Below are 57,310 nucleotides of genomic sequence, written 5' to 3'. Positions count from 1 at the left end.
GCTGGCGTCGGTTGGAATTCGTGAAGGTCACGCAAGGTAATCACTACATCCGTGTTCGCGTCCCAGGCGCTTGCTGACGGGCGCTGGAGTACCGTTTGTGAAACCGCTGCGACAAACCGTTCAGTGAAGCGCGCCCAGCTATGTCGCCGTCCCAAATCGTGCCGGTTGTGAGCGATAGAATCGGTTTCTATCGCTCACAAATTGTAGGAGCATGAGTTATAGAAAGGACGTCTATACCTCATGAAGTGGAATTGGACGCAGCAAGCTTGGCCTCAATTCATTTATGACGAGGCTCACCTCAAGACACTGGAAGATCGTTTTCTTCTATCTTCTGGGGAAGTGATCGGGGCTGTCCGTCACATCCGTGATGAGGAGCGCAATCTGCTGTCTGTCGAGCTTTTAAGCGACGAGGCCGTAAAAACCTCGGAGATAGAAGGCGAAATGCTCGATCGACTGAGTGTCCAATCCTTGTTGCGCCGGCAATTCGGTCTCGATGCTGACAACTGTCCCGTAAAGCCGCAAGAGCGTGGGATCGCCGAAATGATGGTCGATGTGTACGAGACCTGTTCGGGCCCACTCAATCACGAAACGCTGTTTCGCTGGCATGGGATGCTGATGACAGGAAACCGTCATCTTGAAACGATCGGCAGATATCGGACCCATGACGAAGCCATGCAGATCGTGTCCGGCCGTCTCGACCAGCCAACCGTTCACTATGAAGCTCCACCGTCAAGGCAAGTGCCGGCAGAAATGGAAGCTTTCATGGACTGGTTCAACAGATCAGCGCCGAGCGGTGAAAGTCCCCTGCCCGCTCTGACACGAGCGGGATTGGGTCATCTGTATTTCGAAAGCATCCATCCATTTGAAGATGGCAATGGCAGAATTGGCCGGGCGCTTGCGGAAAAATCACTGGCGCAGAATATCGGCCAACCGAGCCTGATCTGGCTGGTCTATTTTGCCGAAACCGTTCTCGAGGCACAGCAGACGGCCCTGGAGCGTGTGGCCTTCTTCATCGCCAAGGCGCATTCGTATGACCGCTTTCGCGATCTGCTCAACGAGCGGCAGGAGAAGGTCATTGCTCGCATGTTTCGTGAAGGCCCAATGGGTTTCAAGGGTGGATTAAGCGCTGAGAACTATATCTCGATCACCCGAAGTTCCCGAGCGACCGCCACGCGCGACCTTCATGATTTAGTGGAAAAAGGTGCACTCAAGCGTGCGGGTGAGCGACGGTACACGCGCTATGCCCTAAATCTGCCTGCAATTAAATAGCGGCCGACAAGGGCACTTACCGAAGCTTCCAGCACAACGGCGCTTGTAGCTCGGTGACTGCCGGCGTCCTCAGAAAACACCTCTTTCTGTCGTCAAACGCTTGTCATTCTGGTGTTCCGCTTCGATAGCTTTGAGACTTTCGATCAGAAGATCGGACAGTGCAGCGTATCCATCCGAGGAAGGCCGCGGGATTTTGGACGCCGCGCGTGGTAACGTCGGTCCATGGAGATCGATGAGGACAGGATCGACGATGCAGTTTTGGCGCTGTTATGGCTGACGCTGCGTAACGAGCGATAGCTTAGCAGGGCTGACGAGCAAATTTCCTCGTCGCATGACGTCCCTGCGATGCCGACGGTTCGACGCGCTCCAGGCAAGAGAAATCCCTTGCACTTGCGTATCTGGTTGGGACATCTTGGTTGGCTACTCACCGAGGGAACTTTGAGCATTCTGAAGCATTCTTGATCATCTTCAGGGGAGGACGTCATGAAGTGCTGCCGCCATGCTGCTGTCACCGTGCTCTTCTTAGTGGTGACAGGCGCTGCATATGCCGATGAGGCGCCTTTCCTCCAATCGCTGGCCGGTGATTGGACCGGAGGAGGCATGATGAAGCGCACGACATCCTCGTCCCCGATCAACCTCAACTGCAATTTCAAGACGCAGGCCAGTGGCGAGGCGCTTTCGATGCAGGGAATTTGCCGTGGGATGATCGTCGTCACACGAGCGGTTTCCGCCAACATCAAAGTCAACGGCGCGCACTATGCCGGCAGTTACATCGGCCCGGCAGGGGGCGTTTCGGGCCTGCGTGGAACGCGCAGCGGCGATGCTATCAACTTCGCCGTGCGCTGGTCGAAGGTAATCAATGGCGATCGCAGCGCCAGCATGACGATCCAACGTGTGGACGACAATGCGATCCGGATCCGAACGGTCGACGTGGATCCGGCGTCCGGCCAGCAGGTCGTGACAAGCGATCTCAATCTGCGTCGCAACTGAGATCCTCTGCAGGGATAGGACCCCTCGTCTGAGCAAGTCGGGAAACCTATATAGCCGCAAAACGCCGGCGATTTTTGCCGACTGAACCGGAGATATGTATGAGCCGCGACCCGTACGAGCTTCTCGGCGTGAAAAAGGACGCCACGCAAAAAGACATTCAAAGCGCATTTCGCAAGCTCGCCAAGAAACTTCACCCCGACCTTAACCCCGGCGACAAGAAGGCGGAGAGCCGTTTCAAGGAGATTTCTGCTGCTTACGAACTGCTGAGCGACGAAGAAAAGCGCGGGCGCTTCGACCGCGGCGAGATCGACATGACCGGCGCCGAGCAGCCGCAGCGCCACTACTATCGCGACTATGCCTCGGCCGCCAACGCCGGCAATCCTTACCACAACAGTGCGGGTTTTGCCGATTTCGGCGACAGTGACGATGTATTCTCGAGCTTCTTTTCGCGACGCGCACGTGGAGGAGAATTTCGCGCACAAGGCCAGGACCGCCACTACTCGATGGAGGTGGATTTCCTCGATGCCGTCAACGGCACGAAGACACAGATCCGTTTGCCGGATGGGCCAGCGCTCGATCTGCAGATACCGCCTGGAACGCGTGATGGCCAGACGCTCAGGCTGCGAGGCAAAGGCGAGCCCGGTATCGGCGGCGGCCCATCTGGAGATGCGCTCGTGGAAATTCGCGTGCGTCCGCATCGCTTCTATGTTCGTGATGGCGACGACATTCGCTTCGATCTGCCGATTACGCTGCGCGAGGCCGTGCTCGGCGGCAAGGTGCGTGCGCCGACGCCGTCCGGTCCTGTCAACCTCACATTGCCGCCGCATTCGAACACCGGGAAGGTTTTGCGCCTGAAGGGCAAGGGCGTTCCGAAGAAAGGCGGCAGCGCTGGAGACATCTACATCTCGCTGAAGATCGTGCTGCCGGACGCTCCCGATCAACAGTTGACCGAGTTCATGACCGGCTGGACGGCAGGCGATGCGCAGGATCCGAGAAAGGGCATGGGAGCATAGCCATGGATGATCTTGAATTCCGGCGTTTTCTGAAGATCGATGTGAGGGTGCTTGAGGTCTGGGTTGAGCAGGGATGGCTGCTGCCGCAGACACGTAACGGCGCTCGCGATTTTCGCGACAGTGATGTTGCGCGGGCGCAGCTCATCCTCGACCTGACGCGGCATATGGGTGTCAACGACGCCGGCGTCGACCTCATTATGGATCTCATCGATCAGATTCATGGATTGCGCGGAACGCTTCGCGAATTGCTTACCGCCATGGAGGAGCAGGACGAGGAGGTCAAGCGCAGGCTGCGTGGTAAGCTAGACGACATCGCCGGCATCCGGGGCCTTTGACCAATCGCCTGTTGACTCCTGCTCGCAGGGCCTGGCGATATCATCTGAAAGGGTGACCACCCTCAAGGAGGCATGAATGACCCAGGATAATCATCACGAGCAGATCGACTGGCGCGAGCATGGCGTAAAGGTCATTCCAGGCAACTCACTTGATCCCAATACGGCGCAGACACCCGGAATGAACCGGGCAACGGCGATCAATCATGCGCGCGCCGGGGCCGAAAAGATATGGGCCGGCACCGTCACCATCCACGCGAATGCGAAGACCGGCGCCCATCACCACGGCGATCTCGAAAGCATCATCTATGTGGTCAAGGGAAAGGCGCGCATGCGCTGGGGCGAGCATCTCGAATTCACGGCAGAGGCCGGCCCCGGCGATTTCATCTATGTGCCACCTTACGTGCCCCACCAGGAGATCAATGCCAGCCGTGACGAGACCCTAGAATGCGTCGTCATCCGCTCCGGCCAGGAGCCGGTGGTCGTCAATCTCGATATCGAACCAGTCGAAAAGCCGGAAGACGTGCCATGGATCGATCCGATCCATAGGCAGTAACGCCCTTACAGTGAATCCTTGAGAATAGCCGCAAAGCTCGGATCAAAGGCGCGGCTGATCGGGTCGGCGGCTGCGCCAAGGGCGACGGCCCAGGGGTCGGTCATTCCAAGCTGGAAGCGAGGAATGAGCCGGTCTCGGCGATCGGCGATCGACGGTGGGAGTGGGTGCATTGCCTCGACCAGACGTCGCGCCAGGGCTTCCGGCGCGCCGCCGCAGAGGATCACGGTCTGCGGATCGAAGATCGATTCGATCAGGTGCACGCTCCAGCGCAGATCCATCACGGCTTCTTCAATCCAGCTCTGAATTCTCGCGTCATCGTTCATCGCCAGTTCGTTCACCATCGCGTAGACGCCTGGATCGGCGGGATCGATCGCCAGATGCTGGTAGAGCGAGGCGAGTGAAGCGCGATGTTCGAGTGGGGTCGGGCTGCCACTTGCCGAAAGCAGGGCCATGCCGATTTCGCCGGCATTGCCATGCGCACCGCTATAAAGTTCCCCGCCGAGGATCAGGCCGGCACCGATACCGTAACCGAGATAGAGGCAGACGGCGTGATCGAGCCCGTGGGCGGCGCCAACCATGCGCTCTGCCGTGGCGCATGCAGCCGCGTCGTTTTGCAGACGAACGCCAAGCCCTGTGCCCGTCGCAAGCGTTTCCAGCAGCGGAAATTTCTGCCAGGCTGCCATCATCCAGGGATCGTCACCGGTCGCCTCGATACCGAACGGGCCGGGCATTGCCGCACCCAGACCAACGAGCCGCCGCTCCGATTGCGCGACAAGCCCAGCAAGATCGCGACGGACCTTGTCGATGAGTTGGAGAATAACCGCTGCACCGCGTGACGGGCCATCGGGCGGCAGGTTCGCCTCGGCTCGCGTCAGCACGTTGCCGACAAGATCGACGGCGATGGCACGGGTTACGTGACGATCAATCTGTAGCCCGATCGCAAACGCCCCTTCCGGCACCAGCCGATAGGGTGTCGATGGTTGGCCCCTGCCCTTGCGTACGGCTTCCTGCGCGGTGACCAGCCCTTCCTGTTCGAGTTCGTCGATAATGTTCGACACGGTCTGCTTGGTGAGCTTCGTGGCGCGCGCCAGATCAGCGCGCGAGAGCGCCCCGTTCATCCTCAGGGCATCCATCATCACACGCCGGTTATGGGCGCTGGTGCCTTCATGATTGGTGCCACTCTTTGCCCGTATCAGGCGCGTGTCGTTCATCCTGAATTCCCTCTTGACAGCAGTAGAATATTGAAGAAGTAATAAGTCAAGACAATTGACTTAATAAGGAACCAAAGAGTTCCAGGGAACGCAACGAGCCAGAAGGCGGCTCTGACGACGCTCTGAATCTGGCAGCTGGCTCACCGGCGCCTTTTCGACAGCTGATGGCGACGACCGCCGCCCTCAGGAATTGGGTGAATGTCAAAAAACTGGAGGCTGGAATGTTGAAATCCTTAAACAAGACGCTGCTTGGAGCGGCACTGATTGGTGCATCTTTTGCGCCACACGCCTTTGCCGAAACGACGATCAATGCGTTGTTCATGGCGCAGGCCGCCTATAGCGAAGCCGATGTCCGTGCCATGACGGATGGCTTCTCAAAGGCAAACCCGGACGTCAAGGTCAATCTCGAATTCGTTCCCTACGAGGGCCTGCACGACAAGACGGTGCTCGCCCAAGGTTCTGGCGGCGGTTATGACGTCGTCCTCTTCGACGTCATCTGGCCGGCCGAATACGCGACCAACAAGGTGCTGGTCGACGTCTCCTCGCGCATCACCGACGACATGAAGAAGGGCGTTCTGCCTGGCGCATGGACGACGGTTCAGTACGACGGCAAGTATTACGGCATGCCGTGGATCCTAGACACCAAGTATCTGTTCTATAACAAGGAAATCCTCGAAAAGGCAGGCATCAAGGCCCCGCCGAAGACATGGGACGAGCTGACCGAACAGGCAAAGACGATCAAGGACAAGGGCCTTCTCGCAACGCCGATCGCCTGGAGCTGGTCGCAGGCCGAAGCCGCGATCTGCGACTACACCACGCTCGTCAGCGCCTACAAGGGCGACTTCCTGAAGGACGGCAAACCGGACTTCCAAAATGGCGGCGGTCTCGACGCGCTGAACTACATGGTGTCCAGCTACAAATCTGGCCTGACCAACCCGAACTCCAAGGAATTCCTGGAAGAGGATGTGCGTAAGGTCTTCCAGAACGGCGATGCCGCTTTTGCGCTGAACTGGACCTACATGTACAACATGGCGAACGATCCGAAGGACAGTAAGGTCGCGGGCAAGGTCGGCGTCGTCCCGGCTCCGGGCGTGGCAGGCAAGAGCGAGGCGTCGGCTGTTAACGGCTCGATGGGTCTTGGCGTCACGACCGCCAGCAAGCATCCCGATGAGGCTTGGAAGTACATCGCCTTCATGACCTCGCAGGCGACGCAGAACCAGTACGCCAAGCTTAGCCTGCCGATTTGGGCCTCCTCCTACGAGGACCAGACCGTGACCAAGGGCCAGGAGGAACTGATTGCTGCAGCCAAGATCGGTCTCGCCGCCATGTATCCGCGCCCGACGACCCCGAAGTATCAGGAACTTTCGACGGCCCTGCAGCAGGCGATCCAGGAAGCCCTGCTTGGCCAGTCCTCGCCGGAAGACGCTCTGAAGTCGGCTGCAGAAAACAGCGGTCTCTAAGCGATATAACCGTCCAGGCGGCCTGGTGCCGCCTGGCTCCACTTTGACAATCCGATGAACTGAGAGGGCGCCTCATGTCCGGCACCTGGATGACAACGCGCGCGTGGCTTTTGATGTTGCCGCTGCTTGTCGTGATGATCGCCGTCATCGGATGGCCGCTCGTCGACACCGTAGGGCTGTCTTTCACCGACGCAAAGCTCGTCGGCACCGCCGGCAACTTCGTCGGCATCGATAACTACGTGAAATTGGTCTCCGGCTCGAATTTTCAGAAGAGCCTGATCACGACCACTTGGTTCGCGGTCATTTCGGTCGCCGCCGAAATGGTGATCGGCGTTCTTGCAGCCCTTCTCCTCAATCAGGATTTCCGCGGCCGCGCGCTGTTGCGCGCGCTGATGATCCTTCCCTGGGCGCTGCCAACGGTGGTGAACGCGACGCTCTGGCGGCTGATCTACAATCCGGAATACGGCGCGCTCAACGCAGCGCTGACGCAAATCGGCCTGATAGACGCCTATCGCTCGTGGCTCGGCGAACCGGGCACGGCGCTTGCCGCCCTGATCGTTGCCGATTGCTGGAAGAACTTCCCGTTGGTAGCGCTCATTGCGCTTGCTGCCTTGCAGGCAGTGCCGCGCGACGTCACCGCTGCCTCGCTGGTCGACGGCGCCGGCCCCTTCGCCCGCTTTCGCTTCGTGATCCTGCCTTATCTCGCCGGCCCGTTGATGGTGGCATTGGTCCTGCGCACCATCGAGGCCTTCAAGGTCTTCGACATCATCTGGGTGATGACCCGTGGCGGTCCCGCCAACAGCACGAGGACGCTATCGATCCTGGTCTATCAGGAAGCGTTCTCCTTCCAGCGCGCTGGCTCCGGTGCCTCGCTGGCACTGATCGTTACACTGCTGGTGACGCTGCTTGCCGTCGCCTATGCCGCGCTGGTGCGCAAGACCGCAGGGAGTGCTGGCTGATGGAACGCAAGAGCCCGATCTTTTCAGTCTTCATTTATGCTTGCGCGTTGCTGCTTGCCGCCGTCATTCTCGCACCAATCCTGTGGCTGTTCATCATGAGCATCTCTCCGGCTGCCGACCTTGCTGCCAAGCCGCTGCGCTGGTGGCCGCAGTCGGCTGATTTTTCGCGTTACGGCGTCCTGTTGTCGACCATCGAAAACAGCGCTGGCGCGGCCTTCACCTCGTCGCTCAGAAACAGCATCGAGGTTGCAGGCATGGCGACGATTGCAGCCATCGCGCTGGCCATTCCGGCCGGCTGGGCCGTGTCGCGGACGCCTTCCGTCGGCTGGTCGCTTTCAATGGTCATTGCCACGTATATGCTGCCGCCGGTGGCCCTTGCCGTGCCGCTCTACATGGGCTTGGCCCATCTCGGCATGCTGAACAACGTTTTCGGCCTTGCTCTCGTCTATCTGACGATCCTTGCCCCTTTCACGACATGGCTCATGAAGTCCGGCTTTGACTCCATCCCGAAGGAAATCGAAGCAGCAGCCATGATCGACGGCGCGGGTCTGCTCCAGACTTGGAAAATCATCACCCTGCCGCTCGCCATGCCGGTCGTCGCAACCTCGGCGCTGTTTGCCTTCCTGCTCGGCTGGGATGAGTTCTTCTATGCGCTGCTCTTCACCTCCGACCAGCGCGCCAAGACACTCACGGTTGCCATTGCCGACCTCGCCGGTGGCCGTGTCTCCGATTACGGACTGATCGCAACCGCCGGCGTGCTTGCCGCCCTGCCCCCGGTGCTGGTTGGTCTTGTCATGCAACGAGCCCTGATTTCCGGGCTGACCAGCGGCGGCGTCAAGGGATGACAAGCACCATGGGAACGAGACGACCAGCCGGCCTGATCGCAATCGATCACGAAATGTCGCGCCAGCATGCCGACGCCCTGGCGTCCTACGCTGGCGCGACGCAGACTGCTCAAACCATCGCGGCATCGCTGAAGAAGAAAGGCAGCCTCCTCCTTCTTGGCATGGGCGGGTCCCATGCTGTCGGTCGTGCCGTCGAACCGCTTTATCGCGCCCTCGGCATCGATGCGATCGCCCTGCCTCTTTCCGAGCAATTGGGGCAGCCGCTTTCGCTCGAGAGGCGAACCGTGCTCATTACGTCGCAATCCGGCGAAAGCGCCGAAGTGGTGCGCTGGTTCAATGAGACCGGTGGCGGCTCCGACACGTTCGGACTGACGCTGGAGGCAGGATCATTTCTGGCGCGTACAGCACCCTGCCTCATCGGTGTTGGCGGCACGGAACTGGCGTTTGCGGCCACCCGCAGCCTGACTGTCTGCTTTGCGCTGCATCTTGCAGTGCTGGCGGCCCTTGGCGAGGATCCTGCAACCGCGCTTGCCGCTCTCACCTTTCCCGAAACGCCAGACATCGATGCCGCTGTTGCGGCGCTGGATGGCGTTTCTGCCGTCGTCACCTCCGGCAGGCGCCTCCAGGGCCTGGCGGAAGCGCTGGCGCTTGGCCTGACGGAGCTCTCCCGCCGCCCCTGCTTTTCGCTGGAGGGCGGGCAGTTGCGACACGGGCCGATGGAAATGCTTGGCTCGACAATCGGTGTCGTTCTTTTTCGAGGAGAAGACAGCACGGCCGGCTTGGTCACGGCCATGGCTGTATCAGCAGTCGAAACCGGCGCTCCGGTGATCATCTTCGATGCGTCGGGCAAAGAGCCGGTCGCAGGTGCCGTTACCGTCGGCTTCAAGGCGGCCACGGGTCTGGCGGCGATCTTCGCAATGCTGCCGGTGGCACAGCGCTTCATGATTGCGTTTGCTGGTGCGCGGGTCGAGAACGCCGGTACACCGGTGCGCTCCACCAAGATCACCCGGAGCGAATGATGCGTCCGCTTGCTGTTATCGGAAATGTCAATGTTGACCTCATCCTCGGCCCGGCGGCGCCCTGGCCGAAGGCCGGTACCGAGATCATCGTCGATCATGACGAACTACGCGTCGGCGGAGCAGCCGGCAACAGCGCCCTTGCCTGGAACGGCCTCGGCGTCGAGTTTGAGATTGCGGCCAATGTCGGCAACGATCAGTTCGGCCGGTGGCTGAGCGAGGCTTTTGGCGAGCGTGCCGCGAAGTGGCCCGTGCGCCCCGAGCAGACGACACTGTCCGTCGGCATCACCCATCCTGATGGGGAGCGCACGTTCTTCACGACCCGTGGCCACCTGCCGCGCTTCAGCCTGGCCGATGTGCTTGCAGTTCTCGATGGCGCGCAGCTGTCGGGCGGCTATGTGTTGCTCTGCGGCTCGTTCCTGACGGACGATCTCACGCGCGACTACGATGCGTTCTTCGACTGGGCGGACCAGCACGACATTGCGGTCGCGCTCGACACCGGCTGGCCGCTCGACGGCTGGACGGAAAGAAACTGCGATGCCACGCGACGTTGGCTGTCGCGCTGCGCAATCGCTCTTCTCAACGAGGTGGAATCCACCACGCTCGCCGGCCTCGACGACCCGGCCGAAGCAGCAGCAGACATCCGATCGCACATGCCGGATGGTGCGATCGTCGTTGTCAAACGAGGCCCGGATGGAGCTCTCGCGATCGGCGGTGACGGGAAAACCGTCTCGGCCCCGGCCCCCGCCGTCACGGTCGTCGACACGATCGGCGCCGGCGACGTTTTCAACGCCGGCTTTCTGGCGGCCCTGGCACAGGAAAGGTCTATCGCTGACTGCCTTGCGGCTGGAACAACAGTCGCCTCACGGGCCATTTCCACCCTTCCCCGCAATTACGGCGGACCGTCCGCCTCCGAGGAAACCGCTCAATGAGTGCGCTTGAAATTGTCAACATCCGCAAAACATACGGCGATGTCGAAACCTTGAAGGGCATCGACATTGCGCTCGAAAGCGGCGAGTTTCTCGTGCTGCTCGGTTCCTCCGGCTGTGGCAAGTCGACCCTGCTCAATATCATCGCAGGCTTGGCCGAAGCCAGCAGCGGCGACGTGCGCATCGGCGGGCGCTCCGTCCTTGGCGTGCATCCAAAGGACCGTGACATCGCCATGGTCTTCCAGTCCTATGCGCTCTATCCAAACCTGACCGTTCACCGCAACATCGGTTTTGGCCTGGAGATGCGCAAGGTTGCGGCTGCCCAGCGCGACCGGGCAGTGCGCGATACGGCCAAACTGCTGCAGATCGAAAACCTGCTCGAGCGCAAACCGAGCCAGCTGTCGGGCGGCCAGCGCCAGCGCGTTGCGATCGGTCGCGCGCTGGTGCGAAAGCCGGAGGTCTTCCTCTTCGACGAACCGCTTTCCAACCTCGATGCAAAATTGCGCATGGAGATGCGCACAGAACTCAAGCGCCTGCATCAGATGCTAAAGACCACGGTCGTCTATGTCACCCATGACCAGATCGAAGCCATGACGCTCGCCACCCGCATCGCCGTCATGCGAGACGGGCGGATCGAACAGCTTGGCGCTCCATCTGAGATTTACGACCGGCCGGCAACCCTCTATGTCGCCACCTTTGTCGGTGCGCCGCCAATGAACCTCTTGAACGTTACGGCGCGCGGCAGTGAACTTCAGATCGACGGGAGCGATACCGTGCTGCCGCTGCCGGAGGGACTTGAACCCCGACCCAAGAACGGACAAAAGCTGATCATCGGTATACGGCCGGAAGCATTTCGACTTGGCTCGACCGGCCTCACGGTTCCGGTGACGTGCGAGGTTGCCGAATTGACCGGCCCCGAGCTCGTCGTCACCGCTTTTGCCGGCACGCAACGGATCATGGCCTGCCTGCCGCCGCGCACGGCTTTGGAGAATGGCCAGCCGCTGACGCTTTCTTTCGACCGGGAGGCAATTCACCTCTTCGACGCAGAGAGCGGATCGCGCTTATAGGATCGGTTCCGGTACGGGACGAAATGACACCCGAAGCATATGCAATCGGGCGGTCCGGTGAGGGGCAAGCTGCCACGACAATTGAGGCGTGGCCGGGATGGCTCGGTTGGAAGAAGCCGCTTTGGATGAAGCTCGCCTTTCCGTTCGACGTTTTCAGACGGCGTGGATACAAAGTAGCCAAACCTCGCTTCCGGGCCATAGCTCCTGCTTCACGAGGAGAAATACCATCGAACAGGCCTCGGCCAAGATCGTTTCGATGCTCGACACCCACACAACCAAGCGTCTTAGCCAAGTCAAGGAACGCTTCATAAGAAAGGTATGGGCTGCTTTCTGATTAAGCGCTCATTTGATCATTTTGCATCGCGCTCGATGATCCACTCGACTTCAGCGACACGCTTCTTACGCACGAAGTCCCTGAAAACGCGTATGAGATCGTACGGAATTTGATTGCGCAGGAACCTGAGACCAAGGGCATTTTCGTCAATGGCGGCGGCATATCAGGCGTGCTGCGAGCCATGCGTGAGCTCCCGCCAGAACGGCAGGGCAAGATTCGAATTGTCTGCAGCGACGTCGGACCTGAAACCCGCAAAGGGCTAAGCGAAGGCCTGATCACAGCGTCGTTGTGCCATCCTCTCGACAAAATGCCGGGGGAGCTTATCGACGTCATGCTCAGACTGATCGAGCGCCGGGACACGTCCTCCATCGAACAGCGCATCGTGCCGTTCGATATTCTCACGCCGGAGAGTATATGGACGTAGTCAACGAATGCCATTCTAGAGCGCGAACAGCTCGCACCGGCACGACGTTAAACTCAAATCTTGCGAAGCAGGTTGCTTGCTGAGAAGCGTTCTCGCGGTTATCGGCTTCCAACGCATCTCTCCACGTAAATTTCCGACTAAGACTAACGCGCAAGAAATCGTTATGACACTGTCATACGATGTGGTACGACAGATCGAAAGGATGAACCGATCATGCGCACTAGCAAGCCCATCACTGTCAGTCTCGGAAAACAGCAGAAAGTTCTTGATACGCTTCTTGCATCCGGCGACTACGACACTGCAAGCGAGGCCTTGCGGGCTGGATTGCGCGCTCTGGAGCGCGAACGTGAGATGATTGATGAGGTCATGCGCGCCAAGATCCAAGAGGCGATTGACGATCCTCGGCCCAGCATTCCGGCCAATGATGTCTTCCGCGACCTGCGCGTTTTGCATGCGGAGCAGCCAAAGACCCGCAAGCGTGGCGTATAGCGTCGTCTTTCGCCCTGCGGCTGCGGCAGATCTGCGCAGTCTCTATCTCTACATTTTGGAACAAGCCGGTCACGACAAGGCGGGCGAGTACCTGGGACGGATCGAAACGGCCTGTCGTTCATTGGAAACTCACCCTAAACGCGGCACCGTACGGGATCATATATTGCCCGGATTGCGGATCATCGGGCTTGAACGAAGTGCCTCGATTGCATTTCGTGTTGAAGGCGACACGGTGGAGATCCTGCGTATTCTGCGATGCGGTCTGGAGATTCCGGTCGATTGGGCAGATGCCTGAAAAGGCCATAGAGCGCCAATAGCGTCGCTCTTCGGATCGGATGAGACTTGGGTCACTTCTAAGATTGAAATGTGCCCTACGGGGATCTGGCGTTTCGGGCTGCAATTGCCTCTGCGCCTAAAGAAATAGTTCAAACGGAAGATGAAATAGACTGTGTCGCAGTGCACTCCCTGACGGATAGCGTCCAAAGCACGTCCGTCGACCGTGTACGCTTTCAGAAACGGGATGTCGTGCTCGACCGCCTCGCCGATCTCACTGGTTTCGGCGCCGACGACGGCAAAGCCGTTGCGGGGCAGCGCGGGCCCGACAGCACCTCAAAGCCGGGGCAGGACGCGAGGCGCGGGCATCACCGGGGTGTTCAACGGCAGGCCGGCGAACCAAACATCGGCTGACGGGCGGCGGAACAGTGAGGGTTAGCCGAAAACGACCGCCCTCACCGCCCTGCCCTCGCCAACGACCGGGCGATATCGACGATGTCGTCGCGCGAGGCAGTTGGGTTGGTCTGTCTTAACGTCACGACACTAATTCGATGGCACCGGACATGGACTTACCCCCCAGATGTCGCCGGCATATTCGGCGATGGTGCGATCGCTTGAGAACTTTCCTGAAGCAGCGATGTTCAGGATCGTTTTTCGGCTCCACGCTTCCGTTTCTCGATAGAGTGATTGAAGGCGGGAATCTGCTTCCATGTACGAGGTGAAATCAGCCAAATGCATGTACGTATCGCCGCCAACCAGAAGTATGTTGCGCAGCGCGTCGGTGATCATCGGCTCATTCCGCGAAAATTCACCCGAGAAGACGAGATCAAGGACAGCGCGTATCTCGGGCTCGTTCTCATAGTGCCAGCCGGGGCTATACCAGCCGCGGCTCTTTGCGACTTGGTCTGCCGTCAGCCCGAACAGGAAGAAATTTTCTTCGCCTGCGGCTTCGGCCATTTCGATAGTTGCACCGTCACGCGTGCCGATCGTGAGAGCACCGTTCATCATGAACTTCATGTTGCTCGTGCCGCTAGCCTCGTATCCCGCTGTTGAGATCTGGTTAGAAACGTCGCTGGCAGGAATAAGCTGCTCGGCGAGCGACACGCAGTAGTCAGGGAGGAATAACAGCCGAAGGCGACCGCGTACCAACGGATCGCCGTCGATCGTGGCGGCGAGGTTGTTCAAAAATTTTATAGTCAGCTTGGCCACGTGGTAGGCCGGAGCCGCCTTTCCAGCGAAGAAAAACGTGCGCGGCGGCATATCGAGATCAGGGTTCTGCCGCAGCCGACGGTACAGAGCGACGACCCGTAGCCCATTCAAGAGCTGTCGCTTGTATTCATGGATGCGCTTCACCTGGCTATCGAAAATCGTGTCAGGATCAACCAGAACGCCCGCTTGCGACTTGAGCCAATCAGCAAAACGGACTTTGGCCTTGCGCTTTGCCGTTCGGACGGCGGCAATGAACCCGCTGTCATCGGCAAGTAACCTCAGACGTTCGAGGTCCGCCGCGTTCGTTATCCAGCGGTCGCCGATAGCCTCAGAAATACATCCGGCAAGACCCGGATTTGACAGCAATAGCCAACGGCGCGGAGTGACGCCGTTTGTCTTATTGTTGAAACGACCAGGATAGAGCTCCGCGAGATCCCCCACGGTGACGCTTCGGAGCAGCTTCGAATGTATTTCTGCGACACCGTTGGTGCTATGGGAGCCTGCTATTGCGAGGTGAGCCATGCGCACCAACTGATTGCCCTGCTCGACAACAGCTATGCGCTCGATGCGGCCATTGTCCCCCGGCCAGCGGGTTTGCACCTCTTCCCGTAAGCGGCGATCGATTTCCAGGATGATTTCCAGATGCCGCGGAAGCATCAACTCAAACCAGCGTAGCGGCCACTTCTCCAACGCTTCCGGAAGGAGGGTGTGGTTTGTGTATGCAAGCGTCCTTTTCGTGATGTCCCATGAATGCTCCCAGCCAAGTTTTGCCGTATCCAGGAGGATCCGCATAAGCTCCGCGACGGCGAGACTAGGATGGGTATCATTGAGTTGGATAGCCACCTTTCCCGGCAGATCGTCCCAACTGCTGTTGCTGCTTTGAAAGCGTCGAACCAAGTCGGCCAGCGAGCACGAGACAAGAAAATATTCCTGCACGAAGCGAAGGCCTTGTCCCATGCTTGTCGAATCGTCCGGATAAAGAACGCGTGTTACAGTTTCCGCTGTCAGCCGTTCGGCCAGCGCGCCAACGAATTCCCCGGCGCTAAACTCCTGGAAGTCAAATACGTCGGGGGTTGCGGAGGCCCAGAGCCGCAATGTGTTTATGGTTTTTCCGCCATATCCTACTACGGGTCGGTCATAAGGGATTCCGAGCAAGCGCGAGGGCACGCCGGGGATGGCTTTCAGGCTTCCCCCGCGCACTTCGAACGAACATCCAAGCTCGACCGGCACTGCCAAGTGAGGTCGGGCAACCTCCCAGGGATCGGGCCTGCGCAACCAGTTGTCCGGTTGCTCGCGTTGCCAGCCATCTACAATCGACTGTTTGAAAATTCCGTACTCATAGCGCAAGCCATAGCCCATTCCCGGCAATTGCATCGTCGCCATGGACTCGAGGAAGCATGCTGCCAAGCGTCCAAGCCCGCCATTGCCGAGCCCGGCGTCGGGCTCTTCGATAAGCAAGGCCAACTCGTCCAATTGATGTCTATGAAAAAATCGAGCGGCAGGACCACCAAGCCCCAGGTTGACAATGTTGTTGCTGAGGGAGCGGCCAATCAAGAACTCCATGGAGAGATAGTAGATGCGTTTCGGGTTCTGACGACTATAGATCTCTTCCGTCTTTTCCCAGCGCTGGGAAAGGATGTCCCGAACAGAGCGCGCAACTGCTTCATACCGCTCACGGTTTCCTATCTCGCTTGATGCAAGCACGTTGTCGAATAGCAGGTGACGTTCGTAGAGCGCCTCGCCGCTGCCGCTCAACTTCAGGCGACCGCAGTCGTATTGCGGCGGTATGGAATCCACCGCATCCAATTCAGGGACTTGGGCAGATTTTTCCTGGTCGTCGGCCATTCCATATCTCCGAGCTTGTCGGTTGCGATCTTTGGATTGGTTTACGAGCCATCGCAGCGCCGCACACAAAACGGTGTTCTGACGATTGGGTTTGCGATGGCCTTCGACTTAATTCAGTTTCATAACAACACTACCCTCGATCCTGCCGGCTTTCCTGCGGTCGAAGATCGAGTTGACGTTTTCAAGCCTGTCCCATCTAGGCGGGGACGCGTGCGAGAACGATGCTGCCCGAAACCAACGCAGGAGGGAAGCATGTTGCCATAAACGACGCGCATCCCGAAATAGCCCGTGAGTTTGTAGTCCGTCCAGATGCCGAGTACCAAGAGGGTGCCGGCTGGCAGCGGCTTTCCGGATTTCGAGAGCTCGATCGTTTCGGGAAGACCAAAGGCTTCTTCCTTCGAGGAACCACGGTCGTAGGTCGCGTAGAGGACGAATTTGTCGAAGTCCGCGGGGACCGTAGCGCGATTGGTGTCCGCCCTCGCTCCCAGCCCAAGCAGAAGAAGGATTGCGACCGTGACTGCGATGAGGGAAATTATGCGCGTAGAGAGCATGAGGAGCCGTTCTCGTTGCATTGGTTTTCGGTCAAGTCCCGCTAGGGGCCAGCAAGGCTTGGCTGGGCACCGCGTGGGTGCCCAGCATGACAAGCGTCATGCGGCTAGGCAGAGACGACGACCAGTTCCATCTGCATCTCGTTCATGGCCGCCATGTACCGTGATCTTGGAAAGGACCGCGTCGATCTCGATGAAGCCTGCAGGCGTCAGTTCCACGCGCAGCGCGCTGAGGTTCTCGTTGAGGTGATCGACGTTGCGTGTGCCGGGGATCAAAACGATGAACGGCTTCCGGGCAAGCAGCCATGCAAGTGCGATCTGCGCAGGCGTCGCGCCCTTTGTCCCGGCGTAATTCTTCAGGAAATCGACGATCGGCCTCGAGTTTCGACGGCGCACGACTGGAAATTGCCAAGGGCCCGCATGATAAAGCGGATTTGGGCGCGCACGGCCACAGCCGTGTCTTCTCCCTCCTGCACACGCTGCTCAACCAAGACCGGATGGAAGAACGGTAAGAACGCTGTGATCGCTCCTTGTGCGGCTTCCTCGGCGTCTTCGACCTTCAACTCACCTGCTTGCAGACCCTCGCGGATAAGTGCTCTTAGGATCGCCAGGATCTGCTCGTTATGGGCGTCAATGATTGTCCAACGTTCATTCATAGCAGCGGCGAGCAGCTCGTGGATGGGTCTCTCCTCCACCAATCTTCTCATGCTGTGCCGGTGAAGGGTATATAAGAGTTCGACAAGCCTTTTGCCTGCTGGCGCGTCCATGCGTGCGATCGCATGAGCAACTTCGGCAACCTCTTTGACGATAAGTCCGCAAACCGAACTGTTGATCGCCGTCCTGGAGGGAAAGAAACGATAGACATTCGCGCGGCTCATGCCGAGTTCCGAGGCGATGTCGGCCACCGACGTCTTATGATAGCCGATCCGCCGAAAATACCGTTCCGCCACCTCGAGAATCCGCGTCCGCGACTGCTCGGGATCAATTTCCATCGAGTCCGCCAGATTCATCATCGCCTCCCAGTTTGACGAAATGAATCCGGCGTGCCTGTCCGGACGATCACCCTACTTTGCCGAAAACCACCTGATGTGGTGCATCGAGCAGAGCCACGGGAAAATCGCGTAGATCGCTTTCGGCAAAAGAACATTACTCAGCAGCCATAGCCGTTTGTAGCTCCACATCCTTCGGCGAATTTTTATGCATTTCAAGTTTCGTCGGCTTGATGCGGAACCAGGTGGCAAAAAGAGCGGGAAGAAAGAGCAAGATCATCACGGTCCCGACCGCCGTTCCACCGATCAGCGTGTAAGCCATCGAGCCCCAGAACACCGAGTGGGTGAGAGGAATGAAGGCAAGGACGGCCGCGAGCGCTGTCAGGATGACGGGACGCGTTCGCTGCACCGTCGCCTCGATGACGGCATGGTAATCGTCGAGACCGGCCGCCTTATTCTCCTTGATCTGTTCGGTCAGAATCAGCGTGTTGCGCATCAGGATTCCAGCCAGTCCTATCAGTCCGAGAATGGCATTGAAGCCGAAAGGCTGATGGAAGAGGAGCAGCACCGGTACCACGCCGGCAAGACCGAGCGGCCCCGTCAGCATGACCATGGTCATCGTCGACAGGCTCCGGACCTGGAGGATGATGACGATCAGCATGGCCGCAATCATCGCCGGGAAGATCTGGACGAGAGCGACATTGGCCTTGAGCGATTCCTCGATGTTTCCGCCCATCTCGATACGATATCCGACTGGAAGCGAGGCGATCAGCGGCTGAAGCGCCTTCATAACCTGCTGCGAGACTTCCGGGGGCTGCGTTGCCTCGTTGATATCAGAACGGATCGTGATAAGAGGTGTTCGATCGCGACGCTTCAGGATCGGTTCTTCAAACCGGATCTCGGAGTGACCGATCTGATCGAGCGGGACCTGTCGGCCATCACGACTCATCAGCGAAAAATCTGCCAATCTTGAGGGATCGAGCCGGTTTTCGCCGGCACTGCGCGCAATGACAGGCACGTTGCGGATGTTCTCGCGAACCTGCGTGATCGGAATTCCGCTCAGCAGCAATTGCATCTCCTGGGCCGCCTCCACCGGCGAAAGGCCGATCAGGTTGAGCCGATCCTGGTCAGGGACAAAGCGCAGCCCGGGCGTGCGGTTGCCCCAATCGCGGTTTGCCTGGCGCACATCCGGCACGCTCTTCATGATGTCGAGAGCTTTCTCGGAGATCCGGTACAATTGCTGCGGATCGGGACCAGTTATTCGGAACTCCACCGGAAACGGCGTGTAGGGACCGAATACGAGCTGCGTGACGCGAACGTAAGCCTCAGGGGCAAGCCCGCTTGAGACGGCTGTCCGAAGACGTTGCTTCAACGCCTCGCGGGCCTCGGCGTCGGGAGTCAGCACGACGATCTTGGCGAACGATGGGTCCGGTAGTTCCGGCGCCATGGCAAAGAAGAAGCGAGGAGCGCCCTGACCCACATAGCTCGTGACGATCTTTGCCTCCGGCTGCTTCTGCAGCCACCCTTCAAGCTTTTCAACCGTCGCCGTCGTCGTCTCGATACTGGTGCCTTCGGGCATACGGACTTCGACAAGGACCTCGGGACGGTCTGACGTCGGGAAGAACTGCTGTTTCACCGCTCCCATTCCAACGACAGAGACCCCCATGGCGATGCCGACCACCGCACAGGTGACGAACTTGTGGCGCACGGTAAACTCGATCAGCCCCCGCAGGCGCCGGTAATTCGGCGTGTCATAGATGGCGTGATGGCCACCCTTGACCGGCTGGATAGCGGGGAGCATCTTGACGCCCAGGTAAGGCGTGAAGATCACCGCGACGATCCAGGATACGATCAGCGCAAAGCCCACGACCCAGAAGATGTTGCCGGCGTATTCGCCTGCGGTCGATCTGGCAAAGCCGACCGGCATCAATCCGATGATCGTCACGAGCGTGCCGGACAGCATGGGCGCTGCCGTATGGCTCCAGGCATAGGCGGCCGCCTTGATGCGATCCATCCCTTCTTCCATTTTCACCACCATGACCTCGATGGCGATGATGGCATCGTCGACCAGAAGGCCGAGCGCCAGGATCAGCGCACCGAGCGTGATACGATCGAAGAACCGCCCGGTCTCCAGCATGATGAGGAAAACGACGGCAAGCGTCAGCGGAACGGCCAGAGCCACGACGATGCCCACACGCCAACCGAGGCTGATGAGGCTGACGAACAGCACCACGCCGAGCGCCATGGCGAATTTCAGCATGAATTCGCCGACCGCTTCCTGGATGTTGACGGCCTGGTCGCTGACCTTGGCGAGCGTCATGCCGAGCGGAAGGCTTTGAGCGATCGTCGCAGACCTTTCTTCCAGCGCCTTGCCGAGTTCCAGTCCGTTCCAGCCTTGTTGCATCACCACGCCAAGCATGATCGCGGGCTCGCCATCGTGGCGAATGAGGTAGGTGGCCGGATCTTCATAACCGCGCCGCACTTCGGCAAAATCCGAGAGCTTCAGCGTACGTCCGGCGGCGACGATCGGCGTATCGGCAATCGCCTTGATGCCATCATAGGCGCCATCGAACCGAATGAAGACCTGCGGGCCGCGTGTATCGATCGACCCCGCCGGCGTCACGGTGTTTTGCCGCTGCAAAGCGGCCGCAATATCTTGCGCCGAAATCCCTAGCGTGGCGAGCTTGGCAAAGGAGAATTCGACAAAGATCTGTTCGGGCCGCTCGCCAAGGATGTTGATCTTCTTGACGCCCGGCACGTGCAGAAGATCCTGGCGGATTACCTCGGCCTGCCGCACAAGCTCGCGCATCGGCATACCCTTGGCCTTCAACGCATAAAGGGCGAAGCTGACATCGGAGTACTCGTCGTTGACAAAAGGACCAAGGACGCCCTGCGGCAAGTTCCGGGCCTCGTCTCCAAGCTTCTTTCGGGCCTGATAGAATTCCTCCTCGACTGCCGTGGGCGGCGTACTGTCCTTCAACGTGACGGTCGAAAAGGCGTATCCCGGCCGGGTCGTCGTTTCGACGCGGTCGTACCAGCTGAGTTCCTGGAGTCGTTTCTCAAGCGGCTCAGCGACAAGGTCCTGCATTTCGCGCGCTGTCGCGCCTGGCCACACGGACGTCACGGTCAGAGTCTTGATGGTGAACGATGGGTCCTCCGCGCGTCCGAGCTTGACGAAGGCATAGACGCCGGCCGCGGCCAAAAGGACGATGAAGAACAGGGTAACGGCTCTCTCGCGAACCGCGAGCGCGGATAGATTGAAGTTCATCAGTTTGCCGCCTCTGCCTGTTCTGCCTTCGTTCGAACGCTCGCGCCGTCCTGCAGCAGATGGGCTCCGAGAGCGACGACCGGCTCGCCTGCATTCAAGCTGGAAACCACAGCGGTCTCCTCACCCATTTGTTCTATTTTGACCTCCCTGAAATGGACGGTCGAAGATTTCCCGTCGAAGACCCAGACCCCGGTTCGGCTGCCGTCGTCCAAAACGGCGCCAACAGGCACTGCGGCATGCGATTGACCATTGCTGTTAGAGATCCTGATCGTCACTGTCGCTCCCAGCGGGGCTGACGCTGCCGCGCCATCCAGAACCCAGCGTGCTTCGTAGGTGCGGGTTTGAGGATCGGCGGCGTCAGAGATCTGCCGGAGCCGCGCCTTGTCCTGCCGGCTCTCGTTGCCGTAGATGCTGGCGTTGGCCATGTCGCCGATCTGCGGCCGCAGGGATTCCGGAAGCCAGACCAGCGCTTCACGCGGGCCGGCCTGTGCGAGGCGGACCACGGTTTGACCCGCTGTCACGACCTGACCCGGCTCCCCCAAGGTTTCGACGATAGTCCCGTCGGCGTCAGCAACCAGCAGCGAATAGGTTGCCGCGTTTTCTGCGACCCTTGCATCCGCCTGTGCCGCGGCAAACTGCGCGGTTGCGGTGTCAAGCGCAGCCTTTGCCTGCTCGTAACGCTGCGGAGAGGCCGCCGCCAATCCGTTTTTCACCAACGCAGCGTATCGCTTCTCGTCGGCTTGCGCCTGGATCAGCACAGCCTCAGCCGAGGCGACCGCATTGCGTTTGGCCGCAAGTGCGAGTCGCAAATCAGTCTCATCGATGCGCATCAGCGGCTGTCCGGCCTTGACCTGCTCACCAACGTCCACATAACGCTGCACGATCTTACCGGGCACACGGAAACCCAGATTGCTTTGCACCCGTGCGGCGATGGTACCCGTAAAGGTACGTTCGGATGTGTCCGGCCTCTTTGCTTCCACCAACCTCACGAGGGGTGGCGCGATGCGGGGGTCGGCGGCTTGCGCCTTTCCTTCCGAGGACTCCGCGAGCACAACGAACGCTGTGGCGCCGGCAGTTGCCAGCAGACCGAAGGAGGCGAGAAGAATTTTGCGGCTCATGTCATTAATCCTTCTTGACGGGCGCAGCAACTAATTTAGATTGCGATCTAACTCTATGTGAGTTATAGATGTCAAGTGCAATCTAATTGGAGACCGATATGAGAGTCAGTCGCGCTCAGGCAGAAGCAAATCGTGAAGCGGTGATCAACGCCGCAAGCCGGCTCTTCCGGGAGCATGGCTTCGACGGCGTCGGCCTAAAGGATTTGATGAAAGGAGCCGGCCTCACTCAAGGCGGGTTCTACAAGCAGTTCGAATCGAAGGATGATCTTGCGGCGCTGGCGTCGCGGCGAGCAATGGAGAGCGCGACGCGCAGGTGGTCGACGGTTGCTGCCGGAAGTCCAGACCCCCTTGAGGCGGTTGTCGGCCTCTACCTTTCGACTGGTCACCGGGGAGAAACCGGCGATGGCTGCCCGCTTGCGGCGCTTGGCTCCGATGCGGCGCGCCAGAGGGAAGAAGTACGAGCCCCGTTCCAGGACGGCATTGAAGCTCATCTTCAGATACTCGACGAATTGATCCCGGTCTCGGACGGCTCGAAACCTTATGACAAGGCCATGGCTGTCCTCTCCCTCATGGTGGGCGCCGTAACGATCTCCCGCATCCTGACTGATGAAGGCATGTCGCAACGTGTCCTCGAAGCCGCCGCTGATGCCGTCAAGCGCATCACGAGCTTCGCGGAAAAAGAATGAGATGTCAGCTCTGGGAGTTTCGTGTCTTTTGCATACCTCGCAGGACGCTGCCTTACAGAGCCGCCACTAACCTCACCTCGGCCGGTCTCACGGGCCCCATGAAAGATTGATCGCTGGAGAACGCATGCGTCGTATCGTTATCACAGGCATGGGTGCCGTCAGCCCGCTCGGAGCCGATGTATCGACATCCTGGGCTCGGCTCCTGGCCGGACGTTCGGGCATTCGACGCCTCGCAGACGAGGTCGTAGGAGATCTGCCCGCAAAGATTGGCGGCACGGTTCAGACTCTGGAGGAAGACCCCGAGGGCGGCTTCGACCCGAATACCGTGTTTGCTCCGAAGGATCAGCGCAAAGTCGACCGCTTTATACTTTTTGCACTGGCGGCAGCGGAAGAGGCCCTCACGCAAGCTGGCTGGAGACCGGTGTCGGAGGTGGACCGTCTTCGCACCGCAACAATCATCGCCTCCGGCATAGGAGGTTTTCCGGCCATAACCGAAGCGGTGCGGACAGTCGATCAGCGCGGTCCACGCCGCCTCTCGCCATTCACGATCCCGTCCTTCCTGGTGAATCTGGCGGCGGGCCAGGTTTCGATCCGTCATGGTTTCAAAGGTCCGCTCGGCGCACCGGTTACCGCTTGCGCGGCAGGTATTCAGGCGATCGGTGATGCGGCGCGCCTCATCCGCGCGAATGAAGCCGATATCGCCGTGTGCGGTGGAACGGAAGCATGCATGAACATCGTCAGTCTCGGTGGTTTCGCGGCGGCACGGTCTCTGTCGACCGGCTTCAACGACAAGCCTGACAAGGCCTCGCGTCCCTTCGACATGTTGCGTGACGGCTTCGTCATGGGAGAAGGTGCCGGCATCCTTGTCATCGAATCGCTGAGCCATGCGCTTGCCCGCGGCGCGAAGCCGCTCGCCGAACTTGTCGGTTACGGAACGACAGCGGACGCTCATCACGTCACCTCCGGTCCCGAAGACGGAGGCGGCGCACGCCGAGCCATGGAGATCGCGATTGCCCAAGCCGACATTTCGCCTGGTGAAATCCGCCATCTCAATGCGCATGCGACATCCACGCCGGTCGGCGACCTCGGCGAGATCAATGCCATCAAGAGCGTCTTCGGCGCCAATTCCTCGATAGCAGTAAGCGGCACGAAGTCGGCGACCGGCCACCTGCTTGGCGCCGCCGGCGGTCTCGAAGCCATCTTCACGATCCTGGCGCTCAGGGATCAGGTGGCGCCGCCAACCTTGAACCTGAACGCCCCAGATCCAGCGGCTGACGGAATAGACTTCGTAGCAAACGAGGCCCGACCATTGGAGATCGACTTTGCGATCTCCAATGGCTTCGGCTTCGGAGGCGTCAATGCCAGTGCGATATTCCGGCGCTGGACGGACAAACTGGCTGGCGCTTGAGCCGACCCGCTCATCACGGACAGGCTCAAATGGCAATTCATTGGAGATTGGCGATGACTGCCCGAAACATCGTTGAGCTGAAGCCCAGGATCACCGTGATCGGTGTCGGCGGCGGCGGTGGAAATGCTGTCAACAACATGATTGCGGAGGGCCTGCAAGGTGCAGACTTCGTCGCTGCGGACACCGACGCTCAAGCGCTTGCCCTTTCAAAAGCATCCCGCATTATCCAGCTAGGCGCGAACGTCACCGAAGGTCTTGGCGCTGGCTCGCTCCCGGAAGTCGGGCGCGCGCGGCGGCTGAGGAAACCATCGATGAAATCATGGACCACCTGGCCGGAACGCATATGTGTTTCGTAACAGCGGGAATGGGAGGTGGAACCGGAACCGGCGCAGCGCCTGTCCTTGCCCAGGCCGCACGCAAGGCTGGGATTCTCACCGTAAGCTCAACGGCGTCGATCCGTTTGCGTATCTTGCCGCCACGCTCACCTCCATCGTCAATGGCCACCAACAGAGCCGGGTGAATGAGCTTATGCCGTGGAATTACACAGGACGAACAAGAGACTGAAGTCTGCTGTCGGCCCCTAAGCGGTCATTCGCCCCAGATCGCGATGCCAATCCAAACAAAAACGAACCATACGAGGCCTGATGTTGCCAAAGCAGCAAATATGGCGGCCGCCAGACCTGCACGCCGCCACACATAAGCAGCAGCCGATGAGGGTAGCGCAACTAGCATCGTGATTTCACTTAGAGCGAAAGCGGGATGCACGCCACCTGAGAAACCTACCGCATAGATGAGTTGCCATAGATAAAGCCAAAGGGAAAGTCCTACGAAGACAATGATCCCCGCAGCGGCTCCCAACAACAAGCCATGCTGTTTCGAAACATGCTGCAGTTCCCATAGGGCTGGCAGCAAAGACGCCGCACCTATGATCAGAACGCTCAAGTTCATGTCGCCTATTTGCCGTATCTAGTCTTACGGCATCGGTTATATGATAGGCATCTGTCCGCCGCAACGTTTCAACAAATCGAAGCCATGACAGCTTTTTGGCGCGAAGCAGACTTCTTTCGTGACGCTCAGCGAACCTGATATGGTTGCCGCAGAGACGAGGATGCCGAACGCCATGAGACTTGCTCACATCAACTTAGTTGCCCGCAACGCGGAAGCGCTCGCCGCGTTCTACGTGAACGTCATGAAATGCGATGTTCTTCGGGAACCAAAGACGCTGTCCGGTGAAAAGGTGTCGAGAGGGAATGGGCTTTCAAACTCTGAGATTCGTACAATCTGGCTTAAATTTCCGGAACTGGAGCGGCCTTTTCTGGAGATTCACGAACACACGGTCACCCACCAGCGTGACCAGCCAAGGGTCAACGAACCCGGCTTTGGACACTTGGCATTCGAGATGGAAGACATTGGCGACACACTTTCCAACATCATCCGATCTGGAGGGGCGCAGATTGGACAAATTACGGATTTCGGAACGCCAGAGAGGGCGTATCTGATCGCTTATGCGCGCGATCCGGAGGGAAACGTGCTTGAGCTTGAACAAAGGTCTCATGACCGATAAAGGCGTGTTCCGGCCGAACGCGTTGTCGCCTTCCGGCCCGAAGCCGCCCCGCCTCCAGATGATCGCGAAGGACAGCAATGGGTGGAAGGCTGCCATTTGGCGTAACAACCTGGACGGGACGGTTGCGCCATGAATGGTCAATCGCAGCGCGTCGGAAGCGCCATCCTGGCATGCTTGTAATCGCGCGGCATGGGGCGCATCTTCGCGCAGCGGGCGCGAGGCGGAGGAGAGATAAAATGGCTTGGTTCTGGGTACCTGCGATGGTCACTTTGATCATCCTGCCTGTCGGCGTGGCTTCCGCACAAACATTGACGAGCGCCGAGATCAAGGCGGCACTGGAGGGAAATTCGATCAGCAATGAGAACGAGGTCCAATATTTCAATCCGGACGGCACGGCCATATATCGAAAAGGAAGTGAGAAGGCGACCGGACAATGGGGGGTCGAAGACGACAAATTCTGCTCCGACCTGAATATTGACGCTCGCTATCCCGCAGAGGGCGAAGACAGAGTCGGTGAATGGAAGTGCTACCCGGCCATTCGTGACAAGAAGCGTATCTCCTTCATTATTGACCGCCACGCACACACTTGGGTGATTTCCGAGGGCAACAAGGTCGACTAGGGGAAGTCCATTTCGGGTCAAGCCTGCGAGTTGGTGACTGTCCGGCAGAAGGCACCAATGGGTCCGAATGCCGACATGAACGCGCCAGCGGCGAGCTTCCGCTGTTGGCGCAAAGCAGCCAAAGCTCTCGACGCTGACAGAGTGTCCGCTCGGGCTGAAAGCGCTCTATACGCTCCAACTTCTTGAGGGGGATCGAACGCGTATCCCTTCGATCAGTTTAAGCCGAAGGAATGCTACGTTCTTGTTTCAATGATATAAAAGAGGACGACATTCTTCCCACTGAGGATGTGAAGGCTTAGCTCGGTAACTCATCCGGCCATCGCTGCGCTCCATGCAATACGCGCAGGATGCGGATGGTCTCGCCCACTATTTGATAGGCCGCTATATAAGATGTCCCGGTGACGACCAGTTCACGGGTCCGCGATCCGACCGGGTCTGCCGCTTTCAGGGAAATCCCATAGCCTCTGTGCGGTGGAAGCGATGGCTGGTCCACCGCAATAGCTGCGACTGCGTTCTCGGCCTCGATACGCGAAAAGATGCCGTCGCGGTCCGAAAGCGCGAATGCCGACCAAGTAACTTTCACGATTTCAGCTTACCCGCCCTAGCGCGTGCGGTAGCCCGCCGCGCGGCAAAGTGTGCTTCAGCCTGATCGTCGGAAACGTCGGGCCTTGTGTCTTCCAGTGCTTCGAGCACCTTGGCACGAAACCAGGTGTCATGCGCCTCACTATTAGTGACCAATTCAAGAGGAAGCGCGCCTTCATTGGCGGTGCGGGTCAGCAGGATCCTAACCGCATCCGAAACGGTGAGGCCCATACTTTCGAGGACGGACGACGCACGATCGCGAATCTCCACGTCGATGCGCGTTTGGACAAGTGCATTTGCGGCCATGGCAGACTCCAATGAAAGAAGACAAGGGGCAAAACACCAGCATTTGCGGGCTTTTCCTTGGGTTCTGTTGTTATTTGACCGGCATTTTCGCCGATCGGCTAAATCTCTTCCCTGTGGACGCCCCGGTGAATGCAAGAAGAGTTTCGGGCGGTATTACGCGCGTAGTCGGGTGGTGACATCTATCCGGCCTTTCGCGCGACCGTTCATCCGTCGCTGGCCCGTATGGGAGTTCGCGGATCGGGATCCAAATCAATTCGGCGTGCTTGAAGCACTCCGGAGAATACTGGTTTTCCCGACCCCGTCTCATCGACTGTTGCGCCATACCTTCCGTTTGACCTTCCTACATTTCGACGACCTCTGGCCGGGCGGTTATGCCGCCACTCGTGCTGGCACACTAGCAAATTACAGCCTCCAATTTACCGCAAACATGCGGGCTGCGGCCTCTCGAAGCGCGGCAAGGCCGACTTTTCCTGCGATCGTGCCATTCATGAGTTTTTTCATCGTCGAGGGCCTGGGGCACCGGCCATCGATGATCAGCATCTATGCCGGGGCTCTCTCGTGCCTCGCAATCGCAGGAGACGGAGTGGCAAACATCGTCTGGCGGATGGCCGCAATGGCCCGCCAATAGCGGCCGAACTCTATGTGACCGGCCGCCGCTTCTAGGGCCTATTTGCCCGAAAGCTTTCTGAGCTGCTCTACGAGTTCCGCATGAATCTCGGGTGCTGAAAAGACAACCTCTTCGCCGAACTGATCGGCAGGGATACCAGAAGGTCTGGACACTAGGGTGCTTCGCACCGGCCTCAGTGGCAATGAGACCAGCCACGTCCCTAGCAAACAGGGTTTCTGTACGAGCGAGATCTGCTTCGATCGCCTGTCCATCTGGCTCGGTGATCGCGTCCTTTGCGATGTGAGTGATAACGCCGGGAACGGTGCCGTACTGCGTAAACGGGAATGCCTCCAGCTTGACGTTAACGGTCTACCCTACCCTTACGAACCCTATGTAGCTGTTGGGCAGGTAGGCTTCGATACAAAGGGCCGGCTCGGCGGGAACAATCCGCATTAACTGAGTGCCGCTGGTGACAACTTGGCCAATCGTCGTCACCGATGGATCCTGAACGGCGCCGTCGACAGGGCCTGAAAGTATCGTGTGGGTAGATGCGGCGTTAGCCTGCCCGAGCTTTTGCTCGAGGTCGTCAACCTGTCTCGATGTCAGCGATTTTCTGGAGGTTGTCCGCGACGAAGCTATCTCGCACCTTGAAGAACGCTCGTCGCTGCCAATGTCGTGCTGGCATCGGCATGCCTCCCGTGCTGCATCAGGCAATCGAAATATACGGCGACCCCATCGAATGCTTGCTGGTGAGTTATGTCAGGGTTCATTTCGGATGGTCGAACGCGGGATCGATCCAACAAGGCGGCGTGTATACGGGTGCTGTGGGTTACTGATAATACGCTCGGTCGGTCCCTCCTCGACGATCTCGCCAAGATATAGGACATAAATGCGCTCGGTGATCTGGCGGACGACAGCGAGGTCGTGCGTGATGAAGAGATATGAGAGGCCCCGCTCAGCTTGCAGGCGCTTGAATAAGTTAAGCACCTGCGCCTGCACCGAGACGTCGAGGGCAGCTACTGGTTCGTCGCACACTAGGATTGCCGGTTTGACAGCCAGCGCGCGAGCGATGGCGACTCGCTGGCGCTCGCCGCCGGAAAGCGACACCGGGCGGCGGGTGGAGTATGCGGCAGACAAACCGACCTCGGCCAGCAGCCCCGCGATCCGTTCCGGCGTCGCTTTGCTACTGGCGTCCGCCGACGCCCCCAGGGCCTCGCCCAGGGCCTGCCCAACGCTATGCTTGGGATTTAGTGTCGAATATGTATCCTGGAAGATCATCTGGATTGTCTGCCGAACGCGCGCGCGGTCCGCCTTCGCCATGGCATCGAAATCCGCTGCCGCGATTCCGTTGATGCGGATGTCGCCTGCAGTCGGGCTTTCGAGACCGACAAGGCAACGCCCGATCGTGGTCTTTCCTGAGCCAGATTCGCCAACAAGGCCCACGCTTTCCCCGGGCATAACGTGTAACGACACACTTTTTACCGCGCAGATCGGACGGCCCTGTCTGCCCACGAATGTCTTGACGAGTGCGTCGATGCGAACGAGCGCCTCTGTGGCTACTGCTGGGCGCGGCGTTATCTCCGTCGCCGAGAGGGGCGCCATGCGCAGAAAGTCAAGTTCGCTCTGAATCTCGTCCTGACGGATGCATGCTGTCAACCGGGTCGTATCGCGAGCCACCAGCGGTGGTTTGCCGGTGCGGCAAATCTCCTTCGCCCAGTCGCAGCGGTTCGCGAAACCACAGCTGTCGACAACATCGGCCGCGCGCGGCACGAAGCCCGGGATCGCGACCAGGCGATGGACGCGAACATCGACGGGAGGTTCCGAGAGTAGAAGTCCCAAGGTGTAAGGATGCAATGGTTGTCGCTCCACGGCCGCGGCATCGCCGACTTCGAGTATCGAGCCGGCGTAGAGTACATAGATGCGCTGACAGGTCGCGAACGCGAGTCGTAGGTTGTGGGTCATGAGAATGAGGCTCATGTGACGCTCGCGCTGGACACGACGCAAGAGCTTGATGATCTCCGCCTGAGTCGTTACGTCGAGCGCCGTCGACGGTTCATCGGCAATAAGCAATTCCGGGTCGCGAGCGAGAGCGGCGGCAAGCGCGATGCGCTGGCACATCCCCCCCGACAGCTGGAATGGCATGCGGCAGGCGACGTCCTCCTCGACTATGCCCACTTCTGCGAGGCGTCTTTTCACCTCCTTCGCCCTTGCAGCGCGCGAGGCAAATGCGGGCCGATCACGCAGCATCTCGTCAATGTGGTCGCCGCACTGCATGAGCGGATTCAGCATTGTGAACGGGTCCTGCATGAGCATCGACACACGAAACCCGCGTATTTGCCGGAGTTCGCGCTCGGAAAGCCGCATCAGGGGGATGCCATCGAGCATGATGGTGCCAGTGGCATTGATGCCTGGCGGCAATATACCGGCGATGGCCCGTGCCGTGAGCGATTTACCGGACCCAGATTCGCCGACGATAGCAACGGTCTCGCCCCGCTTCACAATGATGTCCAAGGACGTTGTAATGGGCACGACACCGTGTGAGATCGCTAACTTCTCGACCTCGAGGAGCAGACTATCTTCACCTGCGCGCGCTACGGTTCTGTTCATTTTGCGAACCGCTCGAACAGCCAGTCGCCAATGAGGTTCATGCTGACGGCCGTAAGGATAATCATTCCTGCTGGCAGGAGCAATGCAACCGGATTGGAGAAGAGGATATTACGGTTTTCGAAGAGCATCCGACCCCAGTCGGGGGTCCCCGGCTCAACGCCAAGGCCGAGAAAAGATAGCCCGGCGAGATTGACCAACGCGAATGCAAAGTCGAGGACTACATACGCGAGAATGATCGGGCCGACATTCGGGAGGATGTGCAGGAACAGAATACGAGTTTTCGAGATCCCAAGAGTGCGCGCGGCCTCGATATAGGGAAGCGGTCGCTGCTCAAGGACCGCGCTCCGCACAATGCGCGTATCCGGGGCGGTGAAAAGGACGCCCAGGACGAGGACGGCAGTCCAGTATCCGCCTCCCACCACGCCGACGACGACGATCGCCACGAGCGGTCCCGGCAGCGCGAGCATGAAATCCGCGCAACGCATGATCGCAGAATCGACGAAACCGCCAAGATAGCCAGAAAGAAGGCCAAGTAGGGTCGCTATTGCAAAGGCTCCGACGGCGACGACGATGGGGCCCACCAGGGCCGTTTTCGCACCGTAGATCACGCGCGACAGCACATCGCGGCCGAGTAGATCCGTGCCGGCAATGTGAACAGGGGAAGGCGGAGTATCGCCGACTTCAAGACGCTGGCGGAACGGTGAATCGGGGGCGATCCCCTCCCCGAGAACGGCGCAGGTTACCACGGCCGTGACAATCAGCGCGGCAAGGAGAATAACGATCGGAATGCGCAATCGCTGCTTCCTCCTCCCTGTCTCGCCGATCTCTGGGACCCTCATGACCCAACTCTGCCAAAGCGGATGCGCGGGTCGATCATCGTATAGATCACGTCGACCGCGAGATTGACCAGTACGACGAAGGCCGAGAAAAGAAGAGTGGTTCCTTGGATAGTCGGAATGTCGCGCTTCTGGATCGCATCGACCGCCAAAGCGCCGAGACCTGGCAAAGAAAAGGTGACCTCGACGTAGACCGCGCCGGCCACAATGCCGACGACAATGAGCCCTGCGGCAGTGACCAGGGGAATAAGAGAATTCCTGAGCACGTAGGCAAACAAGATGCGACGCCAACTCAGGCCACGAGCCCGCGCAAACGTAACATAGTCTCGGGCCAGCTCCTCGATCATCGCCGCGCGGGTGATTTTGACGACGATCGCCATGACCGAGATCGCAAGCGCAAGCGCCGGAAGCGCTAGGTGCCAGGCACGGTCGAAGAACCCTCTTCCTGGACCGTAGGTCGGAAACCAGTTCAGCAGAACACCGAAGACATAGAGAAGGAATATACCGGTGACGAAAGCCGGCGAACTGGCGCCGAAAACGCCGAGCGCGACGACTAGCCGGTCGAGCCTCGTGCCACAGTGGAAGGCGGCGACCGCACCGAGCAGGATCCCGGGGCCGAGAACAAGAACAGTGCTCATCAAGGTAAGGAAGATCGTGACGCCGAGCCGATCCGCAATGGTGCCCGTCACCGCCCGGTTACCCTGGATGGAGACGCCGAGGTCGCCTCGCATCACCTGCGAAAGCCACTTTCCATATTGGAGGAGGAGCGGATCGTCCAAGTGGTAACGCGCGCGGATGGCTGCGAGCGTTGACGGGTCTGGCGCGCGCGTGCCAAGCAACGAATGCACTGGGTCGCCGGGCGCGATGTGGATCAGTGCGAAGACGCCGAAGGAGATCATAAGCAACAGTGGAATCGCCAGGGCGAGCCGCCGCATGATGAAGAGGACGAGGCTCGAGCCCGTCATTGGGGAGACCCGAGATTGCGCTCGAACCAGCCGATCGTGCGGCAGCGAAGCTTGCGAAGTCGTCCGAATTTCGCTTCCAAAAGGTCCATTCTGCAGACACCTTCAATCCTTGGAGGAGCGCACGGGCGTCGATCCGTGGCGAAAACCATGAAAATGGCCGTGCCCAAGCAGTGCAGTGATCCTTTACGCTAGGCCGAAACCCCGTATCGCCCACGGAACACTGTACCAGAAGGCGGTGTAGCCGGTGAGCTTGTACTTTTTGTTGATCGCCATCGCCGAGTAAGGCCAGAAGATAGGCACGACTGCGACTTCCCTGTGAGCGATCTCGAACACGACCCTCAGCGCATCCGCGCGTACCTTCGGGTCAGCGTTTTCGGTGGCGAACTTCAGTTTAGCTTCGACTTGGTCGTCAATGAAGTTCGACCCGTTCATTCCACCCTTTTTCGCATTTCGCTTCGCGAAGAAGAGGTCGGGATAGCTCGCAACGTCGGCGTAATCCGGGTAGTACGCCATGATCTGCATGCCTAATTTGTCGTGGTTGATGTAGCCAGCAAACCAGGTGGCGTTGTCAACGGGCTGGATGTGGGCGCGGATACCTATCTGCCTCAGGTTCTCCACCACCGACTCCATGATGTTGACCATATAAGGATCGTCGGTCGATGCGGGGACGGTAACGTCAAAGCCGTCCGGATGGCTGGATTGTGCCAGTTCGGCCTTCGCCTTGTCCAAGTCAAAACCATAGTGCGGCAGCAACGTTGCGTAGAAGGCGCGAACGTCATCGGCCAGCACCCCGGACCACATTTCGGGTGGGTTCAATTCCGTCGCGGGCTCGCCTTTGCCCTTGAGGAGCGCTTTGACCAGGCCTTCCCGATCCACAGCATGGGCCACGGCACGACGCACGTGAATATCGTCGAACGGCGGCGCGGAATGGTCGAGGGTAAGGGCAAACACACCAAGGGACGGCCTGGCGATAATTTTGACGTTTTCCAGCGCATTCCACTGGTCGACGTCCGAGAGGGCGAGATCGAAGGCGCCGTCGATTTCGCCTTGCCGCATGGCAAGAAGGCGGGTCTGCCGATCTGGAATCGCTCGGAGAGTAATCCGATTGACCACGGGCCTCGCTCCCCAATAGTCGTCGCGCGCCTCGAGAATGACATGATCCGACGGAACGAATTCAACAAGCCTGTACGGGCCGGTCCCCAGCGGCAGAAGCTCTGGCGAGCCGATCTTCTTGTCTGCGAGCTGCTCCTTCTTGAAGACGAACCCCGCCATATGAGCAGCGGTAAAGGCGAACTGCGCGTTCGGCGCCTTCAATTTGACGATCACCTCATTGGGCGCCAGCGCCTCAACCTCCGCGACTGAATCGTAGAAAGAGGCGAGTGGCGAGTGGGAGTCCGGGCTCATGTGATACTTGAAAGTGGCGACGACATCGCCGCCCGTGAGCGGACTTCCGTCACCGAACGTGACGCCGCTGCGCAGATGATACTTGATCGTCAGTGGATCAACCTGCTCCCATTTATCAGCCGATGCAGGCTGGAGATTGAGATCGTCGCCGAAGGTTAGCGGTCCTTCCTGGACAAGCGACATGATCGCGCCAGTAGAGGTCAGCCAGGCATCCGGAATGAAAAGCGTATTCGGGATATTGGATAAAGCCCATGTAATGGCATCAATCTGCTCCCCCGCCTGTGCCAAAGACACCCTCGCGAAAGTTCCCGCCATGGAGACGGCGGCATGCGTCACTCCCGCAACTAAAACGTGACGTCGTGTCAACCCGATTGCCATTAGCTTCTCCCCATGAAAGCCGGTCCTATGTGCAAGCCGGGCGCACAGGATAAGTGATTGTCGCGCAATCAATGTCGCTTGTGAAGAAGGCGGCCGTTCGTTACGGCAAACTGCGAGAGTTTCGCGTCCCGCAACCCAACATCAAGGTTGAGCAGGACGCTTCTCAAAAGTCCATCCGACCAAGTCATTGGCCGCGTCCCCTGCTGAAAATCGGGAGCAGGCTTCAGGTGCACTAGACCAGGCGGGCGCTTGTCTTAGCCATGCACACTGCTGGAGCGCCGGGGGAACAGGTGCTAGCATACCCCCTGGAACTGATGGAAGGCTCTCATGGAATTTGACATCCGGAACCCAAGCTCAAAATCCAGCCGAGGCGGTGCCAGTGGAGGCATGACAATGACCCGAGGGGGGTATTGTGATGGCCGGGCCTGACCCCGGCCGAAAGCCGGCACAAGACGTTCGGAAGACGATAACAATTCTTATCGCCGACATTGTAGATTCCTCACGCCTTAGCCTCGCCCTCGATCCGGAGGCACTCCGGAACCTACTCGCCCGCTACTTTGATCAGATGATCGCCACTATCCAGCGGCATGGCGGAGTCGTAGAGCGATATCTCGGTGACGAGATCATGGCCGTGTTTGGTGTGCCGGTACTACACGAGGATGACGCAATACGGGCAGTATCCGCCGCTGTCGAAATGCGCGATACGCTTGCGACGCTCAACCACGAGCTTGAGACCGTTTGGGGCGTCCAACTCGCTCACCGAATTGGCCTCAACACCGGGGAGGTTTTTACTGGCATCGACAGGCAGGGACATCGATTTCTCACTGGCGAGGCAGTGCGTGTTACAAAGCGTCTCCAGGAGGCCGCAGCGCCCAACGAAATCCTGATTGGGGAAGCAACATACAAGCTGGTTCGCCACGCGGTCGTTGTAGAATCCAGTAGCGCGCGTGCGGTCAAGCACGGCGAGAAGTTCCCTGCGATCATCGTAGTGGGCCTCATCTCCCGCGCCACCGGCTTTCAACGCCGGTTCGAGGCGCCGTTCGTCGGACGCGAGCACCAGCGGACGGCGATCAGCACTATCTTTGGTGAGTTGATCAATAGTAGAACCTCTCACCTATTGACCGTGTTGGGTGAGGCCGGGGTAGGGAAATCGCGGCTTGTTTCGGAGGCCGCCGGAAGCCTTCCAAGCGAGGTAATTGTCGCACACGGCAGATGCCTGCCCTATGGCGATGGCATTGCTTATTGGCCGCTTGCGGACATCATCCGGGAGATCACACGAGCTCGAGGCGGAGACCCTAGCAAGCAGTCCGTGGCGGACCTTGCGGAAATCCTAGCTGGAGTCGATAAGGCCAAACTCATCGCCGAGCGCATAGCTGAGATTCTCGGGTTCGGCCAGGGAGACACAAGCGCCCGTGAGGAGACTTTCTGGGCCGTTCGGCGGCTTTTCGAGGTCTTTGCACGAGAACGGCCGCTGGTGGTTGTGGTCGAGGACCTCCATTGGGCCGACCCAACGTTCCTGGACCTGATCGAACATCTTGTAGATTTCTCGCGCGGTTTCCCCATCGCGATAGTTGGGTCGGCACGACCAGAATTGCTCGATACACGGCCGGATTGGGGACGTGCGAAGACAAATGCGACGACGGTCGCGCTTGAACCGCTGAGCGAAGCGGAATCCCGTGAAATGATGTCGAATCTGCTCGACCGCCTCCCGCTATCACCCGCGGTCGAGTCAAGGATCACACGCGCCGTTGGGGGTAACCCGCTGTTTGCGGAAGAGCTTATAGCAATGCTCGTTGAAGAAGAGCTGCTCAGGCGCAATGAGGACTGTTGGGTCGCTCGCTCGGATCTCTCGGAGCTACCAGTCCCGTCGACAATTAACGCCCTTCTAGCTGCTCGACTCGAGAGTCTCCCGTCCCTTGAGCGCACCATCTTGACGGCCGCAGCAGTCGAGGGCGCAGTATTCCATCGGAGTGCCGTCAACGAGCTCGCCGACGTCGTGCTAGACGTACTGGAGGACGGTCTGCTCGCACTTGTACGCCGGGATCTGATCCGCCCGGAGGCGCCGTCGTTCGTCGGCGAGAAGGCCTATCGCTTCCGTCACGTCTTGATCCGCGACGCGGCATATCACTCCCTGCCGAAGAACGCCCGCGCCGACCTACACGAGCGCTTCGCTGCCTGGCTCGAGCCAACGGCCAAAGACCGGCTGCGCGAGTTCGAGGAGATTATCGGCTATCACCTCGAGCAGGCCTTTCAGTACCGGGTCGCGCTCGGTCCGCGCGACGAGCGCGCGGCTGCGCTTGCGCTTCGGGCGTGCGAACGGCTTAAGTCAGCCGGGCGGCGGGCGCTTGTCCGCAGCGACCTTCCTGCGGCGATCAGCCTACTCGAGCGGGTTTCCCGTCTGCTTCCCACCGATGATCCGCAGCGAATTGCGCTGCTCGCCGAGTTGAGCGGCGCTCTGATCGAAAGCGGCCGGTTGGACGATGCCGGGCGCGTATTGGAGGAGGCGGAGCGGCTTGCAACCGCCAGCAACGACCAGCGATTGGCAGCGCATGTGTTGGTCCAGCGGCAGTTCCTGCAACTCCTCCAGGGCGAGGAAGGCGCGCTGGAGAAGGCGGAACGCGCAGCGGCAGTCGTGCTCCCGGTCTTCGAGCGCCTGGGGGACGACCTCGGTCTGTGCCGTGCATGGCGGCTCGAAGCGTGGCTATTTTTCAACGCAGCACGCGGCGAGGCGGCCGCTGGGGCGTGGGAGCGCGCGGCTGCCCACGCACGACGAGCAAAGAACCTGCACGAGTACCACGAGATTCTTACGTGGATTGCGTCCTCACTTTGGTTCGGGCCGACCCCGGCCGCCGAGGGAATCCGCCGCTGTGAGGCGATGCGCGCGGACGTGGGCGAAAGCCTCGAATCAGAGGCCGCAATTCTCCGGCAGCTCGCATGCCTCAATGCAATTGCTGGCCGCTTCGAGATTGCTCGCGAGCTCATCGCGACAAGCAACGCTACCTACGCTGACCTCGGGCTCACGCTGTACGTGGCGTCCTCCGAACACGAGGCCGTCGTCGAGTTGCTCGCCGGGAACGCCGTTGCGGCCGAGAAAAGTGCCCGCGAAGCATACCGCGCGCTCGAGGAGATGGGCGAGCGAGCGTTCCGCTCGACGATGGCCGCGTCCCTCGCCGTCGTGATCCTCCAACAGGGACGCGATGAGGAGGCGGAGGGCTTTGCCAAGCTCAGTGCCGAGCTGGCTGCAAGCGGCGACCTGGTGACGCAAGTCCGTTGGCGTCGCGTGCGCGCCCGCGTGCTCGCACGTCGTGGAGAGATCCGTCAAGCGGAGGCGTTCGCACGAGAGGCATTGGCGATCGCTGAAAAGACCGACTTCGTCAACGACCGGGCCGATGCTCTAGTCGACCTTTCTCACGTGCTTGAGAGTTCGCGACAGCGGAACGACGCGGTCGGTGCAGCGTCTGCAGCATTGCATCTATACCAACTCAAGGGAAACATAGTGGCCGCGGAAGCGACCCAACGCTACCTGCGCAAACTCGCGAGTATCTGACCCCTAACGGAGGGAAGCACTCGTCTCTACCAAGTGAGACGGCCTCTCAAAATCATCGACCGTGTCGTGCCTTAGAGGTATCGCACTTGGTTCCGAAGGCTTCGAGGAGTATCAACCCATCGTCTTCGACATATACACAACGATTTCCGCGATCTATTCGAGGGTTTCGAAAATCTCGTCCAGCTTCTTTTTGACGCTGGCCTTGTCGCCGTAAGGAAAGGACGAGTCATTGCCTTTCGACCCTCCGACATTTTCGTCAGTGCCAGTGTCATCGTTGACGATGACACGATAGTCGCCCTTTTCCGATTTCACGATGGTGATCGTTACGTCCTTCATTTTGCGTTCTCCTCTTTCTTGTCGGACACGAGGCAAAACACGCGGACGGGAAATGTGTTGATCGGGCAAGGAGCCGCGTATCCTATTGCCTTCGGGAGATTCTCCGACACCGATACTTCGGCATGCTAATACACAAGTTCAATTGGATCTTCAGACCACCAGATATAGCCATTCTGATTACCGTCTTTCCAATAGACGAGCGCTATACCTACCGCTGGTCCTGGCTGGAATGTTCCCCGATTATAGAGCCGAGTGTTTGCAATCCACTTGCCTGCTACCGCGAAGGCACCACTGGATTCCGATCCGTAGTAGGTCTGGGCACTCCCGGTGCTCGACTGGACTATCCAGGCGTCGACCCACTTCGGCTTCTGGTTGGCAGTCAAATCGAGCGGACCCTTTGCAAGTTCGACACGACCATTGGTTATTTTCTGCACGGCGTCCCAATTGGCTGGCATGACTGATCTCCAATCGCAGTAGGGGCAACGCGCCCGAAATCATAAACAAGAGATTAAGCACGCCGTCCAATATGTCCGATTTTTCTGAAATGAGCTATATAAAAACTGACGTCGAATAACATGTAATTTGCATAACTTGATACCATCGCACTAGATTAACGTTTATTACAACAATAGTATGGCCAATAGTGAAATCTCGTCTTCGTTTTATACTCGTTTGCACATCGACATTATTTCATTCTATATATCATTTATGTAGCTCTTGGCTGCATGGAATAGAGAACCCTTGTATCGAACCCGGTCCGTAAGAAACCGTTCAGAACCAGCTTGGCTTTGAGACTGCCACTGAGCAAGGCGTAACGACGCAAGACTGACTCCGACCTTCTGGTTAACTTCATACCTGCTTTTCATCTATTTACTACACGCAGATCCGCAATAGCTCAGCTCACCGGCACGTGAAAGTCAGGCCCCGCAGCACCGGTGAATGCTGTAGTCGTGATTGCGTGCGTTCTGGAACGGGTGGTGTGTCGATTTTCAGCAGCCAACGGCGCTGGTATGGCCGCACCCGCGTCGGAGGTGCGGGATCGGGCGATCTCATAGGGCTCGGCTGTCGTACGCCCATTGAAGCAGCGCCAGTCGCGGGGCTCGCAGTGGCAACAGAGCTGCGAGAACATTTGGCCAGACGAGCAGCGTTTGTTTTTCGATGAGATTGCGCCAAGCCGCGACGTCTGGGACGTAAGCTTCTGCTGCGGTTCCTGTCAGATCGCCCGTCGCAAGGCGATTGACGCCATAGACTTGTTAACGACGCTGTCGATGCTCAACACGGGTTACAAGACGCGCTACCTGAATGAGCGCCTGTTGATGGGCTGGCTGCCGAAAACCTGACCGGCTATTTTGTCCAGCGTGAGCAATGGTGCCAGGGCGGATCGCGGCGAGCTCACTACGGCACTGGACGACTTCCTGCCGCCTTTTCCCGGCTTCTTTCAATATTTCCCGAACCGGCGGAACATGGCGCCCAAACTGCGCGCGCTTATTGACCATGTTCGAGGGCACAGGCGAGCCGTTCCAGGCACAACGCAAGGCGCCCGGTGGCCCATTCGTGAGTGAGGATGACCCGCAAACAACAGTCACAGCCCGACCGGTTCAGGGTCAAACTGGCGAAGTAGCGGGTTTGTAAGCTGAATATGTCGATAAAAGCCAATTTCATCGACATGTTCTCGCAACAGGTCGTCGCCATCGACACATCAGCATGACGTGTCGACAAATCTGCGGACGCCGACATGTCATTCGATCCCAAACGGCCTCACAACGACCTGCCTTCCCTCCCCCGGGGCAATCGCTTAGGGCGTCGTTCCGCCCTCACCGGAACGACCCCTTATAGCGAGATCAGACGGGCTTTCGAGCCGCGACGAAGCGGTTCATGGCATCGAAAGAGAAGGCCGCAATCGGCAGGCCGGTCCCACCCTCCAGTGCCAGGTCGGCGAGAATTTCGCCAACGACGCTAGTGAACTTGAAGCCATGCCCGGAACAGGGTGAGGCGACGACCACATTCGGATTGCCAGGCACGAGGTCAAGCAGGAAATCCTCGCTCGGCAGCATCGTATAGCGGCATGTCACCGCGTTGACGCGTAGCCCGGCGGCGGCAGGCACGCGCTTGGCGATAAAGCCATCGAGCAGTGCCGTGTCGGCATCATTGACCGGCGGATTGGGCTGGTTCGGGTCGATCGGCTCACGAAAATGCGCATGCCGGCCGACCTTCACGCCATCGACGCCGATTGCCGGGAAGCCAAAATACGAACCCTCCATCCCCTCGTCCCTCAGGAAACAGGGCATGCGCTGCGGTTCGGTCGCGAACCCGTCGCGCGGCTGATACCAGGCAACGACCTGGCGGATCGGGACAGCATGCTCTCTCAGTTGCGGAACGAGCTCGCCAATCCAGGAGCCGGTGGCGACCACGACTTTCCTGGCGCGATACTGGCCGACAGCAGAACGGATCGTCACACCACCATCCCCCGGCTCGATAGCGGTTGCACGCTCGCCAAAGTGAAGGACCGCACCGTCCTCGGCCGCCAGTTTGAGATAACCCATCACGGCAGCCTCGGGTCTGAGATAGCCGCCCTGGGGATCAAGGACGGCGATTTCCTCATCGTCCAGCTGAAAGGCAGGAAACCGACGCGCCATATCCGCCTTGTCGAGAACCTCGTGCGGTAACCCATGCGTCCTGCAGGACGCGCGCGTTCCCGCAACGATCTTGCTATCCGCAGTGCCAATTTGAAGGACGCCCGTGATCGTCAATATGTCTGCGCGAAGCTTGGCCTCCAAAGCGCGCCAGTTTCGATAGGCACGCTGCAGCAGCGGTACATAGGAAGGATCCTCGAAATAGCCGAGCCGAATGAGGCGGCTATCTCCATGTGAGGAACTGAGCGCATGGGCCGGAAAATAGGCATCGATCCCGATCGTCCTGGCGCCCCGCGCTGCAAGCAAGGAAAGGGCCGCACTCCCCATGGCGCCAAGCCCGATCACGGCGACGTCGAATTCAGCTGTCATGGCTCATACTCACATCAGTTCGGGCGGCACTTCGTGACGGATAAGGGTCCGAAGCGCCTCTATGTCGCCGGCAAGAGGACGATCGTCGCCGTAGTGGGCAACGACATGGCGTACCGCACTATGGATTGCGTCCGTCCCTTTGGCGCGCGCAGCCGTTGACGCCAGGAAGTCGTGCGCCTGGGCGGCGGCCATCACCTCGATCGCGAGAATGTATTCTGCGTTGTCCGTCACCGAGAGAAGCTTGTTCGCCGCAGCCGTCGGGTGCGCAAGAAAGTCCTCCTGCAGGCCGGAGGTCAGGCCACCATCGGTGGAGGCCGGTGCGGCCATCCTACGGTTCTCGTTGCTCAGCGCAGCCGCAGTGTATTGCGCGATCATGAAGCCGGAGTTGCTGCCGGCATCGCTCGCCAAAAATGGCGGCAGACCGCTGACCAGTGGATTGACGAGCCGGTCCATACGACGCTCGCTCATGGCCGATATCTGCGCAAGCGCGATCGCCAGGCTGTCGGCGGCTTGTGAAAGCGCAGGCGCGACAGCGTGCGCCTCTGAGGAGACAACCGGATTTTCGGGCGTGCCTGAAACCGCCGGGTTGTCGGTCACTGAGGCAAGCTCGCGATCGACAACGTCGGACGCGTTATCAAAGACGTCGCGTGCAGCGCCGTGCGCATGCGGGACCGAGCGCAGGCTCAGTGCATCCTGTGTCCGCTTTCCGAGCGCTGCTGCGATCAGGTCGCTACCATCCAGAAGTCGTCGCAGCGAAGCGCCGACTTTCGCGATTCCGCGCGATGGGCGCAGCGCCAAGACGGCTTCGTCAAAAGCCGCCATCTGGCACCCTGCCGCCTCCAGCGTCAGGGCCGCGACCGCATCGGCCCAGTCGAGCAGATGGCTGGCGCGTGCCAGGGCGACACTGGCTAGGCCTGTTGCACAGGCCGTACCATTGACAAGGCTCAATCCTTCCTTCGCACCGAGCACGAGCGGCTGAAGGCCGATCGCATTCAGGGCCTCGCGGCCATTCATTCGCTTGCCCGCGACCGATGCACGCCCCTCGCCGATCAGGACGAGTGCCGTGTGGGCATTGTGCGTCAGGTAACCGGCCGAGCCCTTAGATGGGATATCCGGCACGCAGTCCCGTTCCAGAAATGCCGCCAGATGACGGATGATATCCGCACGCACGCCGGAATGCCCGTGCGAAAAATTGGCGATTTGCGCAGCGATGATCGCTCGAACCTCGCGCGGCGCCAACAGCTCGCCGACCCCGCAGGCATGGCTCAGGATAATGTTGCGCGACAGCCGGCTCTGGGAGGCGCGATCGACCACCGTATCGGAGAGAGCGCCGACACCTGTATTGATGCCGTAGGCACGCACGCCGGTTTCGACGATCCGTTCGACGATGCGGCTGGCATTGTCCACGCGAGCCCAGGCAGCAGGCGAAAGCGCAAGCGTCTCGCCTGCTGCGACGCGTGCCACGTCGCGCCAGCCGATCCGTGTGTCGATGGTGATGGTCATTGTCCGCTTCCGAAATGGCCGATGAACTGGCGAAAGGCGGGCGAGGCGCCGCCACCGAACATCTCGTCCGGCGCGCCACTGCTTTCGACCAGGCCTTCCTTCATGAAGACAACCCGGTTGGAGACGTTGCGGGCAAAGCTCATCTCGTGGGTGACCACCAACATGGTCATCCCCTCCTCGGCAAGCGCGCGCATGACACGCAACACCTCGCCGACGAGTTCGGGATCGAGGGCGGAGGTCGGCTCATCGAAAAGCATGACCTTCGGCTTCATCGCGAGCGCGCGGGCAATTGCGGCACGCTGCTGCTGGCCGCCGGAGAGATGCGCTGGATAGGCATGTCGCTTGTCGGCTATGCCGACCTTTTCCAAGAGCACCTCTGCTTCGGCGATGCATTCGGCGCGCGGACGCTTAAGGACATGAACCGGTCCCTCGATCACATTCTGCAGGATCGTCATGTGCGACCAGAGATTGAAGGACTGGAAAACCATGCCGAGTTCCGAGCGGATGTGGTCGACCTGTTTCTGGCTTGCGGGGCGGCTCGCGCCGCCCTTGTGGATCATGCGGATCTGCTCGCCATCCACCCAGATCTCGCCGTCGGTTGCTATCTCCAGCAGGTTGATGCAACGCAGGAAGGTCGATTTTCCGGAGCCGGAGGCCCCGAGCAGGGAGATGACGTCGCCATCCTGAGCATCGAGCGAGATGCCACGCAGGACCTCATGCGTGCCGAAGCTCTTGCGGATGTTGCGGACGGAAAGTCGGGTAACGCCTGGCATTGAAAGCTCCAATCGTGTCCGTTCCGCTCTTAGGCTTTCAACGCCGGCGGGATCGCACGGCGGTGTCGCGAGAGCGAATACTCGAGCAGGGACATCGCCTGCAGAATGATGAAGTTGAGAACGAGGTAGATGATGGCCGCACAGAGGAATACTTCCATCGTCCGGTAGGTCTGCGAGATCAGGCGCTGCGCCACGCCGGTCACTTCCCATACCGTGACCAGGCTTGCGAGCGCGGTCGATTTCATCATCAGGACGATCTCGGTGGAATAGGCCGGCAGCGCGTGACGGAAGGCGATCGGCGCTAGAATGCGGCGCACGAGCAGCGCGCCGGACATGCCGATCGAGCGAGCGGCCTCGATCTCACGTGGCGAGACGGCGCGAATGCCACCGCGGAAAATTTCAGCGGAGTAGCCTGCGGTGCACAGCGCCAGAGAAAGCACTGCGCAAACGAACGGTTCGCGCAAGAACGGCCAGAGGAAGGAATAGCGGATGAAACCGAACTGGCCAAGGCCGTAGAAGACGAGGAACATCTGGATCAGCAGCGGCGAGCCGCGAAAGACGAAGATGTATCCCTTGGCAATCGCCGACAGCACCGGATTGCCGCCGACGCGCATCCAGACGATCAGGAGCGCTAGAAGGCCACCAAAGAAGACCGATAGGGAAAACAGAGCCAAGGTCATCGGGACGGCCTTGAGCAGGGTAGTCATCGTTTGAGCAAGAAAAGCGAAATCCATGGTGCTACCTCACGCCTTTCCCATGGCCGCCGTCGGCATGCTGCGATTGGCGCGTCGCTCGGCGCCATTGAAGACCCGGTCAGACAGGCTCGTCAGGATCAGATAGAGGATCCCGCCGACGATGAAGAACAGGAAATATTGTCGCGTGGAACCGGCAGCGACCTGACTGGTGCGCATCAGTTCCGCCAGGCCAGTCACCGAGATCAATGCCGAATCCTTAAGGCTGAGCTGCCAGACGTTGCCGAGACCAGGGATCGCCAAACGCAGCACCTGTGGGATAATGATCCGACGAAACCGCACGCCACGATGCATACCAATGGCAGATGCCGCCTCCAACTCGCCCTTGGAAATGGCAAGGTAGGCTCCGCGGAAAACTTCCGCCTGATAGGCACCGGAGATGATGCCCACAGCTAGTGCACCCGCGAGGAAGGAGGGCAGCCCGAGGAAGCCCTCGTAGCCCATCGCCTTGCCGATCGAGGTGACCGCGGAGGAACCTCCAAAATAGATGAGATAGATGATGAGCAGTTCCGGCACGCCGCGAAAGACGGTCGTGTAGACGTTACCGAGCGCGACGAGCGACGCCTTGCCGGATAGCTTGGCCGCAGAGATTGTCGCACCGAGCACGGCTCCGATCGCAAGCGCGCTTGCAGTCACGGCGAGTGTAATCAACGTGGCGAGCAGAAGCAGCGCGCCCCATCCGGTCGAACCGAATCCAATCAGTTCCAGTGTTGCCATATCACGTTCCCCGCGCCCGCCGCTGTCTCGGCGGTGTCAGAATAGCATGCGGCCCCCGGCATTGAAGCCGGAGACCGGGACGTCCGGCCTCCGCCGGAAATCAGTTCTGCGGGCTGACGTCGACCTTGAACCACTTCATCGACAGGTTCTTCACGGTGCCGTCGGCCAGCGCCGACTTGATCGCTTCGTTGAACTTGTCGCGAAGGTCGGTATCTGCCTGACGGATACCGAGGCCTTCACCTTCGCCCCAGATCGAGCCAACGATTTCAGGGCCGGTAAAGGCCAGCGTATCGTTTGCGGACTGGAAAGCATTGGCGAAGTAGACGGCATCGTCGAAGCCGAGATCGATACGGCCGTTCTGCAGATCGAGATCGCGGTCGGCACCGGTCTTGTATTCGCGGATTTCTGCGATGTCGCCGAAATTGTCGTAAACGAACTTGGCATAGACGGTGGCGGCCTGAATGCCGATCGTCTTGCCCTTGAAGGCTTCCTTCAGCGCATCCACTTCCTTAACGCCGGTCTGGCCGGGCGTCATCTTGATCGTTGCTCCGGTGCCGGCTGCGTTGGCAAGCGGGCTATCCTTGGCCGTCGCAAAGGCTGCCGGCGTCGCAGCGTAGGGGATCGTGAAACCAATGACCTTCTTGCGGTCTTCGGTGATCGACAGTGCATCCATGATGACGTCGAACTTGCCGGCATTGAGCGCAGGAATCATGCCGTCCCAGTCGGAAGCGACGAGCTTGCATTCGATCTTGGCGCGTTCGCACAGAACTTTGGCAAGCTCTGGTTCGAAGCCGCCGAGCGTGCCGTCGGCATTGGTCATGTTCCAAGGCGCATAGGCGCCCTCAAGTGTAATGGTGGCAGTCTTCCAGTCCTTGGCGGCGACAGGAGCGGCGAAGGCCGAAAGCGCAAAGGCGCTGGAAAGAAGAAGCGCGCTGAATTTCATTGGTTCTATCTCCTCTGAAGTGACGATTGACCTTGGGTCCGACACCGGTCTTCGCCGGCTTGCCCGATGCCGACCTTTGCTGGTCGAGCTTTCGAGAGGTTGTATAGGGTACCATATGAGATATTTTGTGTTATGCAAGAGGAAAGTCGATTTATCGAGCGGATTCCGCCGTTGCAAAAGGAATAGGCAATGAAGCGTCCAAGCGAGATGAAGAGGGATAACGATACCGCACCGCTCTACGCCGGTGTCAAGCAGATGATACTCGACCGCATCCACAGCGGCGAGTGGCCTCCGAAGCATCGCGTGCCTTCCGAAAACGAATTGGTCACGGAGCTTGGCGTAAGCAAGATGACCGCCAACCGGGCGCTGCGTGAACTCGCAAGCGAGGGCGAGCTGGTTCGTATTCAGGGCGTTGGCTCCTTTGTCGCGGAGCGCAAGGGCTACTCGGCCTTGTTCGAGGTGCGCAACATCGCCGAAGAGATTGCTGAGCGCGGCCACGTGCATGAGGCCGCGGTGGTGATTTTAGCCCAGGAAGCAGCCTCTCCAGAGACGGCGGACGCGCTGGAGCTCGATATCGGCGCACCCGTCTTTCACTCCTTGATCGTGCACAGCGAAAACGGCGTGCCGGTGCAGATCGAAGACCGTTTCGTCAATCCGGCAGCGGCCCCTGACTACCTGGCGCAGGATTTTGCCTCGCTGACACCCAACGCCTATCTGACGGCGGCCGCCCCGCTCAGCGGATCCGAACACATTGTCGAGGCAGCGATGCCGCAGTCCTGGGAGTGCAAGCTCTTGACCATCCTCAAGAACGAACCATGCCTGGCGATCCGCCGCCGGACCTGGTCAGGGCGCCACGTCGTCTCTACGGCCCGTCTCATCTATCCCGGCAACCGCTACCGGCTGGAGGCCCGCACCGGAAAGGTGTTTGAGGAATAGCCTCAGTTGTATATGGAACATGTGTGCGTTTCCGCACTTGACTAGCCGATCCGCGGATAGCCAAGTGCGACGGCCTTGCGTTCCAAATCCACAAGAGGCTCATAGTCTGCTTCGGAAAGGGTGACAAAATCCGAAAGCGAAAGCGTTTCGCGGACGCGCGCCAAGGAGGGCTCGGTGATCGCCGATTGAAGCGCATCGCGCAGTTGCTCGACCTCGCGATCCGAGGCGCCGCTGGAGGTAATGAAGGGCAGTCCAGGAGCGCTGGCCGTCTCGGCAAGAATGCGCAGACTGGCAAGCCTCTCCGGCGCAAAGCGCCCTATGTTGGCGTAGGTCACACAATCGATTGCGGCAACGTCGGCCCTGCCGGCCGCGACTGCAGCGATGCTCGCCCCATGGCCGCCGGTCTCGATCACCTCGGAAAAGAAGTGTCCACCTTCAGCGAGTGGGGCTATCTCGGCACGGAAGAGATTGCTGCCCGAGTTGCTCTCATGGCTGTTGACTGCGGCACGCAAACCGCGGAGCTCTACAAGCGATCGAGCTGCCGCATTCTTATGAACGACAATGAAACTGCGCATTAAGGGGCCCTCGCAGCCGGGCAGATCGTAGATTGGCGTTGCGACCAGACGAACGGAGCTGCGCAGTCGCTTCGCATAGGGATAACCGCAGGTCTGCGCGAGGATGAGATCTGGATAGAGCCAGGCTTCGTCGTAGGACAACGAACGATCGAGTTCCGTTGGCACGTCGGACAACCCGGCCTCTTCTCGAAGGTAGCCGCTGATGTAGCGCCAGAGCGCAGCAGTCGCCTCCATCAACGGCGGTGGATCGACATACATCGACAGGCTGGCGAGGCGCATTTTCCAAGTCTCTTCGTTGACGCGCCGCGAACATAGTCACGCGCCGACGAATTGCCAATGATATCAGTCAGCGTTGCACATCGAGCCCGATATCCAGCGTTGGGGCGCTGTGCGTACACCAGCCAACCGACACGAGATCAACACCGGAGGCGGCGATTGCAGCGACTGTTGCGGGCGTTACCCGACCCGAGGCCTCGGTGATCGCACGGCCGTTGACGATTGCGACCGCTTCGCGCAGTTGCGTCGGCGTCATATTATCGAGCAGGACTGCATCGACGCCCTCTTCCATAGCCTCCCGCAGCTGCAAAAGCGTGTCCACCTCGACCTCGATCTTGACCATGTGCCCGACGCCAGCGCGGGCGCGGGCGATCGCCGCGGCAACGCCGCCAGCAATGGCTACGTGATTGTCCTTGATCAGGACGGCATCATGAAGTGCAAACCGGTGGTTCATGCCGCCACCTGCGCGAACTGCATATTTTTCCAGAGCCCGCAGCCCGGGCGTCGTCTTGCGGGTGCAGGCAATCGATGCCTTCGTGCCGCTGACAGCTTCGACCAAGCTTGCCGTCACCGTCGCAATGCCAGACAGGTGTCCAAGAAAATTGAGCGCGGTGCGCTCCCCCGTCAGCAAGCCGCGCGAAGGCCCGGTGATCGTGGCAATGGTGTCGCCGGGTTCGACGCGCGACCCGTCCTCCATGTGGCGGGTCATCGTGATTGCGGCCTCGACGAGCTGGAAGGCGAGCTCGGCGGCGTCGAGACCGGCAATGACACCAGGCTGCCGCGCGACCATGACCAAAGACGAGCGATGATCCGCCGGGATAACGGCGGCCGAAGTGATATCGCCGGCTAGGCCCAGATCTTCGACAAGGGCCGCGCGCACCAGCGGTTCGATGACAAGGCGCGGCAAAGGGGCAAGAGACATGTCAGGCACTCCGGGCAAAAGAATGGGTCTCGGCACGCGCGACGTCGAGCACATCGGCGAGCGTCATGAAACGGCGTTCGGCAAGCGGCAGCTGCAGTGGAAAATCGGTGCGCGCGTGTGCGCCGCGGCTCTCCTTGCGCAGCATTGCAAAGACAGCAATCGTCAACGCAACAATCGCCGGATCGGCGGCAGGGCCGCAGGCTTCGGCGAACGGCAACAGGGCCGCGATTGCTCCCTGGAGAGCCCCGGCGTTACGCAGCACGCCAAGGTGGCGCGACACGATCGTGCGCACGCACGAGGCATCTGGCGCTGACACAGGCGGCACTTCCGGCACCGCCCAAACCCGACCCGTCGACGTCCCGCCAAGATCACGGGCAGCCCGCATGCCGAGCGCGGCCGCCTCAAGCAACGAGTTGCTGGCCAGACGATTGGCGCCATGCAGCCCGGTCGAGGCCGCCTCGCCGACCACCCACAGGCCTGGAACCGAGCTGCGTCCCGCCAAATCGGTCGCAACTCCGCCCATGTGGTAGTGAACTGCAGGGCGCACCGGTATGAGATCGATTGCCGGATCGATGCCGGCCTCACGGCATAGCGCCTGGATTGTCGGAAATCGGAGTGCAAAGCGATCGCCGAGCGCGCAACGGGCATCCAAGAAGACATGCCGCCCCAGTGAAATTTCTGCGCTGATGGCGCGCGCAACAACGTCGCGCGGCGCCAGTTCTCCTCCATCGATGCCCGACATAAAGCGTTCGCCCCTGTCGTTGACGAGGACGGCGCCCTCGCCGCGCACCGCCTCGCTGACGAGCGCCAGCGGCCGGCGCGCAGAATCAAGACCCGTCGGGTGAAATTGCACGAATTCCATGTCGGCAAGGCGCGCCCCTGCCCTGGCCGCCAGCGCAAGTCCCTGGCCGAAATTGCACATGGGATTGGTCGTCGCGTCATAGAGCCCGCCGATGCCACCCGTCGCCAGCACCACCCTGTTGGTCATGATGGCGGCAATCTGCGCGCGTCTGGAAACAATCAGACCGTTGACTGAGCCGTCATGGACCATAAGCGAGCGCAACTCGGTTGCTTGAAGTACCGTGATCGAAGGCGTGTTGGCGACCGCTCGTACGAAAGCGGCAACAATCGCAGCACCAGACCCGTCGCCTGACGCATGCACGATGCGTCGACGCGAATGCGCGGCCTCCAGACCAAGTACCAGCCTCCCCAGGCCGTCCCTGTCGAAAGCGACGCCGGCACGCTCCAGGGCTGCAATGGCGGCTGGGCCCTCAGCGATAATCTCGGATGCAGCATGCGGATCACACAGCCCGTCGCCGGCAGCAAGCGTATCGGAAAGGTGTAACTCAGCGCTGTCATCCTCACCAAGACTGGCCGCGATTCCGCCTTGCGCCCAGGCGCTTGATGTCTGCGTCCCAATGGCACCGCGGGTGATGAGAACGACGGGCTGCGGCGCGAGCGTCAATGCCGTCATCAGGCCGGCGAGCCCGCTTCCAACGACGACAACCTGTCCGCTCAACGCGTCGAGAAGCTCGGTCATATCGCAAGCATCCGCTCGACGGCGCGCCGGGCGGCGACGGCAATGTCAGGGTCGACCGTTACCTCGTGGCGATTTTCCTCCAGTGCGGTACGGATGTTGGCGAGCGTGATCCGCTTCATGTGCGGACAAAGATTGCAGGGACGGATGAACTCGACATCGGGATGATGCACCGCGACGTTGTCGCTCATCGAGCACTCGGTCAAGAGAACCACGCGGGCCGGACGCTGCTGCCCGACGAAATCGGACATCACTGCGGTCGATCCGGCGAAGTCCGCCTCGGCGACGACATCTGGCGGACATTCAGGATGCGCCAACACGGTTACACCAGGATAATTCTCGCGCAACTGCCTGACGTCATCGGCCGTAAACAGTTCGTGGACTTCACAATGTCCATGCCAAGCAAGTACCTCGACCATCGTTTCGCGTGCAACGTTACGGGCGAGATACTCGTCCGGGATCATTAGCACCCGCGGTACACCGAGAGACTCGACGACCTGCTTGGCGTTCCCGGATGTGCAGCAGATATCGGATGCTGCCTTCACGGCCGCGGAGGTATTCACATAGGTGATAATAGGCACTCCGGGGTGCGCTTCGCGCAGAAGCGCCACGTCCTGCGGCGTGATCGAATCCGCTAGCGAGCAGCCCGCCCCCATATCCGGGATGAGCACTGTCTTGTTAGGATTGAGGAGCTTGGCCGTTTCGGCCATGAAATGCACCCCGGCAAGCACGATGACGTCAGCCTCGACGTCGATCGCCTTGCGCGCCAGCGCCAAGCTGTCACCGACGATATCGGCGACGCCGTGGAAAATCTCCGGCGTCTGGTAATTGTGTGCGAGAATGACGGCGTTGCGCTGCCGCTTCAGCTTAAGGATCGCCTCGACGTCATCTTCGAACGACATCCACTCCGCCTTGGGAATGACGCGGCGAACGCGCTCATAAAGGGAGGACGCGGAAACGCTGTGGTTCATGGCCGACTCCTGCTTATGCTCTATCTGAGTATATCATGGGCCCATGGATATTCTCATACTGAGCATATGTCAATTGCGGGAGAGCGGCAGTTTTGATCCCGCAAGGGCGCGTTCTTCCAGGAAGACGTGGCTGAGATTGCTCCTGATTAGTGGCAGTCCGGACGTAAATCCGAGGCCACATGGTGCGACAGGTTCAGGAACGACCAAGAAGGACGTCTTCAAGATTCGATGCCTTGTGGATTGGCAGCCAAATATCTCGCGCTCCGGCCGAAACAAAAGGCGGAACATGGTGAGCGCCATGAAGACGAACGACACAAACCCGACGCGTCCCAAAGGCGGCCAAAGGACCTGACGCCGATGGCCAAGAAGCCTGAAGCGCCGACAGGAAGTCGCTGGCACCGCCGACAGTGCAGCCGCCTGGAGCGAAGAGGGAACGCGAGCGTCCGATTGTTAATCCGATTTCGGGCGTCGCACAGTTGACAAGCCGGTTCCGCACCAGTGCGGCACCGTGCGAGCCTTGTGTCGCTGGCAGGTTTAAATTCGCTTCACCGTGCAAGAGAGCCATGCGGCCCGACCGTGAGCGTGACCGGGCCGGGCCTTACGCTTCAATAGCGCGCATCCTCAAGGCCGCAAAATGGATCGACCGGGTTTGTGCCAAGGAAAGGCTTGCGCCCAAGCATGCACTCCACAACGGCCTCCTGCACGGTATCCATGGTCGAGTACGCGTTTATATAGGCTGGTACGCGCGGCGCATCGTAGAGATGATATGGATGACCGAAGGAGATCATCACGGAGGGAATATTCGTCCAGGGTCGATACATGGCCTTGAACAGGCCCCCGCCGCCCATCCGATGCCAGTCGACGAATATCCGGCCCCGTACGAGCAGCGACTCGTCGCCCAGGGCGTAAATTACCAGATCGAAGTCGTCAGGGCTTGGCACGATGTCCGGCCGGTCGATCGTGACTTCAAATCCCTCTTTGGCCAAGAGCTCCGGCAGCAGGAATTTCAGTGGCTGCTGCATGAGCGGATGGATGATGCCTCCATCGACCAACAGGACGCGTTTTGTCTTCGCAGGATCAAGCGGAAAGATGCTGTGGACATCTTTCACAAGCGTGGGTGAGCGAGCGATGTACTCTTTGGAAGCAGCAACGCTGTCGGGATGCGCAAGCAGGTTGCGCGCTTCCGCAGCATCGGGCAGGACATCCGACGGCTGAAAGAGTTTGAGGTGCGCTTTGAGAGCCAGCACGCGAAGAACCGCTTCCTCGAGTCGCTCAGGCGTTATTCGCCCATCTTCGACAGCGGACTTGACCGCTGCCATATCCTCCTCCGGTGCGTCGCTGAAGAGGATCATGTCGCAGCCATTGGCGATAATGTCAGGCATGGTCTTCGTGTGGTGACCCCAGGCCGACAAGCCACCCATCGGCGTAGCGTCAGAGACAATGATGCCATTGAAGCCGAGCTGATCACGGAGAAGATCGATGTTCAGTAACCGCGAAACAGAGGCCGGCCGGAAAGCTTCAAGCCCGGCATCGGGAATCTTAGACCGGACATAGGCCGGTAAGGAAATATGCGCACTCATCACGGCCAGCACGCCCTCGCCGATCAGCCTTCTATAAAGTCGTCCGAACGTTTCTTCCCACTGTTCAATCGAGAGTGGATTGACGGTCGTAACGAGGTGCTGATCGCGGTCGTCGTATCCCTCGCCCGGCCAGTGCTTCGCGGTGGCGGCAATTCCATTCTGCTGGAGGCCGCGAACATGGGCGACGGCGTGGCGCTCAATTCTGTCGACATCCGAACCGTAGGAGCGCGTGCCGACGATCGGTGATCGGAAGGCAGCATTGATGTCCATGACCGGAGTAAAGGACCACCGTACCCCCATTGCTCTACCCTCGCGGGCCAAGATTTCGGAACTTTTTTCGGTCGCCTGGACATCGTCGACGGCGGCGAGACCAAGTTGCCCTAGCACCGGTGTGCCGAAAGCGAAGGAATGGCGGCTTCCTTCCAGATCTGCACTGATGACCGGTGGCACTTTGCTTCTGGCGACGAGGTCTGAGATGACACGCCGCTCAAAGTCGAGGTCCGGCGTGAAAAATCGGGTCACCCCACCCGGCCTCAATGCACCAATGCGCGCGAACTCCTCTTCATCCGTCCCAATCATGATCAAGGTGAAGAGCTGGCCGACTTTGTCGTCGAGATCGAGCGACGCATAAACCTCGCGGACCCAGGCGATCGCGGCGTCATCAAGGTTGAACGGCGGTTTGCGAAGTTCATCGTATATCGTCACAAGTCCCTCCGTGATCAACGCTTTGTGGCGATAGTTGCGTATGCACGCCATGATGGGAAAGCTCTAAGGCGAGCGACTATCCACTCTCTTAGAGCAGAAGGCAATAAGGTCACAAAGCGCTAAAGCGCGCTCGCCTGTTCTCACCGGAGGTATGGGTAACTCTTCCGACGGTTCCCATCATTCAGGTCGGGAGTTCGCATTGGCAGGATGAGGAAAACCGCCAGAATTTTATGTCAAGACTGGGGACTCTCCAACCTCTAACTCATTATAAAGTCAACGTAAATCAGGACACAAGGATGCCTAACGACCTTTCGAGCCGCGTTGGGCCTCGCGCGATCACCACATGCTTTCCAGCCGAAATCATCCGTGCAAGCGACCGCGCATAGCTAGACATAGGTCGAGTGGAGCCTCGCCTGTCGTCTGGTACCAAAGCATCTCGCAGCGACGTACACTTCCATGGTCTTCGCCCAGTGGAGTAAAAAAAGATTGATCCTCGCCTTAGGCGAAGCGAATGCCTGAACCCCCCCGAAAGGTTAAGAACATGAATCGCATTCTCAGCCTCGCTGCAGTCGCAGTCATCTCTTCGATTACCTTCGCGAATGTTACACTTGCCGACAGTCTCGACATGAATACGGCGCACGCGCTCGAAACGACCCTTCGTTCCTACAACGCCACCTTCGACGTCCGCCAGGTCAATAACTGGGACCTTTCTCCGGAGCACCTCACTCGGGGCGGTACCGCGTCAGACCGCTCGACCGGTGCCATCGAAGGGATCCGGTCAGCGATTGAGCAGAACAAACCACTTGCCGGAAAGCTTCACCAGGCCGGCGTAAAGGTATCCAACATCGTCGATGTCGAGCAAGCTGCCGACGGTAGCATCACGTTCTATTCCCGCTGAAACAAACGCGACGTTGGTGGTCCGCGCTAGAGGGGACCACCAACCGATGCCGGTCTCTCGGCCGATAGCTTTTGTGCGTCCAGTTCCCGGATATTATTCAGAGCTGAGGAGCATGAAATGACGCAAGAGGGTAAAATCTCGGCCGTCACCGGGGGCCGTTTAGATTTGTGACTCGTATTCGCGGCTTTCACAGCGGTAGCGAAACAGCTTCGCGGGGCGACCACCCGTTTCGCTCGTCGTATCGCCAGTTTCCTCGACCAGTTCCTGCTGCTCGATCAACCGTCGGAAATTCTGCTTGTGGAGCGTTAGCCCAGCCAGAGCTTCAACGCTGCGCTGCAGTTGCAGCAAGGTGAAGCTCTCCGGCATCAACTCGAAGACAACGGGCCGGTACTTGATCTTTGCCCGCAATCGCGCAATGCCGGTTGCAAGAATGCGCCGATGGTCGGCAAACATCGGCCGACCCGGATTTACGTCCGACAGGCAGCCAGCCTCCTTCACAAGACCCGCCTCGTAAAGGATCTCATAGCGCTGCAGCACCAGGTCTTCGTTCCACGCGACCTCGCCCAATCCAAAAGCGACATTCGTCCGACGCATCCGCTCCTCCTGACGGATGGGGTCGCGCTTTGCCCACGCAACGAGATGCGCGACGATATCGTCAAGGACCGCAGGGCGTCCGGCGCGCCAGTCCTCCCAGGGAAAATAGCTGTACCAGCCATGCCAGGCGGGCCCACCAGCGCCTGTTGCGGCCTGCTCCCGGACCAGACCGAGATAGCTGATCGAGATCGTCCTGCCGCCGAGGATCTCATTGTTTCGGTCGCGATCAGCGAAGGTATAGAGCTGCTCCAGATAGCCGACCGGATGGCCTGTCTGCTCCTGAACCCATTCACGCAAACCACTCTGCAGGGTACGATGCCCCATTTCGAACGGCCCAGAAGGTAGAGCCTCTCCGGACCGGATCGTCATCACACGCGGCTCGCCGCCTGTCACCGCAACGAGCACGGCTATCAATTCGGCATGTGCAAACCCGATCGTCAAGAAAAGTACGCCTCCTGTTGTCAGACCAGCAATCTCTGGCACAACGAACAAACTTGAGGAAGCATATCCGGGCGTTAATATACTTGAATCTGCCGGTCGATCGCCGCTTAGCGCAGGAACTGCCTGAAGCGGCGCAGCGCGAGATCGAAAAAGATGGCGCCAATCGCCACGAGCGCGGCAAGCTGCGGCCACACCACGGCAAGGCCGGCCCCGCGAAAGAGAACGGCCTGCGATAAGATCACGAAGTGCGTATTTGGCGCTGCGAGCATGCTGTTCTGGATAATCTCAGGCATGCTTTCGCGCGGGGTCGTACCGCCGGAGAGCAACTGAAGGGGGATCAGCACCAACATCAGGAGCAAGCCGAACTGCGGCATCGAGCCTTGCGACGGTCGCAAGGAAAATGCCCAGGCAGGTGGTGGCGAATACGACAAGTGCAGTACCAATCACAAAGAGTGCAAAGGAGCCTTCAATTGGCACCTTGAGCAGCCCCTGGACGATAAAGATCAGGGAGAATGTGGAGGCGGCAACGACAATCAGACCCATCGACCATATCTTGCTCAGCATAATCTCCAGCGGCGTGATGGGCATGACGAGCAGATGCTCGATCGTGCCGTGTTCGCGCTCGCGGATCAGTGCCGCACCGGTCAGGATGATCGAAAGCATCGTAATTGAAGAAATGACATTATTGATCGAGCCGAACCAACTCTTATCCAACTCCGGATTGAACCGGGATCGCAGCGTCAGCGCGACGGATACCTGCTCGCCACCGCGATATCGATTGACGAACTCGTTAACCTCGCCCGAGACGATCGACTGAACATAGCCGCTGCCAGTGAACGCCTGTGATATACGCGTCGCATCGACATTCAGCTGGATGCTCGGCGATCGACCAGCAAGCACGTCCCTCTGAAAATTCGGTGGAATGACGAGTGCAAACGTGTCCAGCCCGGCATCCATGCGGCGATCGACCTCCTGGAGCGCAATGACGCGCGGAACAACGAAATAGGGTGAATAGAATGCCGTTATGATCCGCGCGGAGAGCGGCGACTGGTCCTCATCGACAATAGCGATCGCAGCCCGATTTAGCGTTTCGGGCAGAGAGTTCGACGCCGTGTATATCGACACCGTGAAGGAATAAATAATCAGTACGAGTAGCATCGGATCGCGTGCGACACCCCAGAGCTCCTTGATCCCCAGCCGATAAACACTGGCCACACGCATGGTCAGTTCGCCTGTTTCTTCAAAAGCGCTGCTAAGCACATCAGAATCGGGGCGGCAATCAGCAATGGCATGAAGGAATAGACCAAGTCGCTAAAGCCCCAGAGCCTTGGAGAAGGTCCCCCACGAGATCGTGACAAAGTGGGCGGCGGGATAAATCTTCCCGATGAAGGCGCCCACCCCTTGTAGTGATGATAGGGGGTCGATCATACCCGAATACTGGACTGCCGGAATGAGGGTTATCAGGGCTGTGCCGAAAATCGCGGCGATCTGACTGCTCATGAAGGCTGAAATAAGCAGCCCCCCTGTTGTTATCGTGACGTAGATCAGCGCTGCGAGGGTGAACGTCAGGAAGCTGCCGGTGAAAGGGACACGAAAGATGAATACCGCGAACGCGCTCAACATGAAAAAGTTGAGCATCGCGAGAGCGATATAGGGCAATGCTTGCCAAACAGGAACTCGATGCGAGTAACCGGGGTCACGTAAAAATTGATGATGGAGCCGAGCTCCTTTTCGCGCACGACGCTGAGGCCGGCAGCATTGCGGGGATCATCATCAGCAGGAGCGGAATGACACCGGGGACCATAGCAACAAGGCTTTGGACGTCCGGATTGTAGCGGTAGCGAATGTCCAGCTGAAAATTTGCGGTGGCAGCCGTGGCTCCGGCCGCTCTTGCGCTTTGCGCGCGAGCCATTCTGCGTGCATTCCCTCCACGTAGCCCCGGACCGTTTCGGCTCGGCTCGGCATGGCTCGGCATGGCGCCATCGATCCAGGCCCCTATCTCGACGCTTCGTCCACGCGAGACATCCCCGCCGAAACCGGGCGGGATTTCGATCGCAAGGCTGAGCTCCCCTGATCTCATTGGACGGTCCATATCCGCATAGTCGATGATTGGCGGCCTTTCATCGAAGTACCGGGAGCCGGATATCTGCAAGACGTAGTCCTGGCTGATCGTTGTGTCATCACGGTCGAGTACA

51 protein-coding genes and 6 pseudogenes (2 of these 57 cut by a window edge) are annotated in these 57,310 nt (G+C 59.5%); 26 read left to right on the top strand and 31 right to left on the bottom strand.

Annotated elements, in window-relative coordinates; translation table 11 throughout:
• From FHX09_RS01385 to FHX09_RS01360, 6 genes are all read left to right on the top strand, one after another.
• On the top strand, positions 1–24 hold the 3' portion of the coding sequence (locus FHX09_RS01385) for a TetR/AcrR family transcriptional regulator (protein WP_132587986.1). Its footprint begins 576 nt before the window's first position; only the last 24 of its 600 coding nucleotides appear in the window; its start codon lies beyond the left edge, outside the window; the stop codon is at positions 22–24.
• 216 nt (positions 25–240) lie between these two features.
• On the top strand, positions 241–1,269 hold the full coding sequence (locus FHX09_RS01380) for a Fic family protein (RefSeq protein ID WP_184449132.1): 1,029 nt from the start codon (positions 241–243) through the stop codon (positions 1,267–1,269).
• 483 nt (positions 1,270–1,752) lie between these two features.
• On the top strand, positions 1,753–2,259 hold the full coding sequence (locus tag FHX09_RS01375; protein WP_132587988.1) for a hypothetical protein: 507 nt from the start codon (positions 1,753–1,755) through the stop codon (positions 2,257–2,259).
• A gap of 98 nt (positions 2,260–2,357) precedes the next feature.
• Positions 2,358–3,272, top strand: a complete 915-nt coding sequence (locus FHX09_RS01370; protein ID WP_132587989.1) for a DnaJ C-terminal domain-containing protein — start codon at positions 2,358–2,360, stop codon at positions 3,270–3,272.
• 2 nt (positions 3,273–3,274) lie between these two features.
• Positions 3,275–3,607, top strand: coding sequence for a chaperone modulator CbpM (locus FHX09_RS01365; protein ID WP_132587990.1), 333 nt, complete (start codon positions 3,275–3,277; stop codon positions 3,605–3,607).
• 76 nt (positions 3,608–3,683) lie between these two features.
• Positions 3,684–4,160, top strand: coding sequence for a cupin domain-containing protein (locus FHX09_RS01360; RefSeq protein WP_132587991.1), 477 nt, complete (start codon positions 3,684–3,686; stop codon positions 4,158–4,160).
• A 5-nt stretch (positions 4,161–4,165) separates the two neighbouring features.
• Here FHX09_RS01360 and FHX09_RS01355 read toward each other — a convergent pair whose 3' ends face one another.
• Positions 4,166–5,371: an ROK family transcriptional regulator gene (locus FHX09_RS01355; RefSeq protein ID WP_132587992.1), complete on the bottom strand. Its 1,206-nt coding sequence runs from the start codon at positions 5,369–5,371 to the stop codon at positions 4,166–4,168.
• A gap of 221 nt (positions 5,372–5,592) precedes the next feature.
• Here FHX09_RS01355 and FHX09_RS01350 point away from each other — a divergent pair, with 221 nt between their 5' ends.
• The 9 genes from FHX09_RS01350 (at position 5,593) to FHX09_RS01310 (ending at position 13,189) form a co-directional block, all read left to right on the top strand.
• Positions 5,593–6,831, top strand: coding sequence for an extracellular solute-binding protein (locus FHX09_RS01350; protein ID WP_007795761.1), 1,239 nt, complete (start codon positions 5,593–5,595; stop codon positions 6,829–6,831).
• A 74-nt stretch (positions 6,832–6,905) separates the two neighbouring features.
• Positions 6,906–7,790, top strand: coding sequence for a sugar ABC transporter permease (locus tag FHX09_RS01345; protein WP_132587993.1), 885 nt, complete (start codon positions 6,906–6,908; stop codon positions 7,788–7,790).
• Positions 7,790–8,635, top strand: a complete 846-nt coding sequence (locus FHX09_RS01340; RefSeq protein ID WP_007795753.1) for a carbohydrate ABC transporter permease — start codon at positions 7,790–7,792, stop codon at positions 8,633–8,635. The genes FHX09_RS01345 and FHX09_RS01340 overlap by 1 nt, the downstream gene beginning before the upstream one ends.
• Positions 8,636–8,643: 8 nt before the next feature.
• Complete coding sequence (locus tag FHX09_RS01335) at positions 8,644–9,654, top strand: aminotransferase (RefSeq protein WP_245505388.1); 1,011 nt, start codon at positions 8,644–8,646, stop codon at positions 9,652–9,654.
• Positions 9,654–10,583, top strand: a complete 930-nt coding sequence (locus FHX09_RS01330; protein WP_184449130.1) for a PfkB family carbohydrate kinase — start codon at positions 9,654–9,656, stop codon at positions 10,581–10,583. Before FHX09_RS01335 ends, FHX09_RS01330 begins: the two co-directional genes overlap by 1 nt.
• A complete protein-coding gene (gene ugpC / locus FHX09_RS01325; RefSeq protein WP_132587995.1) occupies positions 10,580–11,647 on the top strand; it encodes a sn-glycerol-3-phosphate ABC transporter ATP-binding protein UgpC in 1,068 nt (355 codons plus the stop codon). The genes FHX09_RS01330 and ugpC overlap by 4 nt, the downstream gene beginning before the upstream one ends.
• 443 nt (positions 11,648–12,090) lie before the next feature.
• Positions 12,091–12,405, top strand: coding sequence for a hypothetical protein (locus FHX09_RS01320; RefSeq protein ID WP_246699364.1), 315 nt, complete (start codon positions 12,091–12,093; stop codon positions 12,403–12,405).
• Between the two features lie 213 nt (positions 12,406–12,618).
• Complete coding sequence (locus FHX09_RS01315; protein ID WP_132587996.1) at positions 12,619–12,894, top strand: type II toxin-antitoxin system ParD family antitoxin; 276 nt, start codon at positions 12,619–12,621, stop codon at positions 12,892–12,894.
• Positions 12,884–13,189, top strand: a complete 306-nt coding sequence (locus FHX09_RS01310) for a type II toxin-antitoxin system RelE/ParE family toxin (RefSeq protein WP_184449128.1) — start codon at positions 12,884–12,886, stop codon at positions 13,187–13,189. Before FHX09_RS01315 ends, FHX09_RS01310 begins: the two co-directional genes overlap by 11 nt.
• A gap of 521 nt (positions 13,190–13,710) precedes the next feature.
• Here FHX09_RS01310 and FHX09_RS01305 read toward each other — a convergent pair.
• The 6 genes from FHX09_RS01305 to FHX09_RS01280 all read right to left on the bottom strand — a co-directional run bounded on the left by FHX09_RS01305 (position 13,711) and on the right by FHX09_RS01280 (position 22,144).
• Entirely contained in the window at positions 13,711–16,221 is a 2,511-nt protein-coding gene (locus FHX09_RS01305) for a glycogen/starch/alpha-glucan phosphorylase (RefSeq protein ID WP_184449126.1), read from the bottom strand.
• Between the two features lie 119 nt (positions 16,222–16,340).
• Positions 16,341–16,772, bottom strand: a complete 432-nt coding sequence (locus FHX09_RS29555) for a hypothetical protein (RefSeq protein ID WP_246699363.1) — start codon at positions 16,770–16,772, stop codon at positions 16,341–16,343.
• Positions 16,773–16,868: 96 nt separating this feature from the next.
• Positions 16,869–17,165, bottom strand: a complete 297-nt coding sequence (locus tag FHX09_RS01295) for an aldo/keto reductase (protein ID WP_165933024.1) — start codon at positions 17,163–17,165, stop codon at positions 16,869–16,871.
• A complete protein-coding gene (locus tag FHX09_RS01290) occupies positions 17,126–17,779 on the bottom strand; it encodes a TetR/AcrR family transcriptional regulator (protein ID WP_184449124.1) in 654 nt (217 codons plus the stop codon). Before FHX09_RS01290 ends, FHX09_RS01295 begins: the two co-directional genes overlap by 40 nt.
• A gap of 136 nt (positions 17,780–17,915) precedes the next feature.
• A complete protein-coding gene (locus FHX09_RS01285; RefSeq protein ID WP_184449123.1) occupies positions 17,916–21,026 on the bottom strand; it encodes an efflux RND transporter permease subunit in 3,111 nt (1,036 codons plus the stop codon).
• On the bottom strand, positions 21,026–22,144 hold the full coding sequence (locus FHX09_RS01280) for an efflux RND transporter periplasmic adaptor subunit (protein ID WP_184449120.1): 1,119 nt from the start codon (positions 22,142–22,144) through the stop codon (positions 21,026–21,028). The genes FHX09_RS01285 and FHX09_RS01280 overlap by 1 nt, the downstream gene beginning before the upstream one ends.
• A 98-nt stretch (positions 22,145–22,242) precedes the next feature.
• Here FHX09_RS01280 and FHX09_RS01275 point away from each other — a divergent pair, with 98 nt between their 5' ends.
• The 4 genes and pseudogenes from FHX09_RS01275 to FHX09_RS01260 all read left to right on the top strand — a co-directional run.
• Positions 22,243–22,830, top strand: coding sequence for a TetR/AcrR family transcriptional regulator (locus tag FHX09_RS01275; protein ID WP_184449118.1), 588 nt, complete (start codon positions 22,243–22,245; stop codon positions 22,828–22,830).
• Positions 22,831–22,954: 124 nt separating this feature from the next.
• A complete protein-coding gene (gene fabF, locus FHX09_RS01270) occupies positions 22,955–24,238 on the top strand; it encodes a beta-ketoacyl-ACP synthase II (protein ID WP_184449117.1) in 1,284 nt (427 codons plus the stop codon).
• A gap of 53 nt (positions 24,239–24,291) precedes the next feature.
• Positions 24,292–24,677 (top strand): annotated as a pseudogene (locus FHX09_RS01265) (cell division protein FtsZ); the annotation flags it as partial.
• A pseudogene (locus FHX09_RS01260) lies at positions 24,677–24,802 on the top strand (transposase domain-containing protein); the annotation flags it as partial. The pseudogenes FHX09_RS01265 and FHX09_RS01260, both read left to right, overlap by 1 nt.
• Positions 24,803–24,826: 24 nt before the next feature.
• Here FHX09_RS01260 and FHX09_RS01255 read toward each other — a convergent pair.
• Positions 24,827–25,180: a hypothetical protein gene (locus FHX09_RS01255; RefSeq protein WP_184449115.1), complete on the bottom strand. Its 354-nt coding sequence runs from the start codon at positions 25,178–25,180 to the stop codon at positions 24,827–24,829.
• Positions 25,181–25,304: 124 nt separating this feature from the next.
• Here FHX09_RS01255 and FHX09_RS01250 point away from each other — a divergent pair, with 124 nt between their 5' ends.
• On the top strand, positions 25,305–25,802 hold the full coding sequence (locus tag FHX09_RS01250; protein WP_348649151.1) for a VOC family protein: 498 nt from the start codon (positions 25,305–25,307) through the stop codon (positions 25,800–25,802).
• Positions 25,803–26,038: 236 nt separating this feature from the next.
• On the top strand, positions 26,039–26,422 hold the full coding sequence (locus FHX09_RS01245; protein WP_184449113.1) for a hypothetical protein: 384 nt from the start codon (positions 26,039–26,041) through the stop codon (positions 26,420–26,422).
• Positions 26,423–26,717: 295 nt separating this feature from the next.
• On the opposite strand, the pseudogene FHX09_RS01240 reads toward FHX09_RS01245, so the two are convergent.
• The 6 genes and pseudogenes from FHX09_RS01240 to FHX09_RS01210 all read right to left on the bottom strand — a co-directional run bounded on the left by FHX09_RS01240 (position 26,718) and on the right by FHX09_RS01210 (position 34,107).
• Positions 26,718–27,005 (bottom strand): annotated as a pseudogene (locus tag FHX09_RS01240) (type II toxin-antitoxin system RelE/ParE family toxin).
• Positions 27,002–27,310, bottom strand: a complete 309-nt coding sequence (locus FHX09_RS01235) for a type II toxin-antitoxin system RelB/DinJ family antitoxin (RefSeq protein ID WP_184449109.1) — start codon at positions 27,308–27,310, stop codon at positions 27,002–27,004. The pseudogene FHX09_RS01240 and the gene FHX09_RS01235 overlap by 4 nt, the downstream one beginning before the upstream one ends.
• A 1,366-nt stretch (positions 27,311–28,676) precedes the next feature.
• Complete coding sequence (locus tag FHX09_RS01225; RefSeq protein ID WP_184449105.1) at positions 28,677–30,524, bottom strand: ABC transporter ATP-binding protein; 1,848 nt, start codon at positions 30,522–30,524, stop codon at positions 28,677–28,679.
• Entirely contained in the window at positions 30,521–31,318 is a 798-nt protein-coding gene (locus tag FHX09_RS01220) for an ABC transporter permease (protein WP_246699362.1), read from the bottom strand. The genes FHX09_RS01225 and FHX09_RS01220 overlap by 4 nt, the downstream gene beginning before the upstream one ends.
• A gap of 41 nt (positions 31,319–31,359) precedes the next feature.
• Entirely contained in the window at positions 31,360–32,325 is a 966-nt protein-coding gene (locus tag FHX09_RS01215) for an ABC transporter permease (protein WP_132588005.1), read from the bottom strand.
• Positions 32,326–32,508: 183 nt separating this feature from the next.
• Positions 32,509–34,107 carry an ABC transporter substrate-binding protein gene (locus tag FHX09_RS01210; protein ID WP_132588006.1) on the bottom strand — a complete coding sequence of 533 codons (1,599 nt, stop codon included), beginning with the start codon at positions 34,105–34,107 and terminating at the stop codon, positions 32,509–32,511.
• Positions 34,108–34,522: 415 nt separating this feature from the next.
• Here FHX09_RS01210 and FHX09_RS01205 point away from each other — a divergent pair, with 415 nt between their 5' ends.
• On the top strand, positions 34,523–37,654 hold the full coding sequence (locus tag FHX09_RS01205) for an AAA family ATPase (protein ID WP_184449101.1): 3,132 nt from the start codon (positions 34,523–34,525) through the stop codon (positions 37,652–37,654).
• A 153-nt stretch (positions 37,655–37,807) separates the two neighbouring features.
• On the opposite strand, the gene FHX09_RS01200 is transcribed toward FHX09_RS01205, so the two are convergent.
• On the bottom strand, positions 37,808–37,990 hold the full coding sequence (locus FHX09_RS01200) for a hypothetical protein (protein ID WP_132588008.1): 183 nt from the start codon (positions 37,988–37,990) through the stop codon (positions 37,808–37,810).
• 125 nt (positions 37,991–38,115) lie between these two features.
• A complete protein-coding gene (locus FHX09_RS01195) occupies positions 38,116–38,445 on the bottom strand; it encodes a hypothetical protein (protein WP_132588009.1) in 330 nt (109 codons plus the stop codon).
• Between the two features lie 666 nt (positions 38,446–39,111).
• On the opposite strand from FHX09_RS01195, the pseudogene FHX09_RS01190 reads away from it, so the two are divergent.
• A pseudogene (locus tag FHX09_RS01190) lies at positions 39,112–39,371 on the top strand (Curdlan synthase); the annotation flags it as partial.
• Position 39,372: 1 nt separating this feature from the next.
• Positions 39,373–39,552, top strand: a pseudogene (locus FHX09_RS29550) (hypothetical protein); the annotation flags it as partial.
• A 279-nt stretch (positions 39,553–39,831) separates the two neighbouring features.
• On the opposite strand, the gene solA reads toward FHX09_RS29550, so the two are convergent.
• The 6 genes from solA to FHX09_RS01160 form a co-directional block, all read right to left on the bottom strand.
• The gene (solA, locus tag FHX09_RS01185; protein ID WP_184449099.1) at positions 39,832–40,992 is read right to left on the bottom strand and encodes an N-methyl-L-tryptophan oxidase; all 1,161 of its coding nucleotides are present in this window, start codon (positions 40,990–40,992) and stop codon (positions 39,832–39,834) included.
• Between the two features lie 9 nt (positions 40,993–41,001).
• A complete protein-coding gene (gene hutH / locus FHX09_RS01180) occupies positions 41,002–42,495 on the bottom strand; it encodes a histidine ammonia-lyase (RefSeq protein WP_184449097.1) in 1,494 nt (497 codons plus the stop codon).
• Positions 42,492–43,268 carry an ATP-binding cassette domain-containing protein gene (locus tag FHX09_RS01175; protein WP_007795667.1) on the bottom strand — a complete coding sequence of 259 codons (777 nt, stop codon included), beginning with the start codon at positions 43,266–43,268 and terminating at the stop codon, positions 42,492–42,494. Before FHX09_RS01175 ends, hutH begins: the two co-directional genes overlap by 4 nt.
• Positions 43,269–43,297: 29 nt before the next feature.
• Positions 43,298–44,002: an ABC transporter permease subunit gene (locus FHX09_RS01170; protein ID WP_007795665.1), complete on the bottom strand. Its 705-nt coding sequence runs from the start codon at positions 44,000–44,002 to the stop codon at positions 43,298–43,300.
• 9 nt (positions 44,003–44,011) lie between these two features.
• Positions 44,012–44,737: an ABC transporter permease subunit gene (locus FHX09_RS01165; RefSeq protein WP_007795662.1), complete on the bottom strand. Its 726-nt coding sequence runs from the start codon at positions 44,735–44,737 to the stop codon at positions 44,012–44,014.
• Positions 44,738–44,837: 100 nt separating this feature from the next.
• On the bottom strand, positions 44,838–45,680 hold the full coding sequence (locus tag FHX09_RS01160; protein ID WP_007795659.1) for a transporter substrate-binding domain-containing protein: 843 nt from the start codon (positions 45,678–45,680) through the stop codon (positions 44,838–44,840).
• A 189-nt stretch (positions 45,681–45,869) separates the two neighbouring features.
• On the opposite strand from FHX09_RS01160, the gene hutC reads away from it, so the two are divergent.
• Complete coding sequence (gene hutC, locus FHX09_RS01155; RefSeq protein WP_132588012.1) at positions 45,870–46,616, top strand: histidine utilization repressor; 747 nt, start codon at positions 45,870–45,872, stop codon at positions 46,614–46,616.
• Between the two features lie 41 nt (positions 46,617–46,657).
• Here the strand turns inward: hutC and FHX09_RS01150 are convergent, their stop codons facing one another.
• The 5 genes from FHX09_RS01150 to FHX09_RS01130 all read right to left on the bottom strand — a co-directional run bounded on the left by FHX09_RS01150 (position 46,658) and on the right by FHX09_RS01130 (position 53,182).
• Positions 46,658–47,470, bottom strand: coding sequence for a PhnD/SsuA/transferrin family substrate-binding protein (locus FHX09_RS01150; RefSeq protein ID WP_132588013.1), 813 nt, complete (start codon positions 47,468–47,470; stop codon positions 46,658–46,660).
• Between the two features lie 67 nt (positions 47,471–47,537).
• Positions 47,538–48,389, bottom strand: coding sequence for a carboxylating nicotinate-nucleotide diphosphorylase (nadC, locus tag FHX09_RS01145; protein WP_183718755.1), 852 nt, complete (start codon positions 48,387–48,389; stop codon positions 47,538–47,540).
• 1 nt (position 48,390) lies between these two features.
• Positions 48,391–49,929, bottom strand: coding sequence for an L-aspartate oxidase (locus FHX09_RS01140; protein ID WP_184449095.1), 1,539 nt, complete (start codon positions 49,927–49,929; stop codon positions 48,391–48,393).
• Positions 49,926–50,897 (bottom strand): quinolinate synthase NadA, encoded by a 972-nt coding sequence (gene nadA, locus FHX09_RS01135; RefSeq protein WP_132588015.1) that lies wholly within the window; start codon positions 50,895–50,897, stop codon positions 49,926–49,928. The genes FHX09_RS01140 and nadA overlap by 4 nt, the downstream gene beginning before the upstream one ends.
• A 605-nt stretch (positions 50,898–51,502) precedes the next feature.
• Positions 51,503–53,182, bottom strand: coding sequence for a glycoside hydrolase family 3 N-terminal domain-containing protein (locus FHX09_RS01130; RefSeq protein ID WP_132588016.1), 1,680 nt, complete (start codon positions 53,180–53,182; stop codon positions 51,503–51,505).
• 541 nt (positions 53,183–53,723) lie between these two features.
• On the opposite strand from FHX09_RS01130, the gene FHX09_RS01125 reads away from it, so the two are divergent.
• Positions 53,724–54,080, top strand: coding sequence for a hypothetical protein (locus FHX09_RS01125; RefSeq protein ID WP_132588017.1), 357 nt, complete (start codon positions 53,724–53,726; stop codon positions 54,078–54,080).
• A 159-nt stretch (positions 54,081–54,239) separates the two neighbouring features.
• Here the strand turns inward: FHX09_RS01125 and FHX09_RS01120 are convergent, their stop codons facing one another.
• The 4 genes and pseudogenes from FHX09_RS01120 to FHX09_RS01105 form a co-directional block, all read right to left on the bottom strand.
• Positions 54,240–55,115, bottom strand: a complete 876-nt coding sequence (locus FHX09_RS01120; protein ID WP_132588018.1) for a hypothetical protein — start codon at positions 55,113–55,115, stop codon at positions 54,240–54,242.
• 107 nt (positions 55,116–55,222) lie between these two features.
• Positions 55,223–56,336 (bottom strand): annotated as a pseudogene (locus FHX09_RS01115) (ABC transporter permease).
• 90 nt (positions 56,337–56,426) lie between these two features.
• Complete coding sequence (locus tag FHX09_RS29545) at positions 56,427–56,774, bottom strand: ABC transporter permease (protein ID WP_184449091.1); 348 nt, start codon at positions 56,772–56,774, stop codon at positions 56,427–56,429.
• A gap of 37 nt (positions 56,775–56,811) precedes the next feature.
• Positions 56,812–57,310, bottom strand: the 3' portion of a protein-coding gene (locus tag FHX09_RS01105; RefSeq protein WP_184449089.1) for an ABC transporter permease. Its footprint extends 140 nt past the window's final position; only the last 499 of its 639 coding nucleotides appear in the window; its start codon lies beyond the right edge, outside the window — the gene reads right to left on this strand; the stop codon is at positions 56,812–56,814.

Origin of the sequence: Rhizobium sp. BK538 (assembly GCF_014197575.1) — a bacterium.
GTDB lineage: Bacteria > Pseudomonadota > Alphaproteobacteria > Rhizobiales > Rhizobiaceae > Rhizobium.
This window is presented reverse-complemented; position numbering and strand designations above follow the sequence as displayed.

Excerpts from the sequence above, each read along its gene's own strand:
- FHX09_RS01380 (WP_184449132.1), top strand. The coding sequence starts at position 241 with ATGAAGTGGAATTGGACGCAGCAAGCTTGGCCTCAATTCATTTATGAC.
- FHX09_RS01375 (WP_132587988.1), top strand. The coding sequence starts at position 1,753 with ATGAAGTGCTGCCGCCATGCTGCTGTCACCGTGCTCTTCTTAGTGGTG.
- FHX09_RS01370 (WP_132587989.1), top strand. The coding sequence starts at position 2,358 with ATGAGCCGCGACCCGTACGAGCTTCTCGGCGTGAAAAAGGACGCCACG.
- FHX09_RS01365 (WP_132587990.1), top strand. The coding sequence starts at position 3,275 with ATGGATGATCTTGAATTCCGGCGTTTTCTGAAGATCGATGTGAGGGTG.
- FHX09_RS01360 (WP_132587991.1), top strand. The coding sequence starts at position 3,684 with ATGACCCAGGATAATCATCACGAGCAGATCGACTGGCGCGAGCATGGC.
- FHX09_RS01355 (WP_132587992.1), bottom strand. The coding sequence starts at position 5,371 with ATGAACGACACGCGCCTGATACGGGCAAAGAGTGGCACCAATCATGAA.
- FHX09_RS01350 (WP_007795761.1), top strand. The coding sequence starts at position 5,593 with ATGTTGAAATCCTTAAACAAGACGCTGCTTGGAGCGGCACTGATTGGT.
- FHX09_RS01345 (WP_132587993.1), top strand. The coding sequence starts at position 6,906 with ATGTCCGGCACCTGGATGACAACGCGCGCGTGGCTTTTGATGTTGCCG.
- FHX09_RS01340 (WP_007795753.1), top strand. The coding sequence starts at position 7,790 with ATGGAACGCAAGAGCCCGATCTTTTCAGTCTTCATTTATGCTTGCGCG.
- FHX09_RS01335 (WP_245505388.1), top strand. The coding sequence starts at position 8,644 with ATGGGAACGAGACGACCAGCCGGCCTGATCGCAATCGATCACGAAATG.
- FHX09_RS01330 (WP_184449130.1), top strand. The coding sequence starts at position 9,654 with ATGCGTCCGCTTGCTGTTATCGGAAATGTCAATGTTGACCTCATCCTC.
- ugpC (WP_132587995.1), top strand. The coding sequence starts at position 10,580 with ATGAGTGCGCTTGAAATTGTCAACATCCGCAAAACATACGGCGATGTC.
- FHX09_RS01315 (WP_132587996.1), top strand. The coding sequence starts at position 12,619 with ATGCGCACTAGCAAGCCCATCACTGTCAGTCTCGGAAAACAGCAGAAA.
- FHX09_RS01305 (WP_184449126.1), bottom strand. The coding sequence starts at position 16,221 with ATGGCCGACGACCAGGAAAAATCTGCCCAAGTCCCTGAATTGGATGCG.
- FHX09_RS29555 (WP_246699363.1), bottom strand. The coding sequence starts at position 16,772 with ATGCTCTCTACGCGCATAATTTCCCTCATCGCAGTCACGGTCGCAATC.
- FHX09_RS01290 (WP_184449124.1), bottom strand. The coding sequence starts at position 17,779 with ATGAATCTGGCGGACTCGATGGAAATTGATCCCGAGCAGTCGCGGACG.
- FHX09_RS01285 (WP_184449123.1), bottom strand. The coding sequence starts at position 21,026 with ATGAACTTCAATCTATCCGCGCTCGCGGTTCGCGAGAGAGCCGTTACC.
- FHX09_RS01280 (WP_184449120.1), bottom strand. The coding sequence starts at position 22,144 with ATGAGCCGCAAAATTCTTCTCGCCTCCTTCGGTCTGCTGGCAACTGCC.
- FHX09_RS01275 (WP_184449118.1), top strand. The coding sequence starts at position 22,243 with ATGAGAGTCAGTCGCGCTCAGGCAGAAGCAAATCGTGAAGCGGTGATC.
- fabF (WP_184449117.1), top strand. The coding sequence starts at position 22,955 with ATGCGTCGTATCGTTATCACAGGCATGGGTGCCGTCAGCCCGCTCGGA.
- FHX09_RS01245 (WP_184449113.1), top strand. The coding sequence starts at position 26,039 with ATGGCTTGGTTCTGGGTACCTGCGATGGTCACTTTGATCATCCTGCCT.
- FHX09_RS01235 (WP_184449109.1), bottom strand. The coding sequence starts at position 27,310 with ATGGCCGCAAATGCACTTGTCCAAACGCGCATCGACGTGGAGATTCGC.
- FHX09_RS01225 (WP_184449105.1), bottom strand. The coding sequence starts at position 30,524 with ATGAACAGAACCGTAGCGCGCGCAGGTGAAGATAGTCTGCTCCTCGAG.
- FHX09_RS01215 (WP_132588005.1), bottom strand. The coding sequence starts at position 32,325 with ATGACGGGCTCGAGCCTCGTCCTCTTCATCATGCGGCGGCTCGCCCTG.
- FHX09_RS01210 (WP_132588006.1), bottom strand. The coding sequence starts at position 34,107 with ATGGCAATCGGGTTGACACGACGTCACGTTTTAGTTGCGGGAGTGACG.
- FHX09_RS01205 (WP_184449101.1), top strand. The coding sequence starts at position 34,523 with ATGGCCGGGCCTGACCCCGGCCGAAAGCCGGCACAAGACGTTCGGAAG.
- FHX09_RS01200 (WP_132588008.1), bottom strand. The coding sequence starts at position 37,990 with ATGAAGGACGTAACGATCACCATCGTGAAATCGGAAAAGGGCGACTAT.
- FHX09_RS01195 (WP_132588009.1), bottom strand. The coding sequence starts at position 38,445 with ATGCCAGCCAATTGGGACGCCGTGCAGAAAATAACCAATGGTCGTGTC.
- solA (WP_184449099.1), bottom strand. The coding sequence starts at position 40,992 with ATGACAGCTGAATTCGACGTCGCCGTGATCGGGCTTGGCGCCATGGGG.
- hutH (WP_184449097.1), bottom strand. The coding sequence starts at position 42,495 with ATGACCATCACCATCGACACACGGATCGGCTGGCGCGACGTGGCACGC.
- FHX09_RS01175 (WP_007795667.1), bottom strand. The coding sequence starts at position 43,268 with ATGCCAGGCGTTACCCGACTTTCCGTCCGCAACATCCGCAAGAGCTTC.
- FHX09_RS01170 (WP_007795665.1), bottom strand. The coding sequence starts at position 44,002 with ATGGATTTCGCTTTTCTTGCTCAAACGATGACTACCCTGCTCAAGGCC.
- FHX09_RS01165 (WP_007795662.1), bottom strand. The coding sequence starts at position 44,737 with ATGGCAACACTGGAACTGATTGGATTCGGTTCGACCGGATGGGGCGCG.
- FHX09_RS01160 (WP_007795659.1), bottom strand. The coding sequence starts at position 45,680 with ATGAAATTCAGCGCGCTTCTTCTTTCCAGCGCCTTTGCGCTTTCGGCC.
- hutC (WP_132588012.1), top strand. The coding sequence starts at position 45,870 with ATGAAGCGTCCAAGCGAGATGAAGAGGGATAACGATACCGCACCGCTC.
- FHX09_RS01150 (WP_132588013.1), bottom strand. The coding sequence starts at position 47,470 with ATGCGCCTCGCCAGCCTGTCGATGTATGTCGATCCACCGCCGTTGATG.
- nadC (WP_183718755.1), bottom strand. The coding sequence starts at position 48,389 with ATGTCTCTTGCCCCTTTGCCGCGCCTTGTCATCGAACCGCTGGTGCGC.
- FHX09_RS01140 (WP_184449095.1), bottom strand. The coding sequence starts at position 49,929 with ATGACCGAGCTTCTCGACGCGTTGAGCGGACAGGTTGTCGTCGTTGGA.
- nadA (WP_132588015.1), bottom strand. The coding sequence starts at position 50,897 with ATGAACCACAGCGTTTCCGCGTCCTCCCTTTATGAGCGCGTTCGCCGC.
- FHX09_RS01125 (WP_132588017.1), top strand. The coding sequence starts at position 53,724 with ATGAATCGCATTCTCAGCCTCGCTGCAGTCGCAGTCATCTCTTCGATT.